The 56,484-nt window shown below is 64.7% G+C and carries 51 protein-coding genes, 1 tRNA gene and 1 pseudogene (1 of these 53 only partly in view); 27 read left to right on the top strand and 26 right to left on the bottom strand.

What is annotated here, in order from left to right; translation table 11 throughout:
- Positions 1 to 1,770, bottom strand: the 5' portion of a protein-coding gene (locus FJ967_RS25660; protein ID WP_140735046.1) for a PAS domain S-box protein. 492 nt of this gene lie to the left of the window's left edge; only the first 1,770 of its 2,262 coding nucleotides appear in the window; it begins with the start codon at positions 1,768 to 1,770; its stop codon lies off the left edge, out of view.
- 291 nt (positions 1,771 to 2,061) lie between these two features.
- Here FJ967_RS25660 and FJ967_RS33520 point away from each other — a divergent pair, with 291 nt between their 5' ends.
- Entirely contained in the window at positions 2,062 to 2,205 is a 144-nt protein-coding gene (locus tag FJ967_RS33520) for a hypothetical protein (RefSeq protein WP_080511828.1), read from the top strand.
- Between the two features lie 10 nt (positions 2,206 to 2,215).
- Here FJ967_RS33520 and FJ967_RS25655 read toward each other — a convergent pair whose 3' ends face one another.
- Positions 2,216 to 4,543 carry a cation:proton antiporter gene (locus FJ967_RS25655; protein ID WP_246675384.1) on the bottom strand — a complete coding sequence of 776 codons (2,328 nt, stop codon included), beginning with the start codon at positions 4,541 to 4,543 and terminating at the stop codon, positions 2,216 to 2,218.
- A gap of 91 nt (positions 4,544 to 4,634) precedes the next feature.
- A complete protein-coding gene (locus tag FJ967_RS25650; RefSeq protein ID WP_140735044.1) occupies positions 4,635 to 5,327 on the bottom strand; it encodes a DUF2270 domain-containing protein in 693 nt (230 codons plus the stop codon).
- Positions 5,328 to 5,660: 333 nt separating this feature from the next.
- On the opposite strand from FJ967_RS25650, the gene FJ967_RS25645 reads away from it, so the two are divergent.
- The 3 genes from FJ967_RS25645 (at position 5,661) to FJ967_RS25635 (ending at position 16,243) form a co-directional block, all read left to right on the top strand.
- Complete coding sequence (locus FJ967_RS25645) at positions 5,661 to 11,030, top strand: autotransporter domain-containing protein (RefSeq protein ID WP_181176142.1); 5,370 nt, start codon at positions 5,661 to 5,663, stop codon at positions 11,028 to 11,030.
- Positions 11,031 to 11,432: 402 nt separating this feature from the next.
- Positions 11,433 to 13,517 (top strand): glycosyl hydrolase 108 family protein, encoded by a 2,085-nt coding sequence (locus FJ967_RS25640; RefSeq protein WP_181176141.1) that lies wholly within the window; start codon positions 11,433 to 11,435, stop codon positions 13,515 to 13,517.
- A gap of 20 nt (positions 13,518 to 13,537) precedes the next feature.
- Positions 13,538 to 16,243, top strand: coding sequence for a DUF2235 domain-containing protein (locus tag FJ967_RS25635; protein WP_140735038.1), 2,706 nt, complete (start codon positions 13,538 to 13,540; stop codon positions 16,241 to 16,243).
- Between the two features lie 16 nt (positions 16,244 to 16,259).
- Here FJ967_RS25635 and FJ967_RS25630 read toward each other — a convergent pair whose 3' ends face one another.
- Positions 16,260 to 17,483, bottom strand: coding sequence for an MFS transporter (locus FJ967_RS25630; RefSeq protein ID WP_140735036.1), 1,224 nt, complete (start codon positions 17,481 to 17,483; stop codon positions 16,260 to 16,262).
- 97 nt (positions 17,484 to 17,580) lie between these two features.
- On the opposite strand from FJ967_RS25630, the gene FJ967_RS25625 reads away from it, so the two are divergent.
- The 4 genes from FJ967_RS25625 to FJ967_RS25610 all read left to right on the top strand — a co-directional run bounded on the left by FJ967_RS25625 (position 17,581) and on the right by FJ967_RS25610 (position 20,425).
- Positions 17,581 to 18,489 carry a LysR family transcriptional regulator gene (locus FJ967_RS25625; protein ID WP_140735034.1) on the top strand — a complete coding sequence of 303 codons (909 nt, stop codon included), beginning with the start codon at positions 17,581 to 17,583 and terminating at the stop codon, positions 18,487 to 18,489.
- Positions 18,490 to 18,590: 101 nt separating this feature from the next.
- Positions 18,591 to 19,310: a LuxR family transcriptional regulator gene (locus FJ967_RS25620; RefSeq protein WP_140735032.1), complete on the top strand. Its 720-nt coding sequence runs from the start codon at positions 18,591 to 18,593 to the stop codon at positions 19,308 to 19,310.
- 351 nt (positions 19,311 to 19,661) lie between these two features.
- Positions 19,662 to 19,883: a hypothetical protein gene (locus tag FJ967_RS25615; RefSeq protein WP_140735031.1), complete on the top strand. Its 222-nt coding sequence runs from the start codon at positions 19,662 to 19,664 to the stop codon at positions 19,881 to 19,883.
- Between the two features lie 194 nt (positions 19,884 to 20,077).
- Positions 20,078 to 20,425: a hypothetical protein gene (locus FJ967_RS25610; protein ID WP_140735029.1), complete on the top strand. Its 348-nt coding sequence runs from the start codon at positions 20,078 to 20,080 to the stop codon at positions 20,423 to 20,425.
- 1 nt (position 20,426) lies between these two features.
- Here FJ967_RS25610 and FJ967_RS25605 read toward each other — a convergent pair whose 3' ends face one another.
- The 7 genes from FJ967_RS25605 to FJ967_RS25575 all read right to left on the bottom strand — a co-directional run bounded on the left by FJ967_RS25605 (position 20,427) and on the right by FJ967_RS25575 (position 27,339).
- Positions 20,427 to 21,254, bottom strand: coding sequence for a 3-methyl-2-oxobutanoate hydroxymethyltransferase (locus FJ967_RS25605; RefSeq protein ID WP_140735028.1), 828 nt, complete (start codon positions 21,252 to 21,254; stop codon positions 20,427 to 20,429).
- 1 nt (position 21,255) lies between these two features.
- Positions 21,256 to 21,717 carry a D-ribose pyranase gene (gene rbsD, locus FJ967_RS25600; protein ID WP_140735026.1) on the bottom strand — a complete coding sequence of 154 codons (462 nt, stop codon included), beginning with the start codon at positions 21,715 to 21,717 and terminating at the stop codon, positions 21,256 to 21,258.
- A 16-nt stretch (positions 21,718 to 21,733) separates the two neighbouring features.
- Positions 21,734 to 22,678, bottom strand: a complete 945-nt coding sequence (locus FJ967_RS25595; protein ID WP_246675383.1) for a ribokinase — start codon at positions 22,676 to 22,678, stop codon at positions 21,734 to 21,736.
- A 39-nt stretch (positions 22,679 to 22,717) separates the two neighbouring features.
- Complete coding sequence (locus FJ967_RS25590; RefSeq protein ID WP_140735022.1) at positions 22,718 to 24,235, bottom strand: sugar ABC transporter ATP-binding protein; 1,518 nt, start codon at positions 24,233 to 24,235, stop codon at positions 22,718 to 22,720.
- A gap of 81 nt (positions 24,236 to 24,316) precedes the next feature.
- Positions 24,317 to 25,288 carry a sugar ABC transporter substrate-binding protein gene (locus FJ967_RS25585; RefSeq protein ID WP_140735020.1) on the bottom strand — a complete coding sequence of 324 codons (972 nt, stop codon included), beginning with the start codon at positions 25,286 to 25,288 and terminating at the stop codon, positions 24,317 to 24,319.
- 58 nt (positions 25,289 to 25,346) lie between these two features.
- The gene (locus tag FJ967_RS25580) at positions 25,347 to 26,369 is read right to left on the bottom strand and encodes an ABC transporter permease (RefSeq protein ID WP_140735018.1); all 1,023 of its coding nucleotides are present in this window, start codon (positions 26,367 to 26,369) and stop codon (positions 25,347 to 25,349) included.
- A gap of 214 nt (positions 26,370 to 26,583) precedes the next feature.
- Complete coding sequence (locus FJ967_RS25575; RefSeq protein ID WP_246675382.1) at positions 26,584 to 27,339, bottom strand: phytanoyl-CoA dioxygenase family protein; 756 nt, start codon at positions 27,337 to 27,339, stop codon at positions 26,584 to 26,586.
- A 191-nt stretch (positions 27,340 to 27,530) separates the two neighbouring features.
- On the opposite strand from FJ967_RS25575, the gene FJ967_RS25570 reads away from it, so the two are divergent.
- Positions 27,531 to 28,385, top strand: coding sequence for an AraC family transcriptional regulator (locus tag FJ967_RS25570; RefSeq protein WP_246675381.1), 855 nt, complete (start codon positions 27,531 to 27,533; stop codon positions 28,383 to 28,385).
- A gap of 74 nt (positions 28,386 to 28,459) precedes the next feature.
- On the opposite strand, the gene FJ967_RS25565 is transcribed toward FJ967_RS25570, so the two are convergent.
- Positions 28,460 to 29,536 (bottom strand): alpha/beta hydrolase, encoded by a 1,077-nt coding sequence (locus tag FJ967_RS25565; protein ID WP_140735013.1) that lies wholly within the window; start codon positions 29,534 to 29,536, stop codon positions 28,460 to 28,462.
- A gap of 280 nt (positions 29,537 to 29,816) precedes the next feature.
- Between FJ967_RS25565 and FJ967_RS25560 the strand changes: the two genes are divergently transcribed.
- On the top strand, positions 29,817 to 30,542 hold the full coding sequence (locus tag FJ967_RS25560; RefSeq protein ID WP_140735011.1) for a gamma-glutamylcyclotransferase: 726 nt from the start codon (positions 29,817 to 29,819) through the stop codon (positions 30,540 to 30,542).
- A 373-nt stretch (positions 30,543 to 30,915) separates the two neighbouring features.
- Here the strand turns inward: FJ967_RS25560 and FJ967_RS25555 are convergent, their stop codons facing one another.
- A complete protein-coding gene (locus FJ967_RS25555; RefSeq protein WP_140735009.1) occupies positions 30,916 to 31,095 on the bottom strand; it encodes a hypothetical protein in 180 nt (59 codons plus the stop codon).
- 106 nt (positions 31,096 to 31,201) lie between these two features.
- The gene (locus tag FJ967_RS25550; RefSeq protein ID WP_140735007.1) at positions 31,202 to 32,065 is read right to left on the bottom strand and encodes an NAD(P)H-binding protein; all 864 of its coding nucleotides are present in this window, start codon (positions 32,063 to 32,065) and stop codon (positions 31,202 to 31,204) included.
- 103 nt (positions 32,066 to 32,168) lie between these two features.
- On the opposite strand from FJ967_RS25550, the gene FJ967_RS25545 reads away from it, so the two are divergent.
- From FJ967_RS25545 to FJ967_RS25515, 7 genes are all read left to right on the top strand, one after another.
- On the top strand, positions 32,169 to 32,492 hold the full coding sequence (locus FJ967_RS25545) for a metalloregulator ArsR/SmtB family transcription factor (RefSeq protein WP_140735005.1): 324 nt from the start codon (positions 32,169 to 32,171) through the stop codon (positions 32,490 to 32,492).
- The gene (locus tag FJ967_RS25540; protein WP_140735003.1) at positions 32,489 to 32,914 is read left to right on the top strand and encodes an SRPBCC domain-containing protein; all 426 of its coding nucleotides are present in this window, start codon (positions 32,489 to 32,491) and stop codon (positions 32,912 to 32,914) included. The genes FJ967_RS25545 and FJ967_RS25540 overlap by 4 nt, the downstream gene beginning before the upstream one ends.
- Positions 32,915 to 32,992: 78 nt before the next feature.
- The gene (locus FJ967_RS25535) at positions 32,993 to 33,385 is read left to right on the top strand and encodes a VOC family protein (protein ID WP_140735001.1); all 393 of its coding nucleotides are present in this window, start codon (positions 32,993 to 32,995) and stop codon (positions 33,383 to 33,385) included.
- Positions 33,386 to 33,577: 192 nt separating this feature from the next.
- The gene (locus FJ967_RS25530; RefSeq protein WP_140734999.1) at positions 33,578 to 33,799 is read left to right on the top strand and encodes a hypothetical protein; all 222 of its coding nucleotides are present in this window, start codon (positions 33,578 to 33,580) and stop codon (positions 33,797 to 33,799) included.
- A gap of 6 nt (positions 33,800 to 33,805) precedes the next feature.
- Entirely contained in the window at positions 33,806 to 34,240 is a 435-nt protein-coding gene (locus tag FJ967_RS25525; protein WP_140734998.1) for a DUF1801 domain-containing protein, read from the top strand.
- Positions 34,241 to 34,274: 34 nt separating this feature from the next.
- On the top strand, positions 34,275 to 34,673 hold the full coding sequence (locus FJ967_RS25520; protein WP_140734996.1) for a DUF1801 domain-containing protein: 399 nt from the start codon (positions 34,275 to 34,277) through the stop codon (positions 34,671 to 34,673).
- Between the two features lie 95 nt (positions 34,674 to 34,768).
- Positions 34,769 to 35,842, top strand: a complete 1,074-nt coding sequence (locus FJ967_RS25515) for an acyltransferase family protein (RefSeq protein ID WP_140734994.1) — start codon at positions 34,769 to 34,771, stop codon at positions 35,840 to 35,842.
- A 45-nt stretch (positions 35,843 to 35,887) separates the two neighbouring features.
- Here the strand turns inward: FJ967_RS25515 and FJ967_RS25510 are convergent, their stop codons facing one another.
- The 5 genes from FJ967_RS25510 to FJ967_RS25490 form a co-directional block, all read right to left on the bottom strand.
- Entirely contained in the window at positions 35,888 to 37,849 is a 1,962-nt protein-coding gene (locus FJ967_RS25510) for a glycoside hydrolase family 127 protein (RefSeq protein ID WP_140734992.1), read from the bottom strand.
- 80 nt (positions 37,850 to 37,929) lie between these two features.
- On the bottom strand, positions 37,930 to 38,787 hold the full coding sequence (locus FJ967_RS25505) for a carbohydrate ABC transporter permease (RefSeq protein ID WP_140734990.1): 858 nt from the start codon (positions 38,785 to 38,787) through the stop codon (positions 37,930 to 37,932).
- Positions 38,787 to 39,710, bottom strand: a complete 924-nt coding sequence (locus FJ967_RS25500) for a sugar ABC transporter permease (protein ID WP_140734989.1) — start codon at positions 39,708 to 39,710, stop codon at positions 38,787 to 38,789. Before FJ967_RS25500 ends, FJ967_RS25505 begins: the two co-directional genes overlap by 1 nt.
- A 272-nt stretch (positions 39,711 to 39,982) precedes the next feature.
- A complete protein-coding gene (locus tag FJ967_RS25495; protein ID WP_140734987.1) occupies positions 39,983 to 41,230 on the bottom strand; it encodes a sugar ABC transporter substrate-binding protein in 1,248 nt (415 codons plus the stop codon).
- Between the two features lie 60 nt (positions 41,231 to 41,290).
- Positions 41,291 to 42,334, bottom strand: coding sequence for a LacI family DNA-binding transcriptional regulator (locus tag FJ967_RS25490; protein ID WP_140734985.1), 1,044 nt, complete (start codon positions 42,332 to 42,334; stop codon positions 41,291 to 41,293).
- Positions 42,335 to 42,757: 423 nt separating this feature from the next.
- Here FJ967_RS25490 and FJ967_RS25485 point away from each other — a divergent pair, with 423 nt between their 5' ends.
- The gene (locus FJ967_RS25485) at positions 42,758 to 43,804 is read left to right on the top strand and encodes a diguanylate cyclase (protein ID WP_140734983.1); all 1,047 of its coding nucleotides are present in this window, start codon (positions 42,758 to 42,760) and stop codon (positions 43,802 to 43,804) included.
- 98 nt (positions 43,805 to 43,902) lie between these two features.
- On the opposite strand, the gene FJ967_RS25480 is transcribed toward FJ967_RS25485, so the two are convergent.
- Together FJ967_RS25480 and FJ967_RS25475 are read right to left on the bottom strand one after the other, a co-directional pair.
- Complete coding sequence (locus FJ967_RS25480; protein WP_140734981.1) at positions 43,903 to 44,142, bottom strand: hypothetical protein; 240 nt, start codon at positions 44,140 to 44,142, stop codon at positions 43,903 to 43,905.
- Positions 44,143 to 44,369: 227 nt separating this feature from the next.
- Entirely contained in the window at positions 44,370 to 44,783 is a 414-nt protein-coding gene (locus FJ967_RS25475) for an NUDIX domain-containing protein (RefSeq protein ID WP_140734980.1), read from the bottom strand.
- 172 nt (positions 44,784 to 44,955) lie between these two features.
- On the opposite strand from FJ967_RS25475, the gene FJ967_RS25470 reads away from it, so the two are divergent.
- Positions 44,956 to 45,453, top strand: a complete 498-nt coding sequence (locus tag FJ967_RS25470; protein WP_140734978.1) for a GAF domain-containing protein — start codon at positions 44,956 to 44,958, stop codon at positions 45,451 to 45,453.
- Positions 45,454 to 45,488: 35 nt separating this feature from the next.
- Here FJ967_RS25470 and FJ967_RS25465 read toward each other — a convergent pair whose 3' ends face one another.
- From FJ967_RS25465 to FJ967_RS25445, 5 genes are all read right to left on the bottom strand, one after another.
- Positions 45,489 to 46,538, bottom strand: coding sequence for an alpha/beta fold hydrolase (locus tag FJ967_RS25465; protein ID WP_140734976.1), 1,050 nt, complete (start codon positions 46,536 to 46,538; stop codon positions 45,489 to 45,491).
- 173 nt (positions 46,539 to 46,711) lie between these two features.
- The gene (locus tag FJ967_RS25460; protein WP_140734974.1) at positions 46,712 to 47,761 is read right to left on the bottom strand and encodes an AraC family transcriptional regulator; all 1,050 of its coding nucleotides are present in this window, start codon (positions 47,759 to 47,761) and stop codon (positions 46,712 to 46,714) included.
- An 84-nt stretch (positions 47,762 to 47,845) separates the two neighbouring features.
- Complete coding sequence (locus tag FJ967_RS25455) at positions 47,846 to 48,907, bottom strand: YeiH family protein (protein ID WP_140734972.1); 1,062 nt, start codon at positions 48,905 to 48,907, stop codon at positions 47,846 to 47,848.
- 129 nt (positions 48,908 to 49,036) lie between these two features.
- Entirely contained in the window at positions 49,037 to 49,414 is a 378-nt protein-coding gene (locus FJ967_RS25450; protein WP_140734970.1) for an ester cyclase, read from the bottom strand.
- Positions 49,415 to 49,479: 65 nt separating this feature from the next.
- Positions 49,480 to 50,373 (bottom strand): LysR family transcriptional regulator, encoded by an 894-nt coding sequence (locus tag FJ967_RS25445; RefSeq protein ID WP_140734968.1) that lies wholly within the window; start codon positions 50,371 to 50,373, stop codon positions 49,480 to 49,482.
- A 153-nt stretch (positions 50,374 to 50,526) separates the two neighbouring features.
- Between FJ967_RS25445 and FJ967_RS25440 the strand changes: the two genes are divergently transcribed.
- From FJ967_RS25440 to FJ967_RS25410, 8 genes and pseudogenes are all read left to right on the top strand, one after another.
- A complete protein-coding gene (locus tag FJ967_RS25440; RefSeq protein ID WP_140734966.1) occupies positions 50,527 to 50,922 on the top strand; it encodes a cupin domain-containing protein in 396 nt (131 codons plus the stop codon).
- Positions 50,923 to 50,976: 54 nt separating this feature from the next.
- Positions 50,977 to 51,309, top strand: coding sequence for a carboxymuconolactone decarboxylase family protein (locus tag FJ967_RS25435; protein ID WP_140734964.1), 333 nt, complete (start codon positions 50,977 to 50,979; stop codon positions 51,307 to 51,309).
- A gap of 2 nt (positions 51,310 to 51,311) precedes the next feature.
- Positions 51,312 to 52,300, top strand: a pseudogene (locus FJ967_RS25430) (aldo/keto reductase).
- Between the two features lie 24 nt (positions 52,301 to 52,324).
- Positions 52,325 to 53,065 (top strand): SDR family oxidoreductase, encoded by a 741-nt coding sequence (locus tag FJ967_RS25425; protein WP_140734962.1) that lies wholly within the window; start codon positions 52,325 to 52,327, stop codon positions 53,063 to 53,065.
- 434 nt (positions 53,066 to 53,499) lie between these two features.
- Positions 53,500 to 53,579, top strand: a tRNA-OTHER gene (locus FJ967_RS33515).
- A 294-nt stretch (positions 53,580 to 53,873) separates the two neighbouring features.
- Positions 53,874 to 54,341, top strand: a complete 468-nt coding sequence (locus FJ967_RS25420; RefSeq protein ID WP_140734960.1) for a GNAT family N-acetyltransferase — start codon at positions 53,874 to 53,876, stop codon at positions 54,339 to 54,341.
- Between the two features lie 22 nt (positions 54,342 to 54,363).
- Positions 54,364 to 54,747, top strand: coding sequence for an ACT domain-containing protein (locus FJ967_RS25415; RefSeq protein ID WP_140734958.1), 384 nt, complete (start codon positions 54,364 to 54,366; stop codon positions 54,745 to 54,747).
- A 158-nt stretch (positions 54,748 to 54,905) separates the two neighbouring features.
- Positions 54,906 to 56,339, top strand: coding sequence for an aldehyde dehydrogenase family protein (locus FJ967_RS25410; RefSeq protein ID WP_140734956.1), 1,434 nt, complete (start codon positions 54,906 to 54,908; stop codon positions 56,337 to 56,339).
- Positions 56,340 to 56,484: the final 145 nt, after the last annotated feature.

The following is a 56,484-nucleotide window of genomic DNA, read 5'->3' as shown; positions in this document are numbered from 1 at the left end:
GGCGCTCGCCGTCGAGATATCGGTGTTGCGCAAGGTTTGCGACGCGATGGCCGCCACCATCGCCAGGATGTTCTTGATGCGGTGTTCGAGTTCATGGGTCAGCAGTTCCTGCCGCGCCTGCGCCTCGCGGCGGTCGGTCACATCCTGCATGACGCCGAACATCTTGATCGGTTTGCCGGTCTCGTCATGGACGAAATCGATGTGGCGCGACAGCCAGCGCAACTCGCCGGTGTCGGGCCGCCGGATGCGGTATTCGACAGCGGGCACGGCGGTGCCTTTCTCACGTGTCTCCTGATTGGAACGGACGTCCTTGTCGTCGGAAATGACGATGCTTTCCAATACCGAGATGTGCACGCTGTCGCGCGGTGACAGCCCCCAGAGTTCCCAGAAGCCCTCGGAGCCGACCACGATACCGGTGGCGATATCGAGTTCGAGCGCCGCGATGCCTGCCGCGTTTTGCGACAGCTGCAGGCGGCGCTCGCTCTGCAGCAGGGCCTGCGCCACCTGCTTCTGGTCGTCAATATCGGTGTTGGTCCCGATCCAGCGCAGAATGGCGCCATCGGCATCGCGAATGGGGACGGCACGCACGATGAACCAGCGATAGTCGCCGTCGTGTCGGCGAAGCCTGAACTCGGTCTCGTAGAAAGCGCCTTCGGCCAATGCCCCGCGCCATTTTTCGGCGGTCGAAGCAATGTCGTCCGGGTGGACGATGCCGGCCCAGGCGTCGCCGTCGAGCGTTCCTGGAGGGCTGCCCGAATAGAGGTAGACGCGCGGGTTGAACCAGTCGAGCAGTCCGTCGGGCGTCGCGGTCCAGACATGGTTGGGCATTGACTCGGCGAACGTGCGGAATTGCGCCTCGCTTTGGCGCAACGCGCTCTCGGCGATCAGCCGGTCGGTGACGTCGACGCCCTGGACAAAGATGCCGATGACGTCCCCGCCCGGATTGCGCACCGGCTGATAAACGAGATCGATGAAGCGATCTTCGATCGCGCCGCCCGGCGTGCGCTGCAGCTCGGCCTTCAGCGTATAGCCGACAAAGGCCTCGCCCGAGTTGAAAACCCGATCGAGCAGTTCGAAGAAGCCCTGGCCTTCCACCTCCGGCAAGGCCTGGCGGACGGGCAGGCCGATCACGTCGCGGTGGCCGACGAGCTGCATGTAGGCCGCATTGGTCAGCTCGAAAACATGCTGGGGACCGGACAGCATCGCCATGAAGCCCGGCGCCTGTTCGAACATCTGCCGCTGTCGATCGCGCTCGCTGGCGCGCCAGCGTTCGGCGGCGACCTTGGCGGTCGTTTCGATGACGATGGCGATGACGCCAGCCGGTTCGCCGCTTTCGTCGAGTACCGGCGAATAGTCGAGATCGAGCCAGACCTGTTCGGGCTTGCCGGTGCGGTTCAGCGTCAGGACCTGCTCGCGATAGGCGAGGGTGCCGCCGCCCAGGCATACTTTCATGATATTGTCGTTGAAGTCGGCCACCTCGGGCCAGCCCTCGCGTACTTTCGAGCCGAGCAATTGCGGGTGACGGCCGCCGGCGAATTGCGAATAGCCGTCATTGTAGATCATGACGCCGTCCTCGCCCCACAGCATCACGATCGGCACATTCGAGCGCAGGATCAGCGACACCGCCGTTTTCAGGCTCTGCGGCCAGCCGGCGATCGGCCCGATGGAGGTCGCGGCCCAGTCGAAAGCAGCGATGAGGCGGCCGAGCTCACCGCCGCCCGAAAGGAAAGCGAGGTGGCGATCGCCTATGGTCGCTGTACCGGTTTGCATGGCGCCTCGTTCGTCAGGGATCGGTTGATGCCTTTGCGTGTCGTCGGCCAGCGCGGAATCCTCGCCCGGGACCGGTGCGGCACCCAAATCGTCAATGTCGTCAAGATGGTGGACACGTCTGCAAGCCCCCGACCGCCTCAACCCCGGGACAAGCCGTTCGGTTCCCCAGCCCGTGGATTTTCCTTCGAAATGAGGCGTTGAAAGTCAGCGATTCGACCGAATTTCTTTGCAAGCCGTTAATGTGGCCCTGCTGTTAATCAGCCTTTACTAATTAAGTGGTGGGGTAGGACCATGACCAAGAATCTCGGCAACGCACGATATGTGCCGCCCAAGGACACAAAGGTTTCCTTCTTCAGCAAGGCGGCGCCGGCGCTTTTCCCGCTGGTCGCGGCGGCGCTGGGATATATGATCGGGCGGCAGTTCTTCGGCCTCTAGACCGAAGGCGTCAGGCACTGATTTCGGCTGCCGCCTCCTCGGCGCCGGCCTCGGCGCGCTTGACGCGCTCGCTGGCCAGAAGCACGACCGGGCAGGCTACGGAGGCCAGCACGGCGGTCGCCGTGTCGCCGAAGAACAGCTCTTCGCCAGGCCGCTGGGTGACGCCCATCACCACCATCGCCACGCCCTTGGCTGCCTCCCTGGCGATCGCCTTGTCGGGGGTGGCGCGCGTCCTGATCGCGGTCTCGACGGCGACGCCATAGCGGTCGGCGAGATCAGCGACATCCTTGAGCACGGCCTCCTCTCGGCGGTGCGAAACCGAGCTTGGCCGGCTGCCCTTGCGCGCCTGCGAGACATAGAGGACTTTTACGCGCGCCCGGTGGGGACGGGCCAGAGCGAGCGCGTAATCGGCCGCGCGCCGCGCTACTTCGGTGCCGTTGACGGGAACCAGAATGGTGGCGCCGGCGCGCAGCACCGGCATCTTGCTGGTGGATCCGGCGCCGTTCAGCACCAGACAGAGCGGGCCGTCGAAGCCGCTGGTGAGATCGTTGACCGCGGCGGTGAACGATCCCTTCTCGGTCAGCATGGTCTCCAGGCCGACCAGCAGCAGGCCATAGCCCTTGCGGGCTTCCTCGGCGATCGTTTCGGCGGTGGCTTCGAGCTCGCTACGGGCCGTCAGATGCACTTTCTCCACCGGCGTATCCTCGGCCTTGCTGACCGCCCTGGCGCTTCTGGCCGCCCCTTTCTTGACTTCCTTCGAGGTCCGCTCGGGACCCCTGGCGCGGGCTGTGCCTGACAGTCGGGCGCCCTCGAGGTGGAGCAGCGTGGTCGGCATGCCGCTGCCGCCACCGACGAGCCCGGCAAGATAGGCGGTGAACTTGCCGGGCGGGCTGTCGTCGACCAGAAGCAGCAGCCGCTCCAGCTTGGAGACGAAGCCGCGTTCGTCGAGCAGTTCGCGGTCGACGCGCTGCTTTTCGGTATCGCCGACCGGCAGCCGGCCGAGCGCCCAGCGCAGCATTGGCGGCATGGCCAGCGTGGTGATGACGGCCATGGTGACGATCATCGTGAACAGATTGTGGGACAGGATGTTCATCGACAGGCCGATCGAGGCGACGATGACCTCGGTCGAGCCGCGCGCGTTCATGGCGCTGCCGACGGCGGTGGACTCTTTCAGCGACATGCCGGCGAGCCGGCCGCCGAGGAAAGCGCCCGAGAACTTGCCGATGCTGGCGATCATCACCAGAGCCAGGGTCAGCAAGGCCAGCGTCGGGTCGGCAAGCACGGTGAGATCGGCGGACAGGCCCGCCATGCCGAAGAAGACAGGCATGAAGAGGGCGGTGATGACGCCGCGCAACTGGCCCTCGATATGGTCGGACAGGATCGGCGATTCGCCCACCAGTATGCCGGCGACGAAGGCACCCAGCACGGTGTGGACGCCGATCAGATTGGTGATCAGCGCCATCACGCCCATGATGATCAGGATGACCGATATGACCGCATACTCGCTGCGGAAGGAATCGTTGCTCCAGCGGATCAGCGTGAACACGAGGCGGCGGCCGATGGTGAAGGAGAACACCATGAACAGCGCCACTTCGGCGACCGTCAGCACCAATGGCAGCACCTGCAGGCTGCCATTGGTGGCGATGCCGAAGGTGATGGCGATGATCAGCCAGCCGATCGTGTCCTCGATGATGGCGGAGGAGACGATGATCTGGCCGAGATTACGGCGCATGAAGTTCATCTCGCGCACCACCATGGCGACGATCTTGACCGAGGAGATCGACAGCGCGGTGCCGAGGAACAGCCCCGCGACGATGCGTTCGGCCGGCTCGGGCAGGAGGGTGTCGGGCAGGAACTGCGCCAGCGCGAAACCGCAGGCAAAGGGTATGATGACGCCGGTGATGGAGATCGAAAAACAGGCCGCGCCCACCCGCCGCACGAGGCGCAGATCCGTTTCCATGCCGGTGAGCAGCAGGAGCAGCAGGATGCCGAGCTGCGAGACGGCATCGATCATGCTTTTCTGCGCCGGGTCGGTGGAAAAGATCAGGTGCTGGGCATCGGGCCAGATCCAGCCGAACAGCGACGGCCCCAGCAGGATGCCGCCGACCAACTGGCCCATGATCGCCGGCTGGCCGTAGCGCTGGAAGACTTCGCCCAGGCCGCGCCCGACCAGAAGCAGGAGCACGATCTCGGCGACGAACAGGCCTTCGGCCGAGCCGCCCATGCCGGAGGCGTGACCGGAAGGCTGCGCCGCCAGCGCGTGGCTTGCCGGCGCCAGAATGAGAATGGCCAGTGAAAAGCCAGCCGCGAGCTTCGACCTTGTTGCCGATGGAATCATTGAGCCCCTTCAACCCACCGCTGCGGACTGACCATCACAACGCGCGGCCGACGTTTGCGTTGCAGTCACTCAGGGCGAAGAGGAATCCATCTCAGACATGGACATCACCGAAGGAGAGTTCGCCGTCGTCGCCCGGGGTCAGGAAGGCGGCGGCCAGCAGGCCGGCATAGAGGAGGGCCACTCCGGCGACGATGGCGATGCCCGGAATGGGACCCAGCGCCGCCGCGGCGACCGCCTCGCGCAACGTGCCGACAAAGCCAGCCGGAACGGCCTGGTCGATCAGACTCGGGGTCGACAGTTTGAGGATCCAGGCGAGCAGCAGGATCAGCATCATGTGCAGGTAGTTGCGGCGCAGGCGGCGGGCCAGCGCCACGCGCTGCGAGACCAGGAATTTCGGCGTGCGCAGGCTCTCGCCGACGACAAGCAGCCAGTCGGAGGCGAAATCGGGCTGCGGCGAGAAGATCTGCGCGAAATAGTGACGCTCGAACTGGCGCACGCGGGCGCGATAGACATCGAAGAAGCGATAGCGGCGCGCCTCGATCCACAACAGAAGCAGCACCAGCAGCATGGCGAACAGCAGCACGCCATGATGGGCGCTGGCCGTCGACAGCGACACCGACAGCATCGCCGCGACAACCGTGATCGCCCAGTTGCTGGTGCGATCGAGGCGGTCGCGCCAGCCGGCCATGCGGGCGATCTCGGCGCGATGGAAATGCGACATCACGGTAACCAGTTCGCCTGGCGAAAGCGGCCTGCCGACGGGTGTTGCCGGCGCATCGTTCATGAGGTTCCTCCCAACCCGATAAAACGTTGCGGGAGCGATATCGTTCCACAATGGCCGCCGCCCCGCCAGATCGCCATGACCGCCGATTCGGTCGGCGGCGCGGATCGACGGGCGGACGGGGCCGGATCATGCCTCGCGCATCGTTTGCGGGGCGGTCGGGGCCGCCCGATGTCCCGAATTGTCCGTATCTGTCCCTAACTGCCGGTATCGACCACGCTCATGCGCCTCTAGCTTTTCGGGACGGGCCGCCGGCCGGCGCGCCCGAGGGGATGTTGCGCTGTCCGTAAAGGGCGGTCCGCGAGCCGTGGGGACAGGAACCGAATGGACAGACAGATGCGTCCGACAACAGGCCGCCGTGCCAAGCTCGTGCTGGCCGGCGCGGCGTTGCTGGTGTCGAGCTCGACGCTGGCGCTGGGCGCTTCGCTGACCTGGAACGGGTCGATTTCCAACAACTGGTTCACGCCTGGAAACTGGACGTCGCCCGCGCTGCCGACGGCCGCCGACGACCTGGTCATCGACAGCCTCGCCAACACAGCCACGATCAGTTCCGCCGGGGCGCTGGCCAAGACCGTCATCATCGGCAACGCGGCCGGATCGAACGGCGCCCTTGTCGTCACCGGCGCCGGCACGCTGTCGGTGGCAAACAACTATCTCATGGTCGGCAACAACGGCACCGGCACGCTGACGATCTCGGGCGGCGGCAAGGTCACCAGCGCCGGCGGTGTCGTTGCCAACAATCCGTCATCCTCCGGCACCGTCACCATCACCGGGGCCGGCTCGCAGTGGACGAACAGTTTCCTGTCGATCTCGGCCGACGCCGGCGCGGTTGGCCGCGTGCGCGCCGAGGCCGGGGGCAAGCTGTTGTCCAGCGGCAATGTCATGATCGGCGAAAGTTCCGCGCTGGCCGATGGCCAACTGATCGTCACCGGCAGCGGTTCCGATTTCACGATGAACAATCCCGGCATCGCCACCTTCATCATCGGCGTCACCGGCAAGGGCGATTTCCAGCTCCTCGACAACGCCACCGCCACCACCAAGCTCAGCTATGTCGGCGGCAATGCCACGGGCGTCGGCACCGCCACGGTTTCGGGCGGCGCCAGGTGGACGACCGAGAACCTGTCCGTGGGCGGGGTCGGCACCGGTACGCTGCTCATCTCCGCCGGCGGGCAAGTGACGAGCACGGCCAACCCTATACTGAGCACGCCGCCCGGCGGCATCACCAACGGCAAGGTGACGATCACCGGCGCCGGATCGCAATGGAAGCTCACCGGCGCCTACAACAACGTGCCGCTGGCGATGGGCTCGACCAGCCAGACCTCGGAGCTGAACGTTCTCAACGGCGGCAGTTTCCTGATCGATTCGACCGCCAGCAGCTTCCTCAGCGGCGATGCCAGGATCGCCAACACCGTCAATTCCAAGGCGGCGATCACCGTCGATGGCGCGGGCTCGAGCTTCACCACGCCCTACAGGCTCTATCTCGGCAACGCCACCAACTCGACCGCGACGGTGACGGTGTCGGGCGGGGGCAAGCTCAATACCGGCTACACCAACATCGCCAGCGCCAGCGATGCCACGGCGGCAACTTCGGATACGGTGACCGTGACCGGAGCCGGCTCGCTCTGGACGATCAGCGACACGCTTGGCTCCGGCCCCAGCGATCTGCAGGGACTGACCGTCGGCGGGACCGGCAAAGGCGTGCTGACCATCTCCGACGGCGGCGTCGTCAGGGTCAACGGTGGCACCGGCGGCATCGGCATCGGCGGTGTCGCCGGCTCCTCGGGCACGATCAACATCGGAGCCGCAGCCGCCAGCCCGGCGGCGGCGCCAGGCACGCTCGAGGCATCGACGGCGATATTCGTCAGCACCGCCGTCGCCCCGCAAGCGGTGAATTTCAACCATACGTCCAGCAATTACGTGTTCGCGCCGAAGCTCGACGGCAACGGGCCCGGCGCCGTCAACATCATTGCCGGCACCACCATCTTCACCGCTGACAACACCTATACGCCGGTCACCACCATCTCGTCGGGAGCCGTGCTGCAACTCGGCAATGGCGGCACGACGGGCGGCATTACGGGCAATGTCACCAACAGTGGCACGCTGATCATCGACCGCTCCAGCGATTTCGGCCTCGGCTATGCCGGCGTCATCTCCGGCAGCGGCCAGTTGATCAAGAACGGCACCGGCACGTCGACGCTGACGGGGGCCAATAGCTATGGCGGCGGCACCACGATCAACAGCGGACAGCTGAACCTCGGCAATTTCCTCGGCAACGGCACGCTGAACGGCGACTATGTCAACCACAGCAGGCTGCTGTTCTATTCCAACCTCACCCCCACCTATTCCGGCGTTATCTCGGGCGAGGGCAGTTTCGAGAAGTCAGGCAACGGCACGCTGACGCTGAGCAGCGTGCAGACCTATACGGGCGGCACGAAGCTGACCTTCGGCAGCCTGATCCTGGGCGGCAACGACCGGCTGGTGACGACGGGGGCGATCATCGGCGCTGGCGGTATCCTCGACCTCAACGGCTTCGACCAGACAGTCGGCGACTTCTCCGGCTTCGGCCGGGTGGAAATCCGGACCGGCACGTTTACAGCGGGCGGGTCGGCCAGCGCGACCTATCAGGGCAGGATCGAGGGCACCGGCACCTTCACCAAGCAGGGTTCTGGAACGCTGACACTCACCAGCGGCACCAGCGGGTTTTCCGGAACCACCAACGTCAATGCCGGCACGCTGCTCGTCAACGGCTCGATGGCGTCGAGCGCCTTCCAGGTCAATTCCGGCGGCGCGCTGGGCGGCACCGGCACGGTCGGCGCCACCACGATCGCCAATGGCGGCACGCTGGTCGGCGTTGCCGGGCAGACGCTGACATTGAGCTCGCTGGCGCTGAACGACACGTCGAACCTCAACGTCTCGCTGGGCGCGGCCAGCACCACGCCGCTCTTCAACGTCACCGGCGCGCTGACGCTGGACGGCAAGCTTTCGGTGAGCGATGCCGGCGGCTTCGGCAACGGCACCTACCGCATCGCCAATTATGGCGGCAGCTTCACCAACAACGGTCTCGTCATCGGCACCGTTCCGCCGGGCTTCAACCCGGGCGACTGGTCGATCCAGAGCGGTGGCGGAGTGGTCAACCTGCTGGTCGCGACCGGAGCGGGCGAACAATATTGGGACGGCGCCAACATGGCTCCGGGCGCGGTTGCCAACGGGCGCGGCGGCAACGGCACCTGGGATGCCGCCTCGACCAATTGGACGAACGCCGCCGGCGACATCAACGCCGCCTGGGCGAGCCAGAAAGCGGTGTTCGCGGGCACGCCGGGAACAGTCAGCGTGGTCGGGTCGCAGACCTTCACCGGCCTGCGCTTCGTGTCGCATCCGACCGACTGGACCTACACGCTGTCGGCGGGCGCCGGTGGCGCCCTGGTGACCAATTCGGCGGCCACCGAAATCATCGTCGCCGCAGATCCGGCGGCGACGGTCAACAACGCCATCATCAATGTCGGCATCTCCGGAACGGGAAGCATCGTCAAGCTCGGCGACGGCCGGCTGACGCTGGGGGCGGCCAATTCATACCAGGGCGGCACGACGATCAAGGAAGGCGAGCTCGTTGCGGCGGCCAACGGCGCGCTTGGCACCGGAGGGGTTTCGGTGACGGGCGCGCCGGCGGCAACGCTAAAGCCCAGCCTGCGCTTTGCCGGCGCGGTCAGCGCCGGCAGCCTTTCGATCTCGACCCAGAACGGCTCTGTCGTCTTCGACAACCAGTCGAGCGCCGGCAGCGCGACCGTCACCAACCAGGGCAATGGCAAGGCCGTGTTCCTGGCCGGCAGCAGTGCGGGCAGCGCCCTCATCACCAACGAGAGCGGCGGCACCACCGCATTCCGGGGCGACAATGCCTCGACTACCGCCAAGGTCATCAACCAGAGCGGCGGCAAGCTCGATATCTCGACCTTCGATGTGGCCGGACCGTGCAATTGCGTGTCGCTGGGCTCGGTCTCCGGCGCGGGCGACATCGCGCTCGGCGCGCACACGCTGAAGACGGGCGCGCTCAATCTCGACGAGACGATTTCGGGCATCATTGCCGATAGTGGCGCGCTGGCCAAGGGCAGCTTCACCAAGGACGGCACCGGCAAGCTGATCCTGTCGGGCGCTAACACCTATCTCGGCATCACCACGGTCAATGCCGGCACCTTGCAGGTCGATGGCTCGCTGGGTTCCGCCGATCTGACGGTGGCGAGCGGCGCCACGCTCGGCGGCAACGGCACGATCGGCGGCCTCGCCGGCGGCACGGTGACGATACAGGCCGGTGGACATCACGCGCCCGGCGCCTCGATCGGCACCCAGACCATCAACGGCAATTACAGGCTGGCCGGCACGCTCGACATCGAGGTCGACACGGCAAGCGCCGACAAGGTGGTGGTGACGGGCACGGTCGATGTCAGTGGCGGCACGCTCGCCCTGCACGAACTGACCGGCACCGGCTGGCAGCCGAGCCAGACCTACACCATCATCGACAACCAGGGCGCCGGCGCGGTGACAGGACAGTTCGCCAGCATTTCCCATGTCTATGCCTTCCTGACGCCCGACGTCAGCTATACCGGCGACGACGGCAACAATGTCGTGCTGACGCTGACCCGCAACGCGGTCGACTTTTCGTCGGTGGCGCAAACGCCGAACCAGAAGGCGGCGGCCGGCGGCATCGAGGCGCTCGGTGCTGGAAATCCCGTCTACAATGCCATCGCGCCGCTGTCGGCCGACAGCGCGCGCTTTGCCTTCGACCAGCTTTCCGGCGAGGTGCACGCGACTGTCGCCGGCGTGCTGCTCGACGACAGCCGGCTGCCGCGCGACGCGGCGCTGGCGCGCGCCGGTGCGGCGATTGCCGAGCCCGGCGCGCGGGGTTTCTGGATGCAGGGCGCAGGCCTTGCCCGTTCGCTCGACGGCGACGGCAATGCCGTGGATGCCGATGCCAGCACCGGCGCCTTCTTCGCCGGCATCGATACGACCATCGCCGACGGCTGGATGCTCGGCTTTCTCGGCGGCATCAGCGTCACGTCGCTCGACATCGACGACCGGGCCTCGTCGGCCGACGTCACCAGTGTGCATCTGGCCGCCTATGGCGGGGGCATGATCGACAGCGTCCAGCTGAAGTTCGGCGCCGGCTACAGCCATCACGACATCGACACGGCGCGCAATCCGGCCTTCGCCGGCTTCAGCGATGACCTGAAAACCAGCTATGGCGCCAGCACCGTGCAGGTGTTCGGCGAGGCGTCGCACGCTTTCGATCTCGGCCCGACAAAGATCGAGCCGTTCGCAGGCCTTGCTTATGTGCATCTGTCGACCGACGGCTTCGGCGAAGATGGCGGGCAGGCGGCCCTGTCCTCCGGCGGTTTGCGCAACGACGCCACCTTCACCACGCTCGGTGCGCGGCTGTCGCGGACGTTCGAGCTCGGCGCCTCGGCGCTGGACGTGAAGGCATCGCTCGGCTGGCGGCATGCCTTCGCCGACCTGCCGGCGGCGAGCCTGTCCTTCGCCGGCGGCGACGCCTTCACCGTGACGGGCGTGCCGATCGCACGCGACGCGCTGGCGCTGCAGGTGGGCGTCGACTTCAATCTTGGCCCGTCGAGCCGGCTCGGCCTGGTCTATGATGGCCAGTTCGCCTCCGGGGCAATGGAGAATGCCTTCAAGGCCAGTTTCTCGGCGCGGTTCTGAACGGCGCCGGACTATCCCCTGAGATCTCCGTGAAGCGGGGATGCAACTTGTCTTGACAAGCCACCGCGCGCTGCTTTCGCGGCGCCACCGAATTTGCCGAAAGTTTAATAAAATACCTTTTAGAAGAGATCGCTTTGTCTTCTATTGCCCACGAATCAGTGTCGCTTGACATATTAGGGAATATAAGAATACGATTTGGAGTTGCCGAATTGGGGGGCTCCAATGACGGACATTTCTATAAGTGCGAGCTTGCTGGCTCGCGCTGCGAAGAGGAATGGCTATGCCGTTCCTGCCAAGGGACTCGTTTTCTTTGGCATTCGTGGCCTGTCTCCAGATCATCCTTCTGACAATACTTTCGCGCAGAGTCAGCCGGCGCATTTCAGCGCCTACGATTTCCGCCACATGCGCTGCACTCTTGGGCAATGGAACGCGGATACCGGCGAAGTGGCGCTGTTTCCCGGTTCGACCGTGCCATCGCTGCCCAACATCACGAACGCCAAGGCCAAGGGCGGCTCGGGCACTAATCTGTTGATGCCTGGCCGCTTCGAGCATGAGCGGGGCACGCACAAGGCCGGCAAGCCGGGCGCCCACAGGGCCTTCCGCCAGGCGTCCTTCCAGCCGGTCTGGCGCACCGCCGACAATCTGGACTACGATCTCCAGGACAAACTGGATTTCGGCTCGAGTTCGGGTGATTTCGTCTGGGACAATATCCATAGCGCCTACTACGACAATCCCGAGACGGGCTATTCCAGCGCCGGCTGCCAGGTCGTCTGCGGCCTGCCGCAGTCGCCGGCGCGCGGCATGGCGCCGGAGACCGGACCCTGGCGCGCCTTCATCGACAGCGCCTACGGCACCAAGCAGACGCGCTTCGTCTATCTGCTCTTCACCGCCGAGGAACTGTCGTCGGTCGACAAGGTGCAGGACGCGGCGCTGAAGCAGGTCGTGCGCTTCGGCTCCTCGGGAGCGCTTGCCAAGAAGGTGCAGCAGGCACTGGTCAAGCAGGGCGACCTGCAAGATACGCCTGACGGTGTCTTCGGACGGCTGTCGCTGATGGCGCTGGTGGCTTTCCAGAGGCGTCAGTTCGGCGCCGGTGCCGCCGATGGCGTCTGCGGGGAAATCACGGCCGCGGCTCTTGGCGTGCCGCTTCCCACCGTCGCTGACGGGGGCACCGCGCCCATGCCGAGCGGCCCCGCCGATCAGGCGACGACCGGCAATCCGGATCTGCCCGACGAAACCGATCTGGCGCCCGATATTCTGAGCTTGCTGCTTGCCGCGCTGGGCCTGCAGCCGCCGACGGGTACGCCGCTCACCGGTGAGCCTGCCGTGACGCCTCCGGCCGTAACGCCTCCGGCGGTGACGCAGCCAGCCGTGACACCGCCGGTCGTGACGCCGCCGGCCGATGGCGGCAGGGCCAATTTCGAGCGGGCGCAGGCGATCGTGCGCGAGTTCGAAGGCGGCTATTCCGACGATCCGAAGGATTCGGGCGGCGCCACCAATTTCGGCATCACCTTCAAGACGCTTGCCGCATGGCGCGGCAAGCCGGTCACCAAGGCCGATGTCGCCAACATGTCCTATCAGGAAGCCAAGGAGATCTATTTCTCCCAGTATTGGTCGAAGTCGTCCTGCGGCCAGATGCCCGGCCCGCTCGCGCTCGCCGTCTACAACGTCGCCGTCCATGCCGGTCTGGGAAGGGCGGCGGAATTTCTGCAGCGCGCGCTGAACCAGAACGGCGCCTCGGTGGCCGTCGACAGCGGCATCGGCGGCGAGACGCTGGGCGCCATCCCGACGGTTCCGCTGCCCGATCTCGTCAACGATGTCATCGACCTCTATGACGCGAAACTGCACTCGCTGAAGAATTACGAGCATTTCAAGAACGGCTTCAACCGGCGCGTCAACAAGCTGCGGCTCGAAACCGAGCGCTGGCTCGAGGAAGGCGGCGAACAGACGCTTCCGATACCCACGCCGAACGTTAGCGAAGAAGGGGATCCTGTCGTGACGGACAAAGTGAGCGATATCATTCAGGCGCTGTTGGCGGCGCTGCAGCCGGGCACAACGACGACGACCACGCCGGCAACCACAACCACCACCACGACGCCGGCGGCAGCGGGAACGGTGGCGGCGGCCGCCGCGCTTGCCGCCCTGCTGCGCCAACTGGCCGGTGGGCTGGACGGTAACCCCGTCATCCTGCCGCCGGATTCCGCGGCCACCAACGTCTTGACACCGGTCAACGCCGCATTCGGCCAATGGCTGGGAAAGCTGCTCGATGGACGCAAGACCGCGCTCGGGATTCTGGGCGCTCTGGCCAGCAGCCTGCTCACCCCCACGACGGCTGGGGCAGGGCCGGAATCCTCGCCTTTGGGCCACCTCATTCCACTTCTGGCCGGCATACCCAATCTGGCGCCGATATTGATGCCGATCTCGGTGGCGCTTGGGCTCTGGGGAGCGCTCGGCAAGATGGACAAATACGTGCGCGCGGCAAAGCAATAGGCCTGACGCAGGGGGAAGCAATGGCCGATGTTCCAGGCAAACCATCGTCCCGGAACATCGTCGTCTTCGCCGACGGGACGGGCAACAGCGCCGCCAAGGCGTTCAAGACCAATGTGTGGCGGCTCTACCAGGCACTGGACCTGACCGGCGCCGACCAGATCGCCGTGTTCAGCGACGGTGTCGGCACCTCGCAGTTCAAACCGTTCGAAATCATCGGCCTGGCGCTCGGCTTCGGCGTCAAGCGGCGGGTTCTGGCGCTCTACAAGTTCCTCTGCCTGAACTACCAGCCGGGCGACAGGATATTCGCCTTCGGCTTCAGCCGCGGCGCCTTCACCATCCGTGTGCTGGTCGGCATGATCGCGCGCGAAGGGCTGGTCGACTTCAAATCGGAGGAGGAACTCGACCGCAACGCACGCGCCGCGTACCGGGCCTACAGGCCAAAGGCCTTTCCAGCACGGCGGCTGCCATGGGTCGCGTTCGCGCGCTACGTCGCCGCGCAATGGTTTACGCTATGGAACCAGATAACCGGAAGCAGTGACTACAACAAAGTCAAGCCGCGCACGCCCGATCCCCGGTCGGCCCACGATATCCGGATCGCCTTTGTTGGTGTCTGGGATACGGTTGCCGCCTACGGCCTGCCTGTCGATGAATTGACCAGAGCGGTCGACAAATGGGTGTGGCCGATCACCTTCGAGAGGCCGGTTCTGCTTGAACCCGTTCAATGCGCGAGGCAGGCTTTCAGCATCGACGACGAGCGGCGCACGTTCTTCCCGATTCCTTGGGAAGAGATGATCTCGGCAAAGAAAGCTGATGTCGGGGGCGGCGATGCGCTAACGGCTGGAGATAAAGTCCGTGATCCCCGCGTGAAGCAGGTCTGGTTCGCCGGCAGCCATTCCAATGTCGGCGGCGGCTATGCCGATGACAGGCTTGCGCATATTCCGCTGTGCTGGATGATCGGCGAGGCAGCCGAACAGGGTCTAAGTTTCAAGAAAGAGGTCGTCGCCGACTATTGGGATTATGCCTCGGAGGCCGGACGCATCTATGATTCCAGGTCGGGCGTCAGCGTCTTCTACCGCTACCATCCGCGTGACGCCCAGGATTTGATGCAGGGCAAGGGGCGGGACAAGAGCCCGGGTGTGAAGCCGCTGGTCGATGCGAGCGTCATCACTCGCATCGCAAAGGGCAGTGACGACTATGCTCCGATCGCTCTGCCGGAAGACTTCGATGTCCTGACCCCGCTCGGCTTCAAGGTGCCGCTGGCCACGCTGCTGAGCGGCGGGGCGGTGCCGACGGATCCTGATATCGTCGACAAACTACCGCTTCCAGATGAACGCCGGCGCGACCTGGCCGGTATAAACGCGAAATTCGATCGTGCACTTGGGGCGTTCAATCGGCAAAGTCCCAAGAGCCGCACGGAACGCTTTCAATTGATGCAGGACACGGTCTGGTGGCGGCGCGGGCTCTATTACGTGCTGCTGTCGATTGCCGTGCTGTTCGCGGCATTTCCGCTGCTTGCCGGATATGTCACGCTCGATGCCACCGGCCAGCTTGAACAGGCCGCAGGCGGTCTTATTGGGCCGGTCATAGGGCTGATAAGCGGCTTCCTCCCCGGTATCGCCGCACCCTGGGTGGACGCGGTGACAAAGCATTCCGCGGCGGCCGCGATACTCATCGTGGCGCTTGGCATCCTGCTGTGGGTCAACGGCGTCTTGCGCACACGCATAAACGATCGGGCGCGGTTGGCCTGGAATGTCAACAGGGGGCAAGGTGCAAGGGTGCCGTTGTCGGACAGGAACGACGCGCACAGGCGCAGTGCGTTGATCGGGGCGGTCGTCCTTGGCTTCTGTGCGCTGGCCGCAGGGCGACCTTGGGAGCACGGCTTCATCCTTGATTGGAAAAGCGCTGCGGAGACAGCCTGGATAGCTTGGGCGGGATTGTTTCTCGGTGTTGCGTCGCTCGGCTGTCTGGGCACCTACCTCTTCCTGAGCAATCGCGGCCCGCGCAGCGCGTCAACGCCTGTTTCCTTGAGGGCAGCCCGCTTGATCCGAGAAAACAAGGCTGCGTTGCGGCTCTACAAACTGCTCCGGGAGAAATTGCTTCCGGCGGCCTTTCTCGCCCTGTCGGCCTATCTCGTCGTGAACGCTCTCAACAAGACGGCATTCGAAGTCGCCGATTCCATGGGCGCTTTCTGTAAGGACCCTGCGCTTGGAAATCCAACGGGAGTTGAAAGGCTGAGCTTGATCCCTTCCGGTTTCAAGACGCGCGAAATGTGCAATGACACCGGCAATTGGCTGCAAGAAGGGGTTCGCTATGAAGTCATTGTTACGATCGATCCCAAGGACCCCTGGATCGACGGAGAAAAAGACACCGATCCGATCCGTGACCGAGGGTGTGCCGACACGCGGGGTGTCGCCGAGGGCAGCCTTCCCCACTACCTGGCCACATTGGCCAAGCGCTGGTGGGCCGAGCCGTACTTCAAGCCAATCGCGCGCGTCGGTCGGTTCGGCAATGACGAATACGTGCTCAATCCCGTTGGGCCGACGACCCTCGGAAAATGTCTCAACATGAAATTGACCGCCGAGATCAAGCCCAAGGCGTCGGGTGAACTCTATTTCTACGTCAACGATGCCGTGATCGCTCTGCCTGGCGTCTCCAACTTTTTTTATCGGCACAACAACCTTGGATCGGCCGAGGTGAGCGTCAAGAGAGTGAACGTATTCCCCTGAGCCGGCCGGCCGCCCGTCATTCCGGGCCGCCGATCCAGTCGACCAGCAAGGCGGCCAGGCCAAAAGCGACGCCGATCACGCAGACCGTGGGCCATCCGCCTGAGGCCCAGGCGACGCCGGCCAGCAATGAGCCGATGGCGCCGCCGATGAAGAAGATGCCGACGAACAGGCCGTTGAGGCGGCCGCGGGCTTCTGGTTGAAGCAGGTTGACGGCGCGGCGGCCGAGCGTCTGGTCGCCGGTAACGCCGATGTCGAGCAGCACGGCACTGGCACCCATCAGCACCAGCGGCAGCCATGCGGCTCCTGTGTGAAAGGAGCCGGCCCAGGCGGTGAGCGCCATGGCGCCGATCAGCACGAAATGGCAGAAGATGGTGGCGGAGCGCGTCCAGCCATGGTCGCCGGCGCGGCCGAACAGAGGCGTGACCACGGCGCCGCCGGCGCCGACCAGCGCGAACAGGGCGATGCCGCGCTGGCCAAGTCCGAAAGGCGGCTGCGCCAGCCGCAAGGCGACCGCGGTCCAGAACAGGCTGAACGCCGCCATCACCAGCGCCGCCGTCAGCGCACGGCGCCGCAGTACCGGCTCGGCGCGCAGCAGGCCGAACAGGGAAGCAATCAGCGCGCCATAGGATGATTTCGCCTGCGGCCGCCGTCGCGGCAGCGCGAAGGCAAGCACGATGGTGAGCAGCGCCAGGGCGGCGGCGCTGAGGCCGTAGAAGGCGCGCCAGCCCCAGGCGTCGGCGACGAGACTGGCGAGCGGCCGGGCCAGCAGGATGCCGATCATCAGCCCGCTCATCACGTCGCCGATGACGCGGCCGGCCTCGCCTGGCGGGGCCATGGATGCAGCGATCGGGACGAGGATCTGGATGGCCGAACAAGCCGCGCCGAGGATGAAAAGCACGATCAGCAGCGAGGCGGCCGTCGGCGCCAGCGCCGCGATGCCGGCCGCCAGGGCGGCGGCGACCAGCATGCGCAGGATCAGGCGACGGTTCTCGCCGAGATCGGCCATCGGCACCAGGAAGAACAGGCCGCCGGCATAGCCGAGCAGCGTCGCCATGGCGACGAGACCGACACTTGCCGCGCCGGCGCCGAGCGACGGGCCGATCAGGCCGACAAGCGTCTGCGGCGCGAACAGATTGGTGACGATGATGCCGGTCGAGGCGGCAAAGAGCAGCGTCTGCGGGCCGGTTATGGTTTGAGCCGGCAGCCGGCCAGCGATCTGGCCGTCATTGGTATCGAGCATTGGATCCTCAAGAAGCTGCATATCGTTAGAGGACTTTATGCTGAAGCGTTATCATGCTACAATTCAATCAATTCGATAATGATTATGCGAGATGCGCATGAATATCCACGATCTCGAAGCGTTCATCGCCGTGGTGGAAACCGGTTCCATCGTCGGCGCCTCGGCCAGGCTCAACCTGACCCAGCCGGGTGTTACACGCCGCATCCAGAACCTGGAGGACGGGCTGGCGACGGCGCTGCTCGACCGCCAGTCGAAACCGCTGAAGCCGACCGCTTCGGGCCGCGAAGCCTATGAGCATGGTCGCCGCGTTCTGCGTTCGCTGGAGGACCTGAAGGCCGGCGTCTCGCCGCGGGGTGAGGTGAAGGGCGAGTTCCGGCTCGGCATCATGCCCTATCTCTCCGACGCCGCACTGGCACTGCCGCTGGACGGCCTGCGTGCCGCCTTTCCGCACCTGACGCTGCGCATCGCTTCGGGCTGGTCGCCAAGGCTGGTGGAGCAGGTGGCGCGCAGCGAGCTCGACGCGGTGGCGGTGTGTCTTGCCGAGGGCCTGGCGCCGCCGGACGAACTGGTCTGCGACGATCTCGGCGCGCAATCGGTGCTGCTGGTGGCGTCTCCCGGGCTTGGCGTGCCGAAGCCGGCGAAGCTCGCCGACCTGTCACGCTTTGCCTGGGTGATGAACGAGAATGGCTGTGGGTTTCGCGCCTTTATCAGGCAGAGTTTCGAGGCGGCGAGGCTGCCCTTCCAGGTCGGGGTGGAGGCGCTCAGCGTTGACCTCAGAATGTCGCTGGTGGCGCGCGGTCACGGCATCGGCATCGTCACGCCGGGCGCCTTCGCCGACTGCCGCTGGCGCGATAAAGTGGAGGTCATCGACTGTCCGGACTTCAAACCGCAAGTGCGCGCCTGGCTGCTGCACCGCCCACCAGCCGGACGGCTTGCCCGCCCGATCGCGCTGTTCCGTGACACGCTGATCGACGGGCTGAAGGTGCCGATGCCGCTGGTGTCGTAACGGGGGCGAACAGGCCCTAATGCCGCAGCCCTTACGTCGATGAAACGCCTTGTGCGCCGGTGTGGGATCGCTGAGATTGCCGCGGGGTTTTGGAGCGGCATATGCGGATTGCGGCAGGGCAGGACTTTCTCGAATTTTGCGCGTCGACAAGCGACGTCGACAAGGTCATCGAGCGCTTCATCGAGGCGATCGGTGATTTCGGCTTCACCGCGAGTGCCGGCGGTGCCTGGGCGGGTGCCGGCGGCTCGCGGTCCTATCGCTTCTATTTCAACAATTGGCCGAAGGACTGGTTCGAAGCCTACATGGCGAAAGGGTACATGGAGATCGACCCCATGATCCTTGAGGCGCGCCGCCGCATGACGCCGTTCCTGTGGACCGAAATGGGGGACGCACGAACCTTTACCGTGGAAGGTGCCGCGGTCACCGCGGGCGCCATGGAGTATGGCTGGGCCGAGGTCATGGCCATACCGATCCATGGCCCGTCCAGCTACCAGGGGCTGGTCTCGGTCGCCGCCCTGGAGCCGGTGACGATGAATGCGGTGGAGAGAGCCATCATGCGCGCGATGGCGCTCGCAGTGCACGACAAGGCCTATGAAGCGGTGGGGTTCGGTTTCAGCAACCGGTCGCCGATTTTGCTGACGCCCAGGGAAGCCGATTGCATGCGCTGGGTCGCGGCGGGCAAGACCGAAGCGGAAATCGCCATCATCCTGGGCATCGCGCCGGCGACGGTCCACTATCATATCGAGAACGTAAAAAAGAAGGCCGGCACGCGCAGCCGCAGCGAAGCCGTGGCGCTGCTGGTACTGGCCGGAACCGTCTAGGCGCTCAAGCCTTTTTGCTTTCCTGGCGCACGTCATGTCGCGGGCGAGGGGGACTGCCACTCATTCCCCTCCGCTTTTCAGCTAGGATGCGCTGGCATTCGAACTGCCTTAGTCATTCCCGCATCAGCACATGAATCGCACCGATGGGTGCGTTGGCGGGAAGCGGGGCGGTCGTCGATGGACGAAAGCAGGACTGTTTTTGTCTGTCGCAACGCGGCAGCGGGTGGCTGGGCAAGAACGCCGGCCGGGCCGCGAGCCGCCGGCATTTCCAGCGATATCAGCCACGCTCCAGGATCCAGCCACAACCAACCCTGCACTGGGGGATCCAGTGTTCTTGTCCGGAGCCTTGCAATGAAAATCTTCTATGCCGTTGTGATAGCAGCGGTAGCACTTGTGAGTTCAAACGAGGCCTTCGCCCGCTACACCACCTCCAAGGGTCCTTGCGCGGTGGATGCCAATCGCTTCTGCGGCGGCGGCGTGTTGACCACGGGCGCCGCGCCGAAGTGCCTCGTCGAGCACAAGGACCAGTTGTCGGCGTCCTGCAAGGCGCGTCTGTTCAAGCACAAGAAGTAGCAGCCGGCCGGTCGGCCGTCATAGCGGAATGTGCGCCTTCAGGTGGGGCCGGCGGCCGCTTCATGGACGGCTCGCCCGGCCTCGATACCACCAGCCAGGCGCATGGGCGCCGATCCCCGGGCGGGGGATCGGCGCTCTCTTGTTGATGCGGCGGCACGGCAGGCACAACGTCAACCTGGGATGGGGATTTCAGCATGAGATTGCTTTTTGTCGGATTGCTCCGTTGCGCTTTTGGTCTTGCCGGCGTGGCAGCCCTTGGCCTGTCGGTCACTTCAGCCCTTGCCCAATCCACGCCGGCGCCGGTCGGCGTCTGGTACAGCGATGCGGGCGAGACGATGATTATCGGACAGACCTGCCAGATCGAGGCCAACGGGACGGTTGGCGCGATCGGCTCATGCAGCTGGGACCCGTCATACAATGGCGGCATCCTGACCATCATGAACGTCAACGCCTACCAGCCGGCACCGGTCTATTTCAATATCGTCTGGATCGACGAGTCCAGTTTCTCGATCTCAGGCGATGTCTTTCACCGCAGGGGATGAGTCACCGTTCCGCCTCCAGCTGCTGGCGAAACGTCTCCAACTCGCCATCCGCAATGCCGGCGAGTTCAGCCTCGGCCGGATAGCTGCCGCCGGCAACCTCCTGGCGAAACTCCGACAGTGCCTCGACGCGCGCGTCGCGGACGGCCTTGTGGAGCGCGGCCAGGTTGCCCCAGGCGCGGGCGTGGCGGGGCAGGCGGGCGCTTTCGCCCGAAATGTCTGACGTGAACAGGAACACCACGTCGGCCGCCGGACCCGAACCCAGCGAGACGGTGACCAGCCCGGTGCGGCGGTTGATCTCTTCCATCACCCGCGCCGGGATGATCTCGCATTCGACGGCGAAAGCGCCGGCATCTTCCAGGCGCTTGAAGCGGTCCCACAAGTCGAGCGCCTCGGTGGCTGTCTTGCCGACGGCCCTGATGCCGCCGACCCAGGTGGATTTGCGCGGCACGAAGCCGAGATGACCCATCACCGGGATCTGCTCGTTGGCAAGCATGCGCACGGTCTCGTGGCCGCGCCCGGTGATGACCGCGTCGGCACCGGTCGTTATCGCCGTGAAGGCGGTGCGCAGGACCTCGTCCGATGTCACCGCGTCGGCAAAGCCGAGGGCGGCGGTGACGAAGACACGGCGCGAACCTTCGCGGACGCGTGCCACGTTTGCAGCACGGCAGACGACCATCTCGATGCCGGCGGCTTCGGCCGCCGCAGCCTCGTCCGCCGTCTCGGCCGTCACCTGCGCAACGTGCCGGCCGCTGCCCTTCAGCGCGCGCAAGCCAGCCACCGTAACCGAGCGCTCGACCTCGCGGCCGCCGAAGTCGAAGATGCGGGGCATGTCAGCCCTTCAGCTTCTTGGCGTAGTAGTCAGGGGCCACGACGCCGGGCTTGGAGAACCATGCCGGCACGTCGACGCCGGAATAGAGCAGGATGTTGCCCCAGGGGTCGAAGGCGCCGGTGCGCACGATGACCTTGGCCTTTTTCGCCATCTCGCCAAGGATGGTCTCGTGTGTCGTGGCCTCGAAATCGGCGTCGGGGAACAGCCGCTTCAGCTTCTCAAGCAGCGGCGCGTTGTGCACCGGCAGCGTGTCGGCATAGCCGACGCGCTCGGCGATCAGGTTCTCGGCGATCGGTCCGAGCACCGTCTCCAGGTCCGGCACATCGGGCGAGATGGCGAGGTCGATGCGCCAGGCGCTCGACGGGATCGGAAAGCCCGCGTCGCAGACGATCATCAGGTCGCCATGGCCCATCGAGGCGATGGCGTGCGACAGTTCTGCGTTGAGCAGCCGGTTCCGGTTCATTTTCTCTCCTTCCGCGTTATTTCTGGAGCCATGTTGTCTCGAGGGCCTGCGCGAACAGCGCGTCGGCCTGCGCGCGCTCGGGCAGGCCGGGAATGACGCCGAGCCTGGTGCAGGCGATGGCGCCGCAGACGACGCCGAAGCGCACCGCGTCGACAATATCGCGGCCCTCGGCCAGCGCCACCGCGAAACCGGAGTTGAACGCGTCGCCGGCGCCCGTGGTGTCGACCACATCGACGGGCACGGCCGGCACCATGATGTCGAGCTCGTCGGTGAGGATCAGCGCGCCGCTGCGGCCGAGCGTCACCACGACGTTGCGCACGCCGCGACGGCGAAGCTCGCCGGCCAGTTCGCGCGAGGAGCGGGGATCGTCGGCCGGCAGGCCGAGCAGCATGCGCAATTCGCTTTCGTTCGGGGTGAGGTAATCGACATCCCTGAAGATCGCATCGGGAAGCTGGCGCGCCGGCGCCGGGTTGAGGATGGTGCGCGCGCCATGCCGGCGGCCAAGCTCCATGGCGCGGGCGGCGGCGGCGATCGGCACTTCGAGCACGGTCATCACCACATCGCTCCCGGCAATGCGCGCCTCGGCCGTGTCGACGACGGCTGCGTCCATCAGCTCGTTGGCGCCCATGTCGAGGATGATGAAGTTCTCGCCCTTGTCGTTGAGGATGATGAAGCCGACGCCGGTGGCGCGCTCGGTGCGCGTCGAGACCAGGCTCGCATCGACGCCTTCGGCGGCGTAGAGGTCGGTGGCGATGCCGGCCAGCTTGTCGGTGCCGATGATGGCGACCAGCGAGGAGCTGGCGCCCAGCCTTGAGGTCGCCACCGCCTGGTTCGAACCCTTGCCGCCGGCGCCCATGTCGAAATCGGTGCCGAGCATGGTCTCGCCGAAGATCGGCAGTTTCGGCGCGCGCATGGTCAGGCCGACGGCGAAGCTGCCGACAATCGTTATCTTTGGGGCCATTGGGGGTGCGGTCTCAAGTTTACTCATCACTCGCCTCGCTCAGGACGCCATGGCGCGCGCCAGGATCGCTTCCTCGTTGATGCCGGCTCCGGTCAGTTCGCCGGAGACGCGGCCATTGCGCAGCACCAGAACGCGTTCGGCGTTCATGATCAATTCGGGAATCTCCGACGAAATCATCACCACCGCCACGCCTTCGCCGGCGATGCCGCGCAATATGGCGTAGATCTCGGCCTTGGCGCCGACATCGACGCCGCGCGTCGGCTCGTGCAGCACCAGCACGCGCGGGTTGGTGACGAGGCTGCGGCCGAGGATGATCTTCTGCTGGTTGCCACCCGAAAGCGTGCCGAGTTTCTGGCCGAGATGTGAAATGCGCGCATCGAGCCTGGCTACCTGCGCGCGCGCCTCGCGGCGCACCGCGCCGCGGCGCATGAAGCCGGCCATGGAGAAGCGCGGCAGCGAGGCCGAGACGACATTGTTGGCGACGCTCATAGTCAACAGCGCGCCGGCGCCGCGCCGGTCGGCCGGCACCAGCGCCATGCCGTTGCGGAGCGAGGCCTGCGGGTCGCCGCCGCGCAGCTCCTTGCCGTCGATGGTGACACGGCCCTCCCGGCCGCACAGGCCGAACAGCGCTTCGCCCAGCATGTCCTTGCCGGAATCGGGCAACCCGCCGATGCCGAGGATCTCGCCGGCCCGGGCGTGGAAGCTCACCTCGTCCAGGCCGGGCGCGGTCAGCTTCTCGACGGAGAGCACGACCGGCGCCTCGTGCGAGCGGGCCTGCGGCTGCAGCGACCATTGCGCTGTTGTGTCGAGCTCGCGGCCGACCATGGCGCGGATCAGCCGGTCCTCCGACAGGCCATCATTGTCCATGGTCTCGATGGTGCGGCCGTCGCGCATCACGGTGATGCGGTCGGCAAGGTCGAGCACTTCCTTCAAATGATGCGAGACGTAGATGACGGTGACGCCTTCTGCGCGCAACTGCTTGACGATGTCGAACAGGCGGTCGCTCTCGCGCTTGGAGAGCGCGGAATTGGGTTCGTCCAGCACCAGCACGCGGGCGCGCTGGCGGATGGCGCCGGCGATCTCGACCAGTTGCATCTCGGCGACCGAGAGGCGCGAGACCTTGGTGTCGGGGTCGAGCGTGCCCATACCGAGCCGTGTGAGTGCTGCGCGCGCCTGGCGCCGCATCTCGTCGCGCGGCACCAGCGACACCACGGATCGCGCCGCCATGTCGGACATCATGATGTTTTCGGCGATGCTCAGCGTCGGGCAGAGCGCCAGTTCCTGGTAGACGACGGTGATGCCGGCGGCGCGGCTGGCGAGCGGCGAGGGAACAGTGGCCGGCTTGCCGTCGATGCGGATCTCGCCGCCATCAGGCTGCAAATCGCCGGCGAGAATGTTCATCAGCGTCGACTTGCCGGCGCCGTTCTCGCCGATCACGGCATGGACTTCGCCGGGCCGGAAGGCGACGGAAATGCGGTCGAGCGCCAGCACGCCGGGGAACCGCTTGGTCAGTCCGGAAATCTCGACGATCGGGGCAGGGGTCTGTTGTTCTGTCATGAACCTGCTGGCTTGGGGCTGGCTGAATGCGTGCAAGCGGCCGCCGGTCGATGCGGACCGGCGGCCGTGCCAGGTTGTCGATTACTTCTTCTTGACGACTTCGGCGATGTTTTCCTTGGTGTAGATGCCGACGCCGGTATCGACATTGTCGATCGGCTCACCCTTGAGGAACTTGACCAGCAGGTCGACGGCGGCGAAGCCCTGCTTTTCCGGGGCCTGATCGATGGTGGCATCGACATTGCCGTCCTGAACGAGCTGCACCGTCTGGTCGAGCAGGTCGAAGCCGACGACCTTGACCTTGTCTGATGCCTTGTTGCGTTCCACCCAGGTGCCGGCAGCGGGCGTCGAGCAGCATTCGAGCGACAGGATGCCCGTGATCGACGGATTGGCGAGCATGGCGTTCTCGATCGCCGAATAGATCTTCTGCGGGTCGGTGCCGGTGTTGAGCGTGTTGACGACCTCGATGCCGGACTCGGCCTTCAGCGCTTCGCGCGCGCCCTTTTCGCGGTCGAGCGACCACTGTGCGGCGGCGTCGATGGTGGTGATCATCACCTTGCCCTTGCCGCCGAGCACCTTCGACATCAGCTTGCCGGCCTCGCGGCCGGACTGAACGAGGTCCTGGCCGGCGAAGGCGAGGCGCTTGCTCTCGGGATTATCGGTGTTGAAGGTGACGACCGGGATGCCGGCGGCGATGACGCGGTCGATGACCGGTGCCAGCGCGTCGGTCGAAACCGACGAGATCGCCAGTCCGTCCATCTTGCCCATCAGCGTCTCGATTTCCGAGATCTGGCCGTCGGCATCGGCGCCGACCGGGCCGATGAACTGGGCGCCGACCTTGTCTTCCTTGGATGCGCGCTCGACGCCGGCCTTCATGAACGGCGCGAATTCGTTCGAGACGTCATGGTAGGAAACGTAGAAATCGAGCGGCTGGCCGGCGTCGATCTTGGCCTTGATGCGCGGCGCGAGCTGGAAGTCGGCGAGCTTGGACGCGGCGTGGGCCGAGAGCGGAAACAGGCCGATTGCCGCCGCCAGAATGACGTGTCTGATGTTCATGGATAGTCCTCCCTTTTTGCTTCTGGTTGCTTCGGTTTTGTAAATTTTGCCGGTTGGCTCAGCCGGTGCGGCGCGTGCTCCATTTGTCGATGCCGACGGCGATGATGATGACGAGGCCGATCATCAGTTCCTGGACGAAGGGCGACACGCCCATCAGCACCAGGCCGTTGCGCATGACGCCGATGATGAGCACGCCCAGGATGGTGCCGAGGATGGTGCCTTCGCCGCCCGACAGCGAGGCGCCGCCGACGATGGTGGCGGCGATGACGTCGAGCTCGAGGCCGAGACCGGTGCGTCCGGCCTGGCTGGAGGGCAGGAAGGCCAGCCCCAGAATGCCGGCGAAGGCGGCGAGCACGCCCATCAGGATGAAGGCTGATATCTTCACCTTGTTGACGGAGATGCCGGAAACCCGCGCGGCCTTGGCGCTGCCGCCGACGGCATAGACGCGGAAGCCGAAATTGGAGAAGGACAGCACCAGCCAGGCAAGCGCCGCGACGATGACGAAGAACACGAGCTGCATGGGGATGACGCTGAACAGATAGCCCTGGCCCATGAAGCCGAAGCTCGCCAGCACGTCGGGCAGGGCGCCGTTGCGGGCATTGACCGTCACCGGCTGGCCGTTGGTCAGGATCAGCGCCGCGCCGCGCACGATCGACAACATGCCGAGCGTGGCGATCAGCGAGGGCAGGCGGCCATAGGTGGAGAGCATGCCGTTGATCAGGCCGATGACGATGCCGGTCAAGAGGCCGGCGCAGATGGCCGGCAGCAGCGCCCAGCCGGCGATGATCAGCATGCCGGTGGCAAGGCCCGACAGCGCATAGGTCGAGCCGACGGACAGGTCGACCTCGCCGGCGATCAAAACGAACGTCATGCCGACCGCCATGATCCCGAGCAGGGAGACCTGGCGCCCGACATTGAGCAGGTTCAGCGATGTCAGGAATCCATCGGTGGCGAAGGACAGGAACAGGCACATCACGAGGAGCGCGATGAACACGCCCGCCTCGCGCGCCCGCAAAAGCCGCGCCAGCGTGAATCGGTCGGTGGCTGGCGCGCGCGCGCCGGTCCTGACCGCTTGGGTCATACACTATCCTCCCTCAGCGTGACCCGCCGGTCCTCACCGGCATCGCCACTCCTTCGTTTCATCGACCCGAGCCGAGCTCGGGCACGGGCCGATGCATCGAAGCCGCTCCCGAAGTGATTCAGGATCCGGCTCTATCTCCCTGTTCGGCCATGATCTTTTCGAGAGGGGATCATGGCCGGCACGGGCGCTGCCGCCCCTGCCATTGGTCGCGGCGTCAGGACGCCTTGCGGAACGAGCCGGCCGGCACCTTGCGCAATTCGTCGAAGTTTCCGTATTCGCGAACCTTTTTGAACGGCGCGTTCTCGACGGCGTTGTAGGAGCAGATATAGCCCCAGCGATAAGTGTCGGAACGGTTGGCATCGGAGCGGTGCAGGAGGTTGCCGTCGAAGATCAGCGCGTCGCCGGCTTCCATCTCGACATAGATGTGCTCGTAGCGCTTGAGCGCGGCTTCGAGGTGCTCCTGCTCGACATTGGTCTGGTCGTTTTCCCTAATGTGGTTGAGGCGGCCGAGCTTATGCGTGCCCTTCAGCACCTGCAGGCAGCCATTCTGGCGGGTCGCCTTGTCGAGCGCGACATAGATGCTCATCATCTCCGGCGCCAGGCAGCCGTAATTGTACCAATAGCCGAAATCCTGATGCCATTCCCAGGCGCCGCCCTCATTGGGCTGCTTCATCGTCATCTTGTGACTATAGAGGTAGATCGGCTTGCCGACGGCGTCTTCGGCGAGATCGACCATGCGCTCGTCACGGGCGAGCAGGCCGTATTTGTCGTCCTCGGCCTTGGTCCACATTTTCAGAAGGGTGGTCTTGCCCTCCTTGTCGCCCTTGGCCATCACGGCGCCGGTCTTGTTTTCCGCTTCCAGCTGAGCGCGGGCATGGTCGCGGAAATCGTCGACCTCGGCCACGCTGAGCAGGCCCCTGCGGATAATGTATCCGTCGCGGGCGTAGTCTTCCGCTTCTTTCCTCGTCATCGCCAACATTCGTCCTGCCTCCCTGGCATGCCTGGCCTTGGGCCACCCCGGCGCGATGCGCCGCGAATGGCTGGAAAATCGGGGACTTTGGCCGTTGCCTGCCGTTATCCCCGGCCTCATGAGAGCGACCATAGCGGCGCCGGACGGCCAACAAAATGGACAGCAGGGCGTTCCATTTGTATAAAACGCGCATGCTCACAAAGAACGCCGTCATCGAGAGTTTCCACTATGTACCGGCAGGCGGCTGGACGCGCACCGCATTCAGCGTGCCGCGAGCCGGCAAGGTCGCGGCGGCGCGCGATTACCGCATAGAACGGGCCTTTTATCCCGGCCAGGACATCCTCTACTGCGTGTCCGGGCGCGGCCATGTCGAGACGCTGGGGCAGCGGCTGGAGATGCGCGCCGGCCATCTGGTGTGGATGGCCAATGAGGCGCCGCATGTGCATTGTGCCGATCCCGCCGATCCCTGGACGCTGCTCTGGTTCCGGCTCGACGGGCCGGATCCGGTGGCGCTGCGGCGCAAGCTGTTCGGCGACGGCGCGCCGCGCGCCGTGTTCGCCGAGGCGGCGAGCCCGGCGCCCTGGTTCGAACGGCTGTTTTCGGCGCTGCGGCGGCGCGATGCCGGACTCGATCTGCGCCTCAACCAATTGGTCGCGGAGTTCCTGCTTCTGGTCGACCGCGCGATCGGCGGCACCAGCCATGACGATCTGCCCGGGCCGCTGGCCGCCGCGCTCGACGCCATGCGCGCCGAGCCCGGCTTTCCCTGGGCGGCGCCGGACCTGTTGGCGGTAACCGGCCTCGGCCCCTCGCGATTGCGCCGGCTGTTCCAGAAGCACCTGCGCACCAGCCCGCACCAATGGCTGATGCGCGAGCGGCTGATGCAGGCGCAGTCGCTGCTGGTGCAGGGCGACCAGCCGCTGGCGGAGGTGGCCGAAGCCTGCGGCTTCTGCGACGTCTATCATTTCGGCCGCGAGTTCAAACGCTCGGTCGGCATCTCGCCCGCCGCCTGGCGGCGCAGCGAACTGAGCGCGGCGCCGGGGCGGTAGGGCACTAGTCATGACGGATACTGTTGGGCGGCTCTGTCACATGGAGGTTGGTGCCTTTTGGGCAATCCGCCTGATCATTCACCCACGATTGGGCCGATCAACGACCATCGTCCATAGTATACATATTTCCACGTTCTCAATCTCAGGTCGTGTCCAGCGCAGCCGGCAGTTTTGTCAGGGATGAAGATCTGAAAGTCGCGGTCAACTTTCTTGGTGACAACGGTTCCATCGCAGTCGGCATCCCAAGCCGTCCGATGGAGAACGAGGAAAGAATCTTTCTGTCCGCTCTCATAGGTTTCAATCCAAGCGTCGCCCCCGGCTGGCCTTGTCCATTTTGTCCCCCGTTCGTCGTCCCCCTTCGGATATGTGAAAGCTTGGCGAACAGGGGCCGGCTCGGCGGCAATTTTCGGCGCGGGGTCACGTTGAAGCAGGAACCACCAGGCAAACGCAAGGATTCCCAAAAGTAGAAGCGGCAGCAGGATCTTCAAGGGAAGTTGCGTCAGAAGTCTTATGGACAACGGTAGTGGGGTAGGTGGGTCGCCACGTTTCGGCGGCTCACCCTTCAGAAATGGTATCCAGAACTCCTCGGCGAAGCTTCGCTTGAGAAAATCGCTATGTCCAAAACCGGAGTGCCATCGCGACTCGACTGCCGGCTGCATGAACCCGGTGTCACCAACCGAGCCATAGTCCCAGCCGGCGCTTTCGGCGAACGCCGGCCAGTAGTCCCGGGTGCCGATCTCGTTGATGAGCGGCGGGCTGAACCGGTCGAGATATTGGAAAAGCGGATAGTCGTTCCGAACGACACTGCCACAAAAGATTATGCGCGAGAAGTCAAGCTCAGGGTGTTCCGCCAGTATTCTCGAAACGATGTAGGTGCCAAAACTATGGCTTATGACAGAAAAATTTTTTGGGCGATATTTATGCAGTTCAGCATTTATCTCGGCGGTAATAAGATTAATTGCTTTGAGACGCAGCCCGTCGAAGGGCATCAGAAAGCGCAAAACGCCGTACACTCCATAACCCGTGACCGCGACCAGGAATCCGGCATCCTCTAGAGCCGGTTTTATCTCGTCCATCCAAAGTGCACGTGTGTTGATGCCGTGAACCAGAAAGACCATATGGCCTTCGGGTAGCCTATCTTCGCCCGACATTGACGCGTCCCCCCAAATACCTTCCCCTTGGGAATATTAGTACGATCGTAAGTAGGCAAAAAGAGGTAGGGCGAGACAATCGGCATTGTTTAGGGGGAGTTCACTTCGTTGTTACTGCAACATCCATGTGATCGATCGGATAATTGAGTTTGTAGTTTGGACTCTCGCTGACAAGATTTTTGACTGCTTGTTGAAAATTTCCGAGACCGGCGTGGCCGCCCAAGGCCGTGCGGTGCTGCGCCGCCCTTGAGAATCCCCCAGCCTTCAGCAACATGACGACATGAACAAGCCGATCTCCGTTGCTCCGCGTAAGTCCGCACCGCGCAAACCACCGATGGCGCTGACCGAGGCGCTGGTGGCGCGGACCATGCGGGCGGTCGAGGATGCCGGGCCGGTGCCAGGCATGACTCCGATGACCGACGCCGACTATGCGCGGGTGCGCTACGATATCCTGGCCTCGGCGCCGGCGGGTCCGCTGAAGCTGTTCGCCTATGGTTCGCTGCTGTGGAAGCCGGCCGGCGAGGTGAGGGGCGGCGAGCGGGCGGTGGCGCGGGGCTGGCACCGCTCGTTCTGCTTCACCGTGCAGCGCTTTCGCGGCACGCTGGAGCGGCCCGGCCTGATGATGGCGCTCGACCGTGGCGGCCAGTGCAAGGGCATGGTGTTCGAGATCGCCGAACCGGTCGCCGACCATCTGGAGGCGTTGCTGCGCCGTGAAATGACCATCCTGCCTGCCGTCAACGTGCCGCGCTGGCTGCAGGTCAGGACCGAAGGCGGGCTGAGCCAGGCGCTCGGCTTCGTCGTCGATCCGGCCAATCCGCGCTATGCCGGCAAGCTCGACAAGCCCGCGGTGGCGGCAACGCTGGCCAGCGCCGCCGGCCATTGGGGCTCGGGCGCGCAATATCTGTTCGAGACGATCCGCCATCTCGACGCCTGCGGCATACGCGACCGCAATCTGTGGCAGTTGCAGGAACTGGTGGCGCGGGAGATCGGGCGGGTGCATGCCTAGTTGGTTTGCAGGGAACAGTCGCCTGCGTTAACGGATCGCGTGTGTTGGTAATTGGCGGAAGCCTCCACGGCTTCGTCATCCACGGGCGCAGCAAGGAGCGCAGCGACGCGGAGCCAAGCCTAGCGGACCGATCCGTCGGGATAGCCGTATGACGAACCAGCTGTTGAGCCTCTTTCGGTTGGAAATCCCTTCTTGAACTCAATTCGGATGCCATGAAAGGCCTTGCTGTCCCGGTTTTCGATGTAGTGCAACGCCTGGGGCGGCAGCCTGACCACTACCGACAGCAGCGGCTCACCCTGGTCCGGAGAGGTTCGCTCTATTTCCTTACGGGTGACGCCGTCGAAGTCTTGCGCCTTGATGCCCCGATCAATGATCAGGACCGACGGAAGCGATGGTGGTGCGGCTTTTCCGTCTCGCCTGCTGGCAAACGGACCGACAGCACGCGGATAAAATCGTCCTCATGGAGCACGACATGGTTTTCTGGCGCCACACTCACCGCATCCAGTTCAGGATCCCAAGTGTTGGGGTCTCCGTGATCAGTGTTGACTGACATATTCCTCTCCTCATTGTCCATATCTGGGGGCAATCTGTTCACGACGCGGCGATAATAGCGACAGCCAAACGGGAACTTTGCCGTTTGAAAGCAGTCGGCCCTGACCCTAGCCGTCCGTCTGCATTCCCAGCGCTACGCGAACCACGAAATCTCGAAAGCTTTCCGGTGGCTTACCTGTAAGCGTGATGAAATCGCTTGGGGTTGAGGCATAGCGGCCTTCGGCGATCGAGGCGCACAACGTTGCAAAAGCCTCTGGCCATGGTTCTTCGAGGCGCGCCGAGGCTGAGGCCAGATAGTCGGCGGGGGAGCAGGGGCGATAGCGCAGGGGCTGGCCTGTCACGTCGGCATAAAGGGCGGCGATCGCCTCAAAGCCCAGCGGCTGGTTTCCCGTGATCGTGTAGAGCGTGCGGGACTTGTCAGGCTTGGCCACCACCGCAGCGATGGCCGCTGCCACATCATCGCGCGAAACCGGCGCAACCAGGCCCTGTCCGGCGGGAAGCGCCAGTTCCTCCGTGGCAGGCCCCAACCATGTGTCGAGGATGAAGTCGCTATAGAGGCCGCAGCGCAGGATGGTCGAGGGCACGCCGCAGGCGGCCAGCCGGCGCTCGGCGTCGCGATAAGCGGGCGCGTAATAGAAGGGCGAGGTTTCGCCGATGTCGACGATGCTGGTGAAGGTGATGTGGCGGACACCGGCCGCCCGAGCGGCGATGATGGCGTTGGCATGATGGCGCATGATCGCATCGGCGTCGCCATCGCTGGAGATCAGCACCAACGCATCGATGCCGGCAAAGGCTTTCTCCAGGCCGGCGGCGTTTTCGTAGTCGCCGATGCGCAAGGTTGCTCCCGCAGGCAAGCGCCGTTGCGCGGCCCCGGCGTCGCGAGCCAGCCCGGCCACCTCATGGCCGAGCGCCGACAGGCCGCGCAGGACGGCGCCGCCGACATGGCCGGTCGCTCCGGTGACGAGGATCATATCTTCGCCCTTATAATCTTCTCGCCTGTCAATTCCGCCGCTTGACGAACATATATCTCTGCGGTTATACGTCAACCTATAGCCAACGGGTTATTGATTAGGGATGCCGGACGCTCATGACATGCTCTTCAGGACGCTTGCCGATCCGACCAGGCGGGCGATCTTCGAGCGGCTTTGCCGCCAGGGAGAACAGACGGTCGGGGCGCTGACCAGCCAGTCCGGCGTGTCGCAGCCGGCGGTGTCGAAGCATCTCGGCGTGCTGAAGCAGGCCGGGCTGGTGCGCGACCGCCACGAGGGCCGCCAGACGCATTACAGCGCCCAGCTCAACGCGCTGGCGCCGCTGATGGACTGGACGCGTGACATGGCCGGGTTCTGGGAAAGCCGGTTCGACGACCTCGAGGATTTACTCAAAAGGATGGACCAGTGAACGATAGGGAGACCCGCACTGTCGTCGTCGAACGGGAAATCTCCCATCCGCCCGAGAAACTCTGGCGCGCGCTGACGCAACCGCATCTGATCGAGGAGTGGCTGATGAAGAGTGATTTCAAACCCGCCGTCGGCCATCGCTTCAACATCAGGGCCGAGGGAGCCGGCGTGCTGGACTGCGAGGTGCTTGCGGTCGAGCCGCACAAGACACTGTCCTATAGCTGGAACCTCACCCATCACGATCCGGCGTTCGATCTCAGGAGCGTGGTGACCTTCACGCTCACGCCAACCGCGACGGGAACCCATCTGCGCATGGAGCAGGCCGGCTTCCGGCCCGATCAGAAGCGGGCCTATGGCGGCGCTAGGATGGGCTGGCCGAAATTCCTGGAGAAGCTCGAAGAGCTGCTGGCGCGGACGGACTGAGGTCCGCCGGCCCGCGCAAGAACCACCCCTGTCGTCGACGCGGCGCGGTGCCGCGCGCGAAACCTATGGAGAAACGCAATGAAGATCAAACTGACCAGCATCTATGTCGACGATCAGCAAAAGGCGCTCGCCTTCTACACCGGCGTGCTTGGCTTTAAGGCGAAGGCCGATTTCAGCAACGGGCCGTTCCGCTGGCTGACGGTGGTCTCGCCCGAAGAGCCCGAGGGCACCGAACTGCAGCTGGCGCTGAACGACAATCTGGCCGCCAAGGCCTACCAGCAGGCGATGTTAAGCCAAGGCCAGCCGGCGCTCATGCTCTTCACCGACGACATCAAGGTCGACCATGAGCGCATCACGGCGAATGGCGGTGCCTTCGCCATGGCGCCGACGCAGGTGACCGGCTCGACCATCGCGCAGGTGAATGACGGTTGCGGTAATCTCATCCAGATCACGGAGCTTGCGCGCTGGTAGCGCGCCGGTTGCGGTAATCTCATCCAGATCACGGAGCTGGCGCGCTGGTAGCGCGCCGGCTGCGGCAAACTCATCCAGATCACGGAGCTGGCGCGCTGGTAGCGCGCCGGTTCCGGCAGACTCATCCAGATCACGGAGTTGGCGCGCTGGTAGCGCGCCGGGTTCCAACGCATAGTGCAAGAGGAGGCAGAATTGGGCTGGAGCAAATGGATACGGCAGGCGCATCGCTGGCTGTCGATCGTCTTCACGATCACCGTGGCCGCGAATTTCGCCACCATGGCGTTCGGGCAACCGCCCGCTTGGGTGGTCTATTCGCCGCTTGCGCCGCTGTTCCTGCTGCTGTTCAGCGGCCTCTATATGTTCATGCTGCCTTATGTCGGGAAAGCGCGCGCCGCGCAGCGCGCCAACGGGTAGGAACGGATGGCGAAATCGACGAAACCCGCCGCCAAAGCTGAACCGAAGCTGCTTTCAGGCGGCAACCCGCAGATCGCCAAGGGCCATGGCGATGCGCCGGTGCAGGCCTATATCGCGGCCATGCCGGGCTGGAAGCGCGCCGTGGGAGAACGCCTCGACGCGCTCATCAAGCAGGCCGTTCCCGGTGTGCGAAAGGCCGTCAAATGGAACTCGCCCCTCTACGGTGTCGAAGGCGAGGGCTGGTTCCTCGGCATCCATTGCTTCACCAGATACATCAAAGTGGCCTTCTTTCGCGGCCAGTCGCTCGATCCGGTGCCGCCCGGCGCGTCGAAGAGCGGCGATACGCGCTATCTCGACATCCGCGAGGACGACGCATTCGACGAGGCGCGGTTCAGCGCCTGGGTGAAACAGGCGAGCGTCTTGCCTGGCGAGCGCATGTAAGCGCGCTATTTCTGAAGTTCGAAGGAGAAACACCATGACGACCACGGCATCGCGGGAGAGCAAATCCGCCTCCGAATTGATCGATGGCAGGATCGAGGAATTGGGCGACTGGCGCGGCGAGATGCTGGGGCGTTTGCGCGCGCTGATCCATCAGGCCGATCCCGACGTGGTCGAGACCTGGAAATGGCGCGGGGTTCCGGTGTGGGAGGATGCCGGCATGATCTGCACCGGCGAGACCTACAAGGCCGCGGTCAAGCTGACTTTCGCAAAGGGGGCGGCGCTGCCCGATCCGGCGCGTCTGTTCAACTCCAGCCTCGAAGGCAATACGCGCCGCGCCATCGATTTTCAGAAGGGCGAAGAGGTCAACGAGGAGGCTTTCAAGGCGCTGGTGCGCGCCGCGGTCGCTCTGAACAAATCGAAGGCCCGGAAATAGCGACTCTGGCTGTTTACGATCTGGGAAGCTTGATGGTGCTAGATACCGCCGGATGATGGCTGGCCATCGGGGCCGGCCCGTTTGGATTCGCCGCCATGAACAGCAGCCCGACGCGCATGCCGTGGGTGGACACGGCCAAAGGTCTCTCGATCATCCTCGTGGTGATGATGTACTCGGCCTACAACACCGGCGAGTATACCGATGGCGTCGGCTTCCTGCACTATGTCATCGGCTTCGCGACGCCGTTCCGCATGCCGGAATTCTTCCTGATCTCCGGGCTGTTCCTGTCGCAGGTGATCGACCGGCCGTGGCGGCGCTATATCGACCGGCGCGTCGTCCACTACCTCTATTTCTACGTGCTGTGGGCGATCATCTCGATCGGACTGAAGATCGGTATCTTCAGCAGGGATCCCGGCGGCATGCTGCACGACCTGGCGATGGCCGTCGTCCAGCCCTATGGCGTCCTGTGGTTCATCTACATGCTGGCGGTGTTCGGCCTGGTGGCAAAACTCCTGCGTCAGTTTGCCGTGCCCGCCTGGATCGTCATTCCGATCGCGGCCGGCCTGCAGATGTGGGCGCCGAAGCCCGACAGCTATGCGGTCGAACAGTTCGCCGCCTATTTCGTGTTCTTCTATCTCGGCTTCGTCATGGCGCCGATGATCTTCCGGCTCGTCGAATGGACGCAAGGGCGCCCGGCACTCGCCGTCGCCGGCCTGGCCATGTGGGCCGTGGTCAACGGCCTGCTGGTCTATTCGCCAGGCTATGCCATGCACCCGGTCGACATGCAGATGGGGCTGGCGGCATGGCCGCCGCTGCATCTCGTCCTGGCGGTCGCGGGCGCGGTGGCGTTGTGCGTGCTCGGCGGCTTCCTGTCGCGGTTCGCCGCCTGGGAATGGCTGCGCTGGCTCGGCGAACATTCGCTGGTCGTCTATGTCGCCTTCACCATTCCGATGTCGCTCTTCCGTGGCGCGGCGCTGGCGAGCGGCCTTCTGACTGATACAGGCATGCTCAGCCTCGCGGTGCTGCTGGTCTCGATCATCAGCCCGGTCGTGCTTTATTTCATCGTCCAGCGCATCGGCTTCGGCATGTTCCTGTTCGAGCGGCCGGCCTGGGCGCATGTCGACAGGAGCCCGGCACCGAAGGCACCGCAGCCTGTGGCCGCCGAGTGACGTCCGAAACAGTCGCGGGCAAGATTTGAGGCGCCGCTGCCGGCCTCAGCCGTCGCGCAGCCACACCAGCATCTCGCCCGGCTCGCGGTTGTCCCAGGCGAAGTAGGGGATGGCGGTCAGGCGGGTTTCGACGCTGGCCGGCGGCTCGGACCGGTAGAGCCCGTCCTGCCAGCCGTCGCCGGCATCGGCCCAGGCGGTGGCTGAAAGCGTCACCACGCCCCCCAGCAGGTCCGGCGCCTCATGCGCCTCGATGCCGGCCGTGCGCGGCAAGGTCAGCCGATGCAGGCGACCATCATTGTCCGATGCCTCGACGCAGTAGATCAGCGGCCCGCGTGACAGCGCGACGCGACCGGCATCCTGCCTGACCTCGGGATTGGCGTAGAGGCGTTCGATCGGCATATCGAGATCGAGCCTGACACGGTCGCCCTTCTTCCACTGGCGCCGGATCGCGGCGTAGCCGTCGCTGGTCAAATCCTCGATCTCGACCGTCTCGCCATTGACGGCGAGGCCGGCATTGCCGCTCCATGCCGGCACGCGCAGGTGCAGCGTGAACTCCACCGGCGCCTGCGGTTCGACCGTGATCTCGACGGCGCCGTCCCAGGGATAGCGGCTCGCCTGCGTCAGCGTTACCGGCACGCCCGCAATGTCGAAACGCGCGGTCGAGTCGCCATAGAGATGCACGGCCAGCGCGTCGTCCGCCAGGCTGTAGAAATAGCTGCCGATCGAAGCCACCATGCGGCCGATATTGGGCGGGCAGCAGGGGCAGCGGTGCCATTTCCAGCGGTTGTGCTTGCCCCGGCTTTCCAGCGGATTTTCGTAGAAGAACAGTGAGCCATCGAGCGACAGGCCGGAGATCGAGCCGTTGTAGAGCGCGCGTTCCATCATGTCGGCATAGCGGCCGTTCGGCCCCATGCCGAGCATGCGGCTTGCCCAGAACACCAGGCCGACGGAAGCGCAGGTCTCGGCATAGGCGCTCTCGTTGGGCAGGTCGTAGTCGCTGGTAAAGCCCTCATTGTCCGCCGACGGACCGAGCCCGCCGGTGATGTAGAGGTTCTTGGTGGTGAGGTCGTCCCAGAGCCGGTCAAGCGCGACGCGCAGGCTGTCGTCGCCATATTCGGTGGCGATGTCGGCCATGCCGGAAAACAGATACATCGCCCGGACCGCGTGGCCGACCACCTTGTCCTGCTCGCGCACCGGGATGTGCGACTGGTTGTACTCATAGGTCTTGAAGTGGAAATCCTTGGGGTCGGCGCCGCGGGCGCGCGCCTCCAGGTCGAAATAATGCGGCTGCTGCCCGCGCTCATCGATGAAATATCTGGCCAGTTCCATGTATTTCGCCTCGCCGGTCACCCGGGAAAGCCTGACCAGCGCCAGCTCGATCTCCTCATGGCCGCAATAGCCCCTTTTCTTGCCGGCCTCCGGCCCGAAGGTCGCGGCGATATGGTCGGCATAGCGGCACATCACATCGAGCAGCTTGCGCTTGCCGGTCGCCTGGTAGTAGGCGACCGCGCCCTCGATCAGATGGCCGGCGCAATAGAGCTCATGGCAGTCGCGCAGATTGGTCCAGCGCAGGCCGGGCTGGATGCGCTGGTACCAGCTTGAAAGATAGCCGTCGGGCTGCTGCAGCTTCTCGTACATGTCGATGACGGTGTCGATCTTCTTCTCAAGTTCCGGATTCTTGCGCCGATAGAGCGAATAGGCGGCGGTTTCGATGGTCTTGCCCCAGTCGGAGTCCCAGAACATCTGCGTCGTCACGGTGCGGGCGGTGAAGCCGTCATTGACGTGGAAGGGGATGACGACGCCGGGCGAGGGGCGGTCCGGGTCGATCTGCTCCAGCATGCGTGCCTCCACGCAGCGCTCGTAGAGGATGTCGGCGGTGCGCGTGGCCACCGCCTCGGCGCGGTCGCCCCAAAAGCCGTGCACGTCGACCTGCGGCACCGGCAGCGGGCGGAAGGCGAGCTTCGGCTTCGCCGATGCGGACGCTCTGGGGGATGGCGATGCGGTCATGAACTTCACTCCATTCGATCTATTCTTGGTTGGGGCATGATCTTTTCCGAAAACCGGTTCCCACTTTTCGGGATCATGCTCTATTTGACGGCCCCGGCCATCAGGCCGCGGATGTAGAACCGCTGCAAAGCGAGGAACAGGATCAGGCAGGGCACCATCATCACGGTGACACCCGCCTGCACCGCACCCCAGTCGATGGCGCCGAAACGGCCCGACTGAAGCGCGGTCATCATCACCGGCAAGGTGAATTTGGACTGGTCGGTCATCAGCACCAGGGCTGCGAGGAACTCGTTCCAGGCGCCGAGGAAGGCAAACAGGGCGATGGTGACGACACCCGGCCAGACCAGCGGGAGCATCACCTTGACCAGCATGGTGGCGTTGCCGGCGCCGTCCATGCGCGCGGCTTCCTCGATCTCGCGCGGCACGGCATCGAAGGCGTTGCGCATCATGAAGATCGAGAACGGCAATTGCAGCGTCACATAGACGCCGACCAGGCCGGTCAGCGTGTTGTGCAGGCCAAGCTTGGTCAGCACCAGGAAGATCGGCGTCAGGATCGACTGGAACGGGATCATGATCGTCGACAGGATGAGGACGAAGAACAGATCCTTGAACGGAAACCGGAAACGCGAGAAGCCGTAGCCGGCGAGCACGCTGACGATGACTGACAGAACCACGGTCATCACCGAGACGTAGATGCTGTTCTGCGCCGAGGCCCAAAGCCCGTCGCCGAAATTGTTGAGCGTGGCGTAGTTCTCCAGCGAGAAGCCCGTCGTCGGCCAAGGCGGCAGCGGCGGCAGGCGCGCCTCGGCGGCCGGCTTGAAAGCCGACAGCACCGTCCACACGATCGGCGCCACGAACAGCACCGAGGCGACGATGCCGGTGGAGTGCCTGGCCAGGCGTGCGGCGAGCTTGCCTCTGGCCGATATCGCCTGCGCCATCAGTCGAGGCCCTCGGGCTTGCGCAGCAGCCAGAGCTGGACGAGGCTGAGCGCCACCAGGATGACCAGCAGCACCATGGAAAGTGCCGCGCCATAGCCGAGCTTGAACGACACGAAGGACTGGTTGAAGATCCAGTAGACCGCCGTCAGCGTCTGGTTGCGCGGGCCGCCGCGCAGGATGATGTAGAACTGGTCGAAGGCGAGGATCGAGCCGGCGACCGACAGGATCAGCGCCAGCGCCAGCGTGCGGCGCATCAACGGCAAGGTGATCGCGCGGAAGCGGGCGAACGGCCCGGCGCCGTCGATGACGGCGGCCTCCTGCAGGTCCTGCGGGATCGATTGCAGGCCGGTCATCAGGATGATCATGGTGAAGCCGGCGACCTTCCACACCACCATGGCGATGATCGACCAGAAGGCCGGCTGGAAGGTGGCGAGCAGGTTGAACTTCCTGTCGATCAGGCCGAGGTCGTAGGCGGCGGGGCTGAAGAGGCCGGAATCGACATTGAGCAGCCACGACCAGAGCAGGCTCGCGGAGGCGAAGCCGACCACCGCCGGCATGAAGAACATGGTGCGGTAGAGATTGGTCAGCGGGCGCGGCCGCTCGATGAAGATGGCGAGCGGAAAAGCGACGGCGAAGATCGCGATGGTGACGACCAGCGTGTAGAAGCCGGTGAACTTCAGCGCGTTCCAGAACCTGGTGTCGCGCAGGATCGCCCAGTAATTGCCGAGGCCGACGAAGGAATGTTCGCCCATCAGCGGCCAGTTGTGCAGCGACATCCACGCCGTCATGCCGAGCGGAATGACGAAGAACACCATCACCAGCGCCACGGCCGGCGCGACATAGATGAGGCCGATCCATTGCCGGCGCCCGGCGCCGGCGCGTTTTCTGGCCGGTGCGACCGATGTCGCGGGGATCGTGGTCATAGCTGGGCGCTCGATGCTGCCGGGGCATTGGCCAAGCGCCCCCTCACCCGGATTGCCAACCGAATTGCGAAGAGCAATTCGGGGCAATCCGACCTCTCCCCGAGGGGAGAGGAGGGAGCCGGCACGAGCGCCAGCCTCTTCTCCCCAGCGGGGAGAAGGTGGCCGCGTAGCGGCCGGATGAGGAGGTCTTGTCTCAACGCGATAGCCCTACCGTTAGCGATACGAAGTTCCGGCCGCCAGCCCAGGGAGACAGGCGGGCGGCCGGGCAGGCGCTACTTCTGCGGCGCCTGGTCGATGATCGACTGCATGGTTTCCTGCGCGTTGGCGATCGCGCCATCGACGTCGTCACCGAAGAACACCTCGTTGATCATCTGCGTCCACGGGCCATTGGCGGAGTTGATCAGATCGTTGAACACCACGGAGTAGGGCGTCTTGCCCTTGGCCATGGCCTCGGCGGCGATCTGGTAGCGCGGATCGAGATCCTTCAGTGCGTCCTTGGCGATGTCGCCGCGCACCGGCAGGCTGCCGTATTTGGCGAGGATCGTCTGGCCTTCGAGCGAATAGGCGAAGTCGAGGAACTCCTTCACCACGGCGAGCTTCTTGGTGCCCTTGGTGACGACGAAATTGTCGCCGCCGGCAAAGGACGACCAGTTGCCGTCCTTGCCCGGCAGGAAGGTGACGCCGTAGTCGACATTAGGATATTGCGTGTTGAGCGCGCCGATGGCGAAGGCGCCGGAGGGCGAAATGCCGATATTGCCGGCGGCGAAGGCGGCGAAGAAGTTGGCGCCGGTGTCGGTCTGCGCGCCCGCCGGCACCAGGTCCTTCTTGACCATGGAGCGGTAGAGATCGATGGCGCCGCGCAGTTGCGGGCTGTCCAGCGTCGCTTTCATGCCGTCCTCCGACAGGATGTCGCCGCCTGAGGCCCAGATCAGCGGCGTGAAGGTGAAGATGTTGCAGCCGCCGCAATTGCCGGAGAAATAGAAGCCCTTGATGTTGCCGCCAAGCGCGTTGACCTTTTCGGCGTCGGCTTCGATCTCGGCCCAGTTGGCGGGGCCTTTTTCCGGATCGAGGCCGGCCTGCTTGAACAGCTTCTTGTTCCAGATCAGCACCGAGGCATCGGCCGAGAAGGGCAGGCCGTAAATATGGTCCTTGTAGGTGCCGGTCTTGACATGCGCTGGCGACAGGCTGGCGAAATAGGGCAGCGACTTCGCCCAATCGGTGATGTCCTCCAACTGGCCGGCGGCTGCGAAGGAGGGTGTGTAGATCAGGTCGAGCGACAGCGCGTCGGGCGCCGTCCCGCCGGCTGCGGCGGCGCCGTATTTCGGGATGATCTCGGCATTGGGGATGATGTCGAGCTTGACCTGGTCCTTGTGCGCCTTGTTGTAGGCGTCGACGATCCTCGGCATGAAGTTCGAGCCGTCGGCGCGCACCCAGATGTTGGCGGTCTCGGCGGCGGCCGCACCCAGCCCGCCACCCAGAACGGCAGCGGCCATGGCCAGTTTGGCAATCAGGTTCCTCATGTTCTCCTCCTCCAGGGTTGGCCGCTATGCGCGGCTTGGCGCCGGTCGCGGCGCGTCGTTTCAGCCGTCCATGGGATGGCCGCAGGACTGACGCACCACCAGCCGGCACGGCAGTTTTCTGATGCCCGGCGCGGCGGGCTTGCCGCCAACCAGGGAAAGCAGGGTCAGCCCGGCCTCGCGGCCTAGCGCTGCCAGGTTCATGTCGACCGAGGTCAGCGGCGGGCGGGTCGCCTCGGCGACGATCTCCCAATTGTCGAAGCCGATGACGCCGACATCATTGGGCACGCCGAGGCCGCGTTCGCGCAGCGCATCGATGACGCCGCGCGCGATCTGGTCGTTGCCGCAGAAGACGGCATCCGGCTTTTCCGCGCCGCCGTCGAACAGCCGCGCGACGGCCTCGTGCCCCCAGGCCTCGGACCAGGAGCCGAGCAGCGGCTCCATGGCGGGCAGGCCGTGCTCCTCGAGAACGTCCCGGTAGGCCTGCGCCCGCGACGGCACCACGGCAAAGCTTGCCGGCCCGCTGACATGGGCGATCCGCCTGCGGCCGAGCCGGCAGAAATGCTCCACCGCCAGCCGCGCGCCGCCGGCGTCGTCGGAGACGAAGGCGATCGCGTCGGGATCGGGCTGGGTAAAGGCGTAGATCACCGGAACGCGCAGGTCGGAGAGATCGACCGGCAGATGGCGGTCGATGCGTTTTCCCGTGGCGATGATGCCGTCGACGCGCTTGTCGAGCATGGCCTCGACATGCAGCTGGCCGAGCCGCGGATCCTCCTCCACATTGCACAGGAACACCGAGACGCCGGCATCGACCAGCGCGTCCGATATTCCCGACATCAGCGGCAGCGAGAAGCGGCCATAGGTATCGTTGGTGAGCAGGCCGACGGTGAAGGAGCGGCGCCTCAGCAGGCTCTGCGCCAGGCTGTTGGGGCGGAAGCCGAGACTGCGCGCCGTCTCGCGGATGCGCTCGCGGGTCTCGGCCGTCATGCGCCCCTGGTCGTTGAGTGCCTTCGATGCGGTGGCAACGCTGACGCCGGCCCGCGCCGCCACGTCACGCAAGGTGACGGGCTTGGGAAAGACCGGAACTGCCTGGTCGTCCGATGCCATCGCGGCGAGGATCCTTAGCTGGGAAAAGGTTTTCCCTTAATCGCCGGAAGAAGGCCCGGCCAACGGCCGAGCCTGATCGGAAATGGATGGAAAAACCTTTTCTCAAAGTCAGGCTAGGCCAGATCGTCGGGCCGATCAAGAGCAAAGTCGTGCCAAGTTTCGAACTCGTCCCAATGTATTTTCGGATGCCGGCGCTTCCTCATGTCCTCTCCCGTTTTCGCCAAGCGCTGGCCGGCAAAGAAGCCAGCCGAGGTTCCGGCAGGCGATGAGGGCGGGCGGATCAGGGCAGCGCCGGCTTTGCCGCTTGACGGTCTCAGCCAAAGTCGCGGGGGATTTTCACTTGCTTGCGGCTTTGCGGGCTTCGTCGTCAGTGAAGTCTTAATGGCTGCCGGGCCATGGTGGTTCTCCGCTGGGAGTTCCGCCATGCCCGATAGTTCATACACTCCGAAAGGTCCGGCGCGGGCCTTGCAGGCGGGCGGCGGGGCGAGGCGCGAAAATGCCGCCACCATCGCCGGGCTCAAGGCGGAGCTGGCCGCGCAGGCGGCGCTGATCGCGAGGCAGGATGTTTCGCTGGCGCATAGCCGCAAGATCTTCGACCGCGCGTCCGCGGCGGCACGCATCGGCGTGTGGGAATGCAGCCTGCCCGACGAGCGGCTGACCTGGACCGACGTGGTGTACGACCTGTTCGACCTGCCGCGCGGCTCCGCGCTCGACCGTTCCGAGATCGTCAAGTGCTATCCGGCCGAATCGCGCAAGGCGCTGGACACTTTGCGCAGCCGCGCGATTGCCGAGCGCAGCGGCTTCACCCTCGACGCCGAAATCACCACGCTGGCCGGCCACACACGCTGGATCCGCATCACCGCCACCGTCGAGTGCGAGGCCGATGCGCCGGTGCGCATCTTCGGCATGAAGCAGGACATCACCGAGGAAAAGATACTGTCGGACAAGATGCGCTACCTGGCCGAATTCGACGCTATGACCGGGCTTGCCAACCGCGCCCGTTTCCAGGCACGGCTCGGGCATGCGCAGGAGGGTCGACCGCTCGGCGCGCTGCTGTTGATCGACCTGGACGGCTTCAAGGCCGTCAACGACACGTTCGGCCACGTCATTGGTGACGAGTGCCTGAAGGCGGCGGCCGAGCGGCTTGCCGCCGGTTGCGGCGAGGCGGAACTGGTGGCGCGGGTCGGCGGCGACGAATTCGCCGTACTGCTCGGGACGCATCTCGACCGGGGCGCCGTCTCCGGCGTGGCGCGCCATCTCATCGAGGCGATGGCCAGGCCGCTTCCGGTGCGTGGCCAGTCGCTCAGATTGGGCGCCTCGATCGGCGTTGCCTTCGCGGAGATGGGCCGGCCATGCGATCTGTTCGCGCAAGCCGACACCGCGCTCTACGCGGCCAAGGCGGCGGGCCGCAACACATTCCGGATTTTCAAGGCCGAGGCTGGAGCGAAAGGCCGTAGCGTGGCTGCGTGAGGGTTGGAACAGTTCACCGTTTCAGGAAAAACGCGGAGCCGCTCCAAGGCGTTGTTTGGACGCGGTTCCTAGAGAAGCGCCAACGCGCTTCGCCGTGATCAGTTCTGGGCCTTCTTCGCCGCGCGTTTCTTCTTCGGTGCCGGGTCCTGCGCTTCCGCAACGCGGTCTGCCTCTTCCTTGGCCAACCGCAACGCCCTCAGCCTTGCCGTCTTGATTTCCCGGGCCCGCGCCTCGGACATGTATTCGGCGGTCGCCCTGTTGCGCTCCGCCGTCTTCTTCTGCTTGTCGGCAAAGCGGGCTTCAGCTTTTTCCATGATCGTCTGATTGCCTTCCGCCATCTTGAAAATATCCCTTGTGTCTGGAAACGTAAAACTGGACTTTCCCGATAAATAGGTCGTCGGCTCGTAAAATTCAATTTTTTGAATTATTTGGCGCTTTGCGTGCCTCACAAAACGGCAGGCCGGAATAATACTTCTAGAGATTGAATTTCAGCGGCGAAGGATTTTTGCACGACCTCGCCGATCGGGCGCAAAGCGTTGAAAATGACATCGCGCCGTGTCGGCCGCTACACCCCATGCCAGCGCGAGACGACGTCGCGGGTCAGCGGTGCGAGGTCGATGCCGTTCGCCGAGGCACGGTCGAGCCAGATCATCTCCTCGATCTCGGCCGCCGCCACTGGCACTCCGTCCAGCGGCAGCGCGAACAGTTCGGCCTCGACGATGGCGTCCGGCTCGTTGGCGGCCGGCGCCGAAAACAGGCCGAGATACGATGCCGTGGCGGGATCGACCGCCAGGCCGAGTTCCTCGCGCAACTCGCGCACCAGTGCGGCGAGGGGCGCCTCGCCGGGCTCGATCTTGCCGCCGGGCTGCATGAAGGCGCTGGTGCCGCGCTTGCGCACCAGAAGCAGCCTGCCCGCCGCATCCGCGATGACGGCGGCGGCGATCCTTATCTTGCGGCTTTCGCGGGGGACGGAATTCACGCTCTAACTCTTTGTTTTGACGCTATTCCCAAGGGCAAGCGCTACGCGCTTGTCCCGGGAAACCGTTTCACACTTTTCCTGGAATTGCTCTAGTATGGCGCGGTGGTCGTTTGGTGCAGTGCTTTGGCAACGGATCGAGACGGAACCGCGATTCTCAGTTTGGAGACAAGCCATGTTTGCCGCCAAGGCCATCGACACGTCGGACAAGGCCGCCTTCTACCGCGACCTCGCCGCGCAACTGAAGGGGTTGCTGGAGGGCGAGGGCGATTCCATCGCCAACGCGGCCAACACCTCGGCGCTGATCTTCCAGATGGTGCCCGACCTCAACTGGGCCGGCTTCTACTTCCTGGCGTCCGACGAGGAACTGGTGCTCGGCCCGTTCCAGGGCAAGCCGGCCTGCGTGCGCATCGCCGTCGGCAAGGGCGTCTGCGGAACGGCAGTCGAGCTCGGCACCTCGATGCTGATCAAGGACGTGCATGATTTTCCCGGGCATATCGCCTGCGATGCCGCTTCGCGCTCCGAGCTGGTGGTGCTGCTCGAAGACGACGAAGGCGTCTTTGGCGTGCTCGACCTCGACAGCCCGCTGCCCGGCCGCTTCGACGCGGCCGACCAGGCCGGCATCGAGGCGCTGGCGGCGATCTATGTCGCGGCGAGTTCGTTCGAAGACTAGGTCCAGCATCCACCTTACGGCGCTACCTTGCGAACCTAAGGCGTTGCCTTCAGCGCGCGATTGAACGCGGCAGCCGTCATCTCGACCAGTTGCGCATGGATTTCGTCGCGCGGGCGGCCCCCGCCATCGTCGCAGACCGGATCGCCGATCTCCTCGGATATGACGAGCGCCGGCGCGCCGGGCTTGCACACGCCGAACATGCTGTAGTGGCTGGCATCGTCGATCGTCGAGTAGCTGGAATTGGAGATCGCTTTGGCGATGCCGGAAGCGTCGGCTGTGACAGGGATTTTTCCCGGCTGGCCGAGATTGACGATGTCGAGCGGGATCCTGATGCCGGCAAGGCTTGCGGCGTCGAAGACATCCGATGGCGCGGGGTCGATCGCCATGGCGAAGCGGATGCGCCTGTCGCTGTTGTCGCGGCCGGCAAGCCGCATGTCCAGGGCGTGGAGGTCGACCCCGCTGTGCCTGATCCAGCCGCACAACGAGGCATTGAGCAGATCCGTGTCGCAATAGGCGGCGAGGCGCTTCGGGTCGATGCGGGCGCCGGCAATGGCAAGTGCGGTGCTGCCGCCCATGGACAGGCCGAGCGCGCCCACCTTGCCTTCTTCGATGTGGTCGCGGAAGGAGGGCTCTTTCTCCATCGCGTCCAGTGTTGCCGAGAGGTCGGCGGGCCGCAGCCACAATTTTATCGTCTCGGCGGCTGACCTGTTTTTGCCGCCATTGCCCGGATGGGTCGGCGCGGCGACGATGAAGCCTTGCCTGGCCAAGGGCGTCGCGATCCAGCTCATCGCCTGCGGCGTGCCCGCCAGGCCGGCGCCGTGCGAGAGCAGGATGAGCGGGAACCTGCCCTGGGATATCGGCGCATTCTGCGCGGCGGCCGTTCCGGTGAAGAGTTCGCTGTCGCCAAGCGTCACGGTCACGCCGCCCGGCTCGGCCGGATACCAGACGGTGACGTCGAGATCGCCGCCTCGTTCCATCGATGGCGCGGCAACATGACGGACGCCGGCGGCGTCGCCGGCATGGGCCTGATGTTGCGGCGCAAGCGTGGAAGCGATGACGGCACAAAGCATGGTTCGAAATTTCATCGGGTTCTCCGTTTGCCGAAAAAATGCGCCATCGCCGTGGGCCGTGAAGCCTCCGGCCAGCGGCGTTTGGGGTGTCGATGAGGCGATATCGGCGATGGGAGCAAAACCCGCGACCTCGATCGCGATCGAGGACGTCCAGGATTGCGATCGAGGACCGAAAGGCGGTCCGCGGTTCAGCCGCCCGCAGGGTTCGCCAGGGCTGGCGCCCTGGCGTTCTTCTCGCGCCAGGCGAGCGGGCTCATGCCGGTCACGCGGCGGAATTCGCGGTTGAAGTTCGATTTGGTCTGGAAGCCGGCGGCGAACATGATTTCGGTGACGGACTGGCCGGTGTCGCCTAGCAGCCGGCAGGCCTCGGCGATGCGGTACTCGTTGACATATTGCGAGACGTTCCTGGCCATCGCCCGGTTGATGGCGGCCGAGATCTGCCGCGCCGGAATTCCGGCGCGCCGGGCAAGCCGGTTGAGGTTCAGATTGGCGTCGCCATAGAGTTTCTTGTCCCGCATCAACTCGTTCACCCGGCGAAGCGTATCGGCGTCTTCGCTTGCATCGGGCAGCGATGCAGCGTCCATCGGATCGGCGATGGCGCGGGGAACATGGCTCTGGCTGGCGGCGGCCGCCGCCACGCCGACAATGACGAGGATGAACAGATTGGCGATGCCGATCACCATCGCCGCGCGAGCGCCTTGCCCTGACGCTATTTCGAAGGATACCAGCATGTCGACCATGGCCGACAGGCACAGCGCCGATGCCGCCGCGATGATGGCCCTGTAGGCAGGCACCGCGCCGTCGAAAGGCGCCAGGCGAAGCCCATCCGCGCCGGACCGCAACAGCCACAGGATGGCGCCGGCGTAGATGAAGTCGATGGCGATCAGCGCCATGTCGACGGCGTCGCGCCGGACGATGACCAGCAGCATGACGATCGCCGCCGGCACCGCATGGAGCATCACCAGGGCCGGCCATGGGCGGTCGCTGGGGCGGACCAGCCTCGAGACACCGGCGTAGAGCAGCGCAGGCATGATGGCGGCGGAAACGGGGGCGATATAGCCGACTTCGCGCAGGTCATAGCCCCAGCGCAGCCCGGTCAACACGGATTGCAGCGCGGCAAGCAGGATCAGGCCGAGAAGCGGCAGGTTGGGCGCAGCCTCATCGTCGCGCCTGGCGACGACCCAGAGCAGGATGAACAGCAGCAGCGCGACGACGAAGGGCAGGGGAACGAACGGCATGGATCGGTTGAAGGCCCGCGAACTGACAGGCGAACCCTAGCCGATCTGGTTTCGATTCCCAATGAGCGATCGGCTCGACCCGTCTCAGATCAGCTTGACCAGCATCAGGCTGAAGCTGCCGATGAACAGGAAGGCGCAGAAGGCGAGCGCCAGCGGACGCAGGCCGCGCGAGCGCAGCTGTGAAATGTCGGCCTGCAGGCCCATGGCGGCCAGTCCCATGGTCAGCATGATGGTGGTGGCGAGGGCGATTGCCTGCTTCACCTCGGCGGGGATCGTGACGAGGCTGTTCAGCGCCACCACGGCGACGAAGGCGGCGACGAACCACGGCATGGGCGGCCGTGCCGCGGACTGGCCGCTTGCGCCGCGGCGCGCCATCAGGCCGAGCGCGACGACCATCGGCGCCAGCATGGCAACGCGCGTCAGCTTGGCCACCGTGGCGATCTCGCCGGACTGGGTGCCGTTCTGGAAGCCGGCGCCGATGACCTGCGCCACCTCGTGGATCGAGGCGCCGGCCCACAGGCCGAACGCATGCTGGTCGAGGCCGAGCAGCGGCGCCAGCAGCGGGAAGCCGAGCATGGCGACGGTGCCGAACAGCGTGATCGAGGCCACCGCATAGGTGACGTCCTCGTCGCGCGCGTCGGTGACGATGTTGGTGGCGACGATGGCCGAGGCGCCGCAGATCGAGGTGCCGGCGGCGATCAGTTGCGCCAGCTTGGCGTCGACGCCGATCAGCCGGCCGAGCGTGATGGTGAACAGGAAGGTGGCGCCAAGCGTGGCCACGACGATGCCGACGCCGCCGGCGCCGATAGAGACGACCTGGCCGAGCGTCAGCTGGAAGCCGAGCAGCACGATGGCGAAACGCAAAAGACGCTTCTGCGAGAAGGCGATGCCGGCTTTGGCGTGCGCCGGGGTGCCCAGCACATTGGAATAGATCATGCCGGCGACGACGGCCAGGATCATGGGGCTGAACAGGGCGAAGCCGGAGACATTGTGGGCCGAGAAGGCGACGGCCGTGATCATCGCCACAAGCACGACACCCGGAATGATGCCGTTCCACACCGAGTCGAGGCGCTTGCGGCCGGCGGCGAGATCGGCCGAAATCGTGCTTTTCGGAATATCGTTCGTGATGTGGGTGAAGGACGACAATGCAATTCTCCAGGCGAGTACGCCGGAGAAATGCCATTTCACAACCAATCTTTCCAACGAATTGTTTTGGTTATAATGATCGATTTTTACGAACGATTACCACCGACTGCAAGGAGGACAGGTCGGGCCTCAAAGCTGGGCTTCGATCGCCGCCTTGTCGATCACCGACCAGACATTCCTGATCCTGTCGTCCAGGAATTCATAGAAGACGTTCTCGCTGAAGGAGACCTTTTTGCCGTTGATGGGCAGCCCGAAGAACGTATCCTTGGGCGTGCAGTTGAACTGGATGCGGCTGGCGATGAAAGGCGGCTCGGCGATCAGCAGCTGGACGTCGAAATAGAGGTCGGGGATTTCGCGGAAATCCCGCTCCAGCATTTCGCGGTAGCCCGACAGGCCGACCCGCTCACTGTTGTAGTGCACCTCGTTATGCACGAAGCGATGCAGCCGCGCCCAATCCTGATTGTTGAGGCAGTCGATATAGCCGCGATAGAGGTCGGTTTGGCTCACGGCGATGTCTCCGCTGCTGGAACGCCCGACCGGAAAGATAGAACGCTCGCGTGCACAATCCAGCTCTAGCCCCGATACCGTAAAGCGTCGACCAGCAGCGAGAAGGCGGGCGTCGCCTGGCGGCGGCTGGGGTAATAGAGGTGATAGCCGGGGAAGGGCGGGCACCAGTCGGCCAGCACCCGCACCAGCCGGCCATCCGCCAGATGCGCCGCCACCTGGTCCTCCGGAAGATAGGCAAGGCCGAGGCCGGCAAGCACCGCATTCATGCGCAGCCCCGACGTGTTGAAGATCAACTGGCCCTCGACGCGCACCTTCAACTCGCGTCCCGCCTTTTCGAATTCCCAGGCATAGAGGCCGCCATAGGTGGGCAGGCGCAGGTTGATGCAGTTATGCACGGTGAGGTCCTGCGGCGCGCGCGGCTTCGGACGGGTCGCGAAATAGGCCGGCGATCCGACCACGGCCATGCGCATGTCGGGGCCGATGCGCACCGCGATCATGTCGTGCGCCACCTGCTCGCCCAGCCGCACGCCGGCGTCATAGCGTTCCGCGACGATGTCGGTCAGGCCGTAGTCGACGATGACCTCCACCCTGATATCGGGATAGTCCGGCAGCAGCCGGGCGATGGCCGGCCACAGCACTAAGTCGGCAGAATGCTCGCCGGCGGTGATGCGGATGGTGCCGGCCGGCTTTTCGCGCAGCTCGCTCAGCGCGGCGAGTTCGGTTTCGATCTCGTGCAGCCTCGGGCCGACCCTGAGCAGCAGGCGCTCACCGGCTTCGGTGGGCGAGACGCTGCGCGTGGTACGGGTGAGCAGCCGCACGCCCAGCCGCTCCTCCAGCGCCCGAACCGTGTGGCTGAGCGCCGATTGCGACACGCCGAGCTGTGCTGCTGCCCTGGTAAAGCTTTTCTCGCGCGCCACGGCGAGGAAAGCAGAGAGTTCATTCAGATTGTCTCGCGGCATTGATGAGCATTCTTCATAAGTACATGCCGGATATAGCATCTAATCGCCTGTAATCGGAGGCTCTAGATAGACGCTATCGCAATTGGATGCCCCGGGGTCGGCGGCCAGGCGGACCGGCGTGGCATCCTGTCCGGCATCGAGAAGGGAAAAACCATGGATATCAAGCGAAGCGGCTCGCAACCCTCGGCGAAGGGGCCGGCCGAATACTTCACCGGCACGGTGCGCATCGATGCGCCCTTCAAGGGCAGCGAGCCCGCCCGCGTCGGCGGCGCCACCGTCACCTTCGAACCCGGCGCACGCACAGCCCGGCACACGCATCCGCTCGGCCAGACGCTGATCGTCCTGTCGGGCGCCGGCCTGGTGCAGCGCGAGGGCGGGCCGGTCGAACAGATCCGCCCCGGCGACATCGTCTGGTTCGCGCCCGGCGAGAAGCATTGGCATGGCGCGGCGCCGGCCACGGCGATGAGCCACATCGCGATCGCCGAAGCGCTCGACGGCAAGGTCGTCGACTGGATGGAGAAGGTCACCGACGAACAATATGGCGTTTGACCCGCAGGCACCCCGCCCCATGTCCGGATACATCCATCAACGAAGGAAGCTCTCATGACCAACGCTCCCAAAAGCCCGTTCTCGGACATCGCGCCGGCGCTCGGAAAATACACCGACGAGGTGCTCTTCGGCGATGTCTGGAAGCGCCCCGGCCTGTCGCCGCGCGACCGCAGCCTCGTCACCGTTGCGAGCCTGATCTCGGGCTACCGGATCAACGAGATGCCGTTCCACATCAAGCGGGCGCTGGAAAACGGCGTCACCCCGGACGAACTGATCGAGACCATCACACATCTCGCCTTCTACGCCGGATGGCCTGCCGCAAGCACGGCGATCGGCGTTGCCCGCAAGGTCTTCGAACAGGCCGGCGTCGAGAAAAAAGGACAATGACAATGCAAAAACGCACACTTGGACAAAGTGGCCTCGAGGTCTCGGCCATCGGGCTCGGCTGCATGGGGATCAGCCAATCCTATGGGCAGCCGATGGCGACGCCGGATGCCGTCCGCCTGATCCGCTCGGCATTCGAGCGCGGCATCACTTTCTTCGACACCGCGGAGGTCTATGGGCCGTTCAAGAATGAGGAGGTCGTCGGCGAGGCACTGCAGCCGATCCGTGATCAGGTGGTGATCGCCACCAAATTCGGCATCGACATCGCCGGCACGGCCGGGCACGAGGGCATGGACAGCCGGCCGCAACACATCCGCGACGTCGTCGAGGCTTCGCTCAAGCGGCTGAAGACGGACCGCATCGACCTTCTCTACCAGCACCGCGTTGATCCGGTGGTGCCGATCGAGGAGGTGGCCGGTGCGGTGAAGGACCTGATCAGCCAAGGCAAGGTCAAGCATTTCGCCTCTCCGAAGCCGGTGTGCGCACCATCCGGCGGGCGCATGCGGTGCAGCCCGTTGCCGCGCTGCAAAGCGAGTACTCGCTGTGGTGGCGCGAACCCGAGGAGGCGATATTGCCCGTCCTGGAGGAATTGGGCATCGGCTTCGTGCCCTTCAGTCCCCTGGGCAAGGGGTTCCTCACTGGCGCCATCGACGCCGATACAAAATTCGACAGCAACGATTTCCGCAACACCGTACCGCGCTTCGCGGAAGACGCGCGCAAGGCCAACCAGGCGTTGGTCGACGCCATCGTCGCGATCGCGGCGTGCAAGAAGGTGACCCCGGCCCAGGTCGCGCTCGGCTGGCTGCTGGCGCAAAAACCCTGGATCGTGCCGATCCCCGGCACGACGAAGCTCAACCGGCTCGACGAGAACATCGAATCCGCCGCTGTGGCGCTGACGACGGACGATCTGGCCAACATCGAAAATGCGGTCTCGACGATTGCCGTGCAGGGCGAGCGCTATTCCCCGCAGCAGGCGGCACGGATCGATCGCTGAGCCGCAACCCGAAGGAAAAATACCATGACCGATAACATCAGGGACAAGGTCGTCGTCATCACCGGCGCCAGCAGCGGCTTGGGCGAGGCGGCCGCTCGGCTGCTGGCGGAAGGAGGCGCCAAGCTGGTGCTGGGTGCGCGCCGCCTCGACCGGCTCGAGGCGCTGGCATCGGAGCTTGCGCTCGGCAAGGACGCAATCGTCCAGACGGACGTGACCAGGGTCGATGATGTCCGGCGGCTGGTCGACCACGCTGTCGGGCTTCATGGCCGTGTCGACGTCGTCATCAACAATGCCGGGCTGATGCCGCACTCGCCGCTGGAGCGCGGCAAGGTCGAGGACTGGGACCGCATGATCGACGTCAACATCAAGGGCGTGCTCTACGGCATCGCCGCGGCGCTGCCGCACATGAAGACGCAGAAGCGCGGCCACATCATCAACGTATCTTCGGTGGCAGGCCACAAGGTCAATCCGGGCGGCGCGGTCTATGCCGCGACCAAGCACGCAGTGCGTGTCATCTCGGAAGGGCTGCGCCAGGAGGTGAAGCCCCACAACATTCGCACCACCATCATCTCGCCTGGCGCGGTGGCGACCGAACTGCCCGACAGCGTCACCGAGGCCGATGTCGCCCAGGGCGTGCGCGCGCTTTACGATCGGGTGGCCATCCCCGCCGATTCCTTCGCCAGGACGGTGGTGTTCGCCATGAGCCAGCCCGACGATGTCGACATCAACGAGATCCTTTTCCGGCCGACGGCGCAGGAGTACTAGGCCTCGGCAGGCCAACCGGCGCTGTCCGAATGGGTTGTTGCCGATGTCCCGGTCGCTATATTGGCGGCATGGTGGAAATACGCGTTTTTGACGATCGGGACATCTCGCTGCCCTTCGAGCATCTTCCTGTGTCGGACTGGCTATCAGCCCTTTATTATCTGGAGCAGTTCCATGAGGAATTGCCTCGGTCGGCCGAAGTGTTTGAGATCGTAGGAGGACCTGACGCGCGGCGACGCTATCGGGTCTCGGACTTGGGTACGGCTTGCTATCTGCGGCTCGACGTTGCTGGTCTAGCCACCGTTGGGTAGTGCCTCAGTTGGAAATTTGACGGCGCCAACTAGCTCAATAAGCGCGCATCGGCTGCGCATCCTCATTTCAAAGCGAACTAAAAGCGCGGCCCTTACAAAAAGCGCGATGTCTGATAGATTGGCCAAGCTGGCGTTCGGCCGAATGGTAAGGCCATGGTAACCCCATCTCTTTAAATAGACTGCGGGTTCGACTCCCGCCGCTGGCAGGGCCGCCCTCCAAAAGGCGGCCTTTTTCATTTTGGAATTTCAAACCGAGACACTACCCACCATTGTCGACGATTGCCGCCTTGCAGCTTGATGCCCATATTGACGGATCGATCTTCCTGCGCCAGCCTGCCGCCATGTTCGCTCCCGCGCCCACAGACAACAAGCGACGCGGCCCCTTTCGGGCCGGCAGGCTGATTGCGCGACGACGAGGACCGGCTTCATAGGTCCGCTTCGTGTCCCACAGCCCGCCCTCGCAAAAAAGCGCCGGCGGGTTTTTTCATGCCTGGAGTCTTATGATGACAAACAATGCCATCCGCTTCCGGCCGGCCGCACCTGCCGACGCCGCCGCCATCCGCGATATCGTGCGATCAGCCTATGCCAGATGGGTGCCGGTGATCGGCCGCGAGCCGCTACCGATGCGCGCCGATTACGACAAGGCCGTTGCCGAACATCCCTTCGACCTCGCCATCGAGGAAGGTCGTGTCGTCGGCATGATCGAGACCATGCTTGCCGACGATCATCTGTGGATCGAGAATGTCTGTGTCGCGCCGGAAGCGCAGGGCAGGGGTATCGGCAGGCTGCTGCTCGACCGGGCCGAGGACAAGGCGCGCGATGGGGGCCGCAACGAACTTCGCCTGCTGACCAATGGCGCCTTCGAGGCCAATGTGTTTCTCTACAAAAGGCATGGTTATACGATCGACCGGGAGGAGCCGTTCATGGGCGGCACGACGGTCTATATGAGCAAGAAATTGACGCGATAGCGGGCAGATCGGAGACACGACGATGGCTGCCAGGGTCAAATTGAAGCAACTTGCCGGATCGTACGCGATTTCGAGGCTCGGGGCGGGCGACGGCATTCCCGGCTGGGCGGACGGGCCGGGCTTCGTCAGCATCACCAGGACGGACGACGAGCTTTCGATCACGTGCCTGCAGGATCGCGTTCCAGGGACGGTCAAGCACGACGGCGACTGGGTCGCTTTCAAATTGCAGGGACCCTTTGCTTTCGATGAAACCGGAATCGTGTTGTCGGTCATCCAGCCGCTGTCGGAAAACGGGCTGGGCATCTTCCTGGTGTCCACCTTCGACGGCGATCATCTGCTGGTGAAGGCGACGGATGAGCAAGCGGCGAAACGGTTTCTGGTCGAAGCCGGCCACACGCTGCTCTAGCCTGTTCTGATCCAGCCGGCCCAACCCGTCTGGCTCAATCACTGGCGCACTGGCTCAACCACTTCGGGGGTTGCGTTTGACAGCGCCGTTTGTGCATCGTTATCTCTAGCCCGATATCACGGCCGGAAAGGCCTTTGCGGCATCCCAAGGAGAAAACCATGTCACACAATCTGCAGTTCTATATCGATGGCGCGTGGGTCGATCCTGTTGTGCCCAACACGTTCGATGTCGTCGATCCGTCGAACGAGGATGTCTTCGCGCAGATATCGCTCGGCTCCAAGGCCGATGTCGACAAGGCGGTGGCCGCCGCCAAGCGCGCCTTCAACACATACGGCTTCACTTCGGTCGAGGAGCGTCTCGACATCCTGAACCGCGTCATCGAGGTCTACAAGAAGCGCTCCAAGGACCTGGCGCTCGCCGTGTCGCGCGAGATGGGCGCGCCGCGCCAGATGGCGCTCGACAGCCAGGTCGGCATCGGGCTGGCGCATCTGACCAAGATGGCCGAGACGCTGAAGAATTTCGAATTCCGCCACGTCAAGGGCAACCATCTCGTGGTCAAGGAGCCGATCGGCGTCGTCGGCCTGATCACGCCCTGGAACTGGCCGCTGAACCAGATCACCTGCAAGGTCGGTCCCGCGCTCGCCGCCGGCTGCACCATGGTGCTGAAGCCGTCGGAAATCGCGCCGCTCGACGCCATCATCTTCGCCGAGATCATCGACGAGGCCGGCGTGCCGAAGGGCGTGTTCAACCTCGTCAATGGCGACGGTCCGGGCGTCGGCCAGGCGCTGTCCAGCCATCCCGACATCGACATGATGTCGTTCACCGGTTCGACCCGCGCCGGCATCCTGGTGGCAAAGGCCGCCGCCGACACGGTCAAGCGCGTGCACCAGGAACTGGGCGGCAAGTCGGCCAACATCCTGTTCCCGGATGTCGACCTTGCCACCGCCGTGACCAAGGGCGTCGCCGGCTGCTTTGGCAATAGCGGCCAGTCCTGCAACGCGCCGACGCGCATGTTCGTGCCGCGCGAGCGTCATGACGAGGCCGCCGGTTACGCCAAGGCGGCGGCCGAAAAATTCGTGGTCGGTCCCGCCGACGGCGCCGATACCAAGCTCGGCCCCGTCGTCAGCCAGGTGCAGTTCGACAAGATCCAGGACCTGATCCAGAGCGGCATCGACGAAGGTGCGACGCTGGTGGCGGGCGGCACCGGCCGCCCGGCCGAGCTCAACCGCGGCTACTATATCAGGCCGACCGTGTTCGCCGACGTCACCCACGACATGCGCATCGCGCGCGAGGAGATTTTCGGGCCGGTGCTGGCGATCCTGCCCTATGACACGGTCGAGCAGGCCGTAGAGCAGGCCAACGACACCGTCTACGGCCTTGCCTCCTACATCCAGGCCAAGGACCTTCAGAAGGCTCGCGACGTCGCGGCGCGCATGCGCTCGGGCAATGTCTACATCAACTACCCGACCTGGGACGCGGGCCTGCCTTTCGGCGGCTACAAGCAGTCGGGCAATGGCCGCGAATACGCCGAATACGGTCTGGAGGATTTCCTCGAGATCAAGGGCATCGCCGGCTATGAGGCGGCTGAGTAGGGAGCGATCGCGCGCGGCGACAGCGGCGCGCGCGATTTGCCGGACACCAGTTATCCGAGGCCAGCGCTGCCCCTTGTATCTGCACGGAAGAGAGTTTGTGCGATGTAAGCGACTGAGCCTCGGACCGGATGGCCATCCGGTCCGA

This window comes from Mesorhizobium sp. B2-3-4, from assembly GCF_006442315.1.
GTDB lineage: Bacteria > Pseudomonadota > Alphaproteobacteria > Rhizobiales > Rhizobiaceae > Mesorhizobium.
Note: the sequence above shows the minus strand (reverse complement) of the source record. Positions and strands in the feature narration are given on the sequence as shown.

What these genes read in the sequence shown, in the direction of transcription:
- FJ967_RS25460 (WP_140734974.1), bottom strand. Translation starts at nt 47,761, where the DNA reads ATGCCGTTCGTTCCCCTGCCCTTCGTCGTCGCGCTGCTGCTGTTCATC.
- FJ967_RS25580 (WP_140735018.1), bottom strand. Translation starts at nt 26,369, where the DNA reads ATGACCCAAGCGGTCAGGACCGGCGCGCGCGCGCCAGCCACCGACCGA.
- FJ967_RS25420 (WP_140734960.1), top strand. Translation starts at nt 53,874, where the DNA reads ATGATGACAAACAATGCCATCCGCTTCCGGCCGGCCGCACCTGCCGAC.
- FJ967_RS25565 (WP_140735013.1), bottom strand. Translation starts at nt 29,536, where the DNA reads ATGTCGGGCGAAGATAGGCTACCCGAAGGCCATATGGTCTTTCTGGTT.
- FJ967_RS25410 (WP_140734956.1), top strand. Translation starts at nt 54,906, where the DNA reads ATGTCACACAATCTGCAGTTCTATATCGATGGCGCGTGGGTCGATCCT.
- FJ967_RS25525 (WP_140734998.1), top strand. Translation starts at nt 33,806, where the DNA reads ATGGCGAAATCGACGAAACCCGCCGCCAAAGCTGAACCGAAGCTGCTT.
- FJ967_RS25575 (WP_246675382.1), bottom strand. Translation starts at nt 27,339, where the DNA reads ATGACGAGGAAAGAAGCGGAAGACTACGCCCGCGACGGATACATTATC.
- FJ967_RS25650 (WP_140735044.1), bottom strand. Translation starts at nt 5,327, where the DNA reads ATGAACGATGCGCCGGCAACACCCGTCGGCAGGCCGCTTTCGCCAGGC.
- FJ967_RS25535 (WP_140735001.1), top strand. Translation starts at nt 32,993, where the DNA reads ATGAAGATCAAACTGACCAGCATCTATGTCGACGATCAGCAAAAGGCG.
- FJ967_RS25500 (WP_140734989.1), bottom strand. Translation starts at nt 39,710, where the DNA reads ATGACCACGATCCCCGCGACATCGGTCGCACCGGCCAGAAAACGCGCC.
- FJ967_RS25635 (WP_140735038.1), top strand. Translation starts at nt 13,538, where the DNA reads ATGGCCGATGTTCCAGGCAAACCATCGTCCCGGAACATCGTCGTCTTC.
- FJ967_RS25425 (WP_140734962.1), top strand. Translation starts at nt 52,325, where the DNA reads ATGACCGATAACATCAGGGACAAGGTCGTCGTCATCACCGGCGCCAGC.
- FJ967_RS25480 (WP_140734981.1), bottom strand. Translation starts at nt 44,142, where the DNA reads ATGGCGGAAGGCAATCAGACGATCATGGAAAAAGCTGAAGCCCGCTTT.
- FJ967_RS25585 (WP_140735020.1), bottom strand. Translation starts at nt 25,288, where the DNA reads ATGAACATCAGACACGTCATTCTGGCGGCGGCAATCGGCCTGTTTCCG.
- FJ967_RS25560 (WP_140735011.1), top strand. Translation starts at nt 29,817, where the DNA reads ATGAACAAGCCGATCTCCGTTGCTCCGCGTAAGTCCGCACCGCGCAAA.
- FJ967_RS25440 (WP_140734966.1), top strand. Translation starts at nt 50,527, where the DNA reads ATGGATATCAAGCGAAGCGGCTCGCAACCCTCGGCGAAGGGGCCGGCC.
- FJ967_RS25595 (WP_246675383.1), bottom strand. Translation starts at nt 22,678, where the DNA reads ATGGCCCCAAAGATAACGATTGTCGGCAGCTTCGCCGTCGGCCTGACC.
- FJ967_RS25615 (WP_140735031.1), top strand. Translation starts at nt 19,662, where the DNA reads ATGAAAATCTTCTATGCCGTTGTGATAGCAGCGGTAGCACTTGTGAGT.
- FJ967_RS25640 (WP_181176141.1), top strand. Translation starts at nt 11,433, where the DNA reads ATGCGCTGCACTCTTGGGCAATGGAACGCGGATACCGGCGAAGTGGCG.
- FJ967_RS25505 (WP_140734990.1), bottom strand. Translation starts at nt 38,787, where the DNA reads ATGGCGCAGGCGATATCGGCCAGAGGCAAGCTCGCCGCACGCCTGGCC.
- FJ967_RS25485 (WP_140734983.1), top strand. Translation starts at nt 42,758, where the DNA reads ATGCCCGATAGTTCATACACTCCGAAAGGTCCGGCGCGGGCCTTGCAG.
- FJ967_RS25445 (WP_140734968.1), bottom strand. Translation starts at nt 50,373, where the DNA reads ATGCCGCGAGACAATCTGAATGAACTCTCTGCTTTCCTCGCCGTGGCG.
- FJ967_RS25620 (WP_140735032.1), top strand. Translation starts at nt 18,591, where the DNA reads ATGCGGATTGCGGCAGGGCAGGACTTTCTCGAATTTTGCGCGTCGACA.
- FJ967_RS25570 (WP_246675381.1), top strand. Translation starts at nt 27,531, where the DNA reads ATGCTCACAAAGAACGCCGTCATCGAGAGTTTCCACTATGTACCGGCA.
- FJ967_RS25625 (WP_140735034.1), top strand. Translation starts at nt 17,581, where the DNA reads ATGAATATCCACGATCTCGAAGCGTTCATCGCCGTGGTGGAAACCGGT.
- FJ967_RS25550 (WP_140735007.1), bottom strand. Translation starts at nt 32,065, where the DNA reads ATGATCCTCGTCACCGGAGCGACCGGCCATGTCGGCGGCGCCGTCCTG.
- FJ967_RS25590 (WP_140735022.1), bottom strand. Translation starts at nt 24,235, where the DNA reads ATGACAGAACAACAGACCCCTGCCCCGATCGTCGAGATTTCCGGACTG.
- FJ967_RS25545 (WP_140735005.1), top strand. Translation starts at nt 32,169, where the DNA reads ATGCCGGACGCTCATGACATGCTCTTCAGGACGCTTGCCGATCCGACC.
- FJ967_RS25610 (WP_140735029.1), top strand. Translation starts at nt 20,078, where the DNA reads ATGAGATTGCTTTTTGTCGGATTGCTCCGTTGCGCTTTTGGTCTTGCC.
- FJ967_RS33520 (WP_080511828.1), top strand. Translation starts at nt 2,062, where the DNA reads ATGACCAAGAATCTCGGCAACGCACGATATGTGCCGCCCAAGGACACA.
- rbsD (WP_140735026.1), bottom strand. Translation starts at nt 21,717, where the DNA reads ATGAACCGGAACCGGCTGCTCAACGCAGAACTGTCGCACGCCATCGCC.
- FJ967_RS25435 (WP_140734964.1), top strand. Translation starts at nt 50,977, where the DNA reads ATGACCAACGCTCCCAAAAGCCCGTTCTCGGACATCGCGCCGGCGCTC.
- FJ967_RS25510 (WP_140734992.1), bottom strand. Translation starts at nt 37,849, where the DNA reads ATGACCGCATCGCCATCCCCCAGAGCGTCCGCATCGGCGAAGCCGAAG.
- FJ967_RS25520 (WP_140734996.1), top strand. Translation starts at nt 34,275, where the DNA reads ATGACGACCACGGCATCGCGGGAGAGCAAATCCGCCTCCGAATTGATC.
- FJ967_RS25655 (WP_246675384.1), bottom strand. Translation starts at nt 4,543, where the DNA reads ATGATTCCATCGGCAACAAGGTCGAAGCTCGCGGCTGGCTTTTCACTG.
- FJ967_RS25470 (WP_140734978.1), top strand. Translation starts at nt 44,956, where the DNA reads ATGTTTGCCGCCAAGGCCATCGACACGTCGGACAAGGCCGCCTTCTAC.
- FJ967_RS25490 (WP_140734985.1), bottom strand. Translation starts at nt 42,334, where the DNA reads ATGGCATCGGACGACCAGGCAGTTCCGGTCTTTCCCAAGCCCGTCACC.
- FJ967_RS25415 (WP_140734958.1), top strand. Translation starts at nt 54,364, where the DNA reads ATGGCTGCCAGGGTCAAATTGAAGCAACTTGCCGGATCGTACGCGATT.
- FJ967_RS25645 (WP_181176142.1), top strand. Translation starts at nt 5,661, where the DNA reads ATGCGTCCGACAACAGGCCGCCGTGCCAAGCTCGTGCTGGCCGGCGCG.
- FJ967_RS25630 (WP_140735036.1), bottom strand. Translation starts at nt 17,483, where the DNA reads ATGCTCGATACCAATGACGGCCAGATCGCTGGCCGGCTGCCGGCTCAA.
- FJ967_RS25495 (WP_140734987.1), bottom strand. Translation starts at nt 41,230, where the DNA reads ATGAGGAACCTGATTGCCAAACTGGCCATGGCCGCTGCCGTTCTGGGT.
- FJ967_RS25515 (WP_140734994.1), top strand. Translation starts at nt 34,769, where the DNA reads ATGAACAGCAGCCCGACGCGCATGCCGTGGGTGGACACGGCCAAAGGT.
- FJ967_RS25555 (WP_140735009.1), bottom strand. Translation starts at nt 31,095, where the DNA reads ATGTCAGTCAACACTGATCACGGAGACCCCAACACTTGGGATCCTGAA.
- FJ967_RS25465 (WP_140734976.1), bottom strand. Translation starts at nt 46,538, where the DNA reads ATGAAATTTCGAACCATGCTTTGTGCCGTCATCGCTTCCACGCTTGCG.
- FJ967_RS25605 (WP_140735028.1), bottom strand. Translation starts at nt 21,254, where the DNA reads ATGCCCCGCATCTTCGACTTCGGCGGCCGCGAGGTCGAGCGCTCGGTT.